Origin of the sequence: Parabacteroides gordonii MS-1 = DSM 23371, from assembly GCF_000969825.1 — a bacterium.
Taxonomy (GTDB): Bacteria; Bacteroidota; Bacteroidia; order Bacteroidales; family Tannerellaceae; genus Parabacteroides; species Parabacteroides gordonii.
Map to the genome: position 1 here is coordinate 1,261,372 of NZ_KQ033920.1, position 57,671 is coordinate 1,319,042.

Annotated in this window: 56 protein-coding genes, 1 tRNA gene and 1 pseudogene (1 of these 58 running past the window's edge); 14 read left to right on the top strand and 44 right to left on the bottom strand. The window is 43.0% G+C overall.

What is annotated here, in order from left to right:
• Window positions 1–168 precede the first annotated feature (168 nt).
• The 3 genes from zupT to HMPREF1536_RS22335 all read right to left on the bottom strand — a co-directional run bounded on the left by zupT (window position 169) and on the right by HMPREF1536_RS22335 (window position 2,209).
• Complete coding sequence (zupT, locus tag HMPREF1536_RS22325) at window positions 169–984, bottom strand: zinc transporter ZupT (RefSeq protein ID WP_005868405.1); 816 nt, start codon at window positions 982–984, stop codon at window positions 169–171.
• A 144-nt stretch (window positions 985–1,128) separates the two neighbouring features.
• The gene (locus tag HMPREF1536_RS22330) at window positions 1,129–1,332 is read right to left on the bottom strand and encodes a hypothetical protein (RefSeq protein WP_005868403.1); all 204 of its coding nucleotides are present in this window, start codon (window positions 1,330–1,332) and stop codon (window positions 1,129–1,131) included.
• A gap of 250 nt (window positions 1,333–1,582) precedes the next feature.
• On the bottom strand, window positions 1,583–2,209 hold the full coding sequence (locus HMPREF1536_RS22335) for a TetR/AcrR family transcriptional regulator (protein WP_002560569.1): 627 nt from the start codon (window positions 2,207–2,209) through the stop codon (window positions 1,583–1,585).
• 577 nt (window positions 2,210–2,786) lie between these two features.
• On the opposite strand from HMPREF1536_RS22335, the gene HMPREF1536_RS22340 reads away from it, so the two are divergent.
• From HMPREF1536_RS22340 to HMPREF1536_RS22350, 3 genes are all read left to right on the top strand, one after another.
• Window positions 2,787–3,101, top strand: coding sequence for a helix-turn-helix domain-containing protein (locus tag HMPREF1536_RS22340; RefSeq protein WP_005868400.1), 315 nt, complete (start codon window positions 2,787–2,789; stop codon window positions 3,099–3,101).
• Window positions 3,088–3,381 carry a DUF3876 domain-containing protein gene (locus HMPREF1536_RS22345; protein WP_005868398.1) on the top strand — a complete coding sequence of 98 codons (294 nt, stop codon included), beginning with the start codon at window positions 3,088–3,090 and terminating at the stop codon, window positions 3,379–3,381. Before HMPREF1536_RS22340 ends, HMPREF1536_RS22345 begins: the two co-directional genes overlap by 14 nt.
• A gap of 80 nt (window positions 3,382–3,461) precedes the next feature.
• Window positions 3,462–3,755, top strand: coding sequence for a helix-turn-helix domain-containing protein (locus HMPREF1536_RS22350; protein WP_005868396.1), 294 nt, complete (start codon window positions 3,462–3,464; stop codon window positions 3,753–3,755).
• Window positions 3,756–4,040: 285 nt separating this feature from the next.
• On the opposite strand, the gene HMPREF1536_RS22355 is transcribed toward HMPREF1536_RS22350, so the two are convergent.
• Window positions 4,041–5,261 carry a site-specific integrase gene (locus HMPREF1536_RS22355; RefSeq protein WP_005868395.1) on the bottom strand — a complete coding sequence of 407 codons (1,221 nt, stop codon included), beginning with the start codon at window positions 5,259–5,261 and terminating at the stop codon, window positions 4,041–4,043.
• Between the two features lie 242 nt (window positions 5,262–5,503).
• A tRNA-Lys gene (locus HMPREF1536_RS22360) sits at window positions 5,504–5,576 on the bottom strand.
• A gap of 319 nt (window positions 5,577–5,895) precedes the next feature.
• Here HMPREF1536_RS22360 and ettA point away from each other — a divergent pair.
• The 3 genes from ettA (at window position 5,896) to HMPREF1536_RS22375 (ending at window position 9,804) form a co-directional block, all read left to right on the top strand.
• The gene (ettA, locus tag HMPREF1536_RS22365; protein WP_028728134.1) at window positions 5,896–7,584 is read left to right on the top strand and encodes an energy-dependent translational throttle protein EttA; all 1,689 of its coding nucleotides are present in this window, start codon (window positions 5,896–5,898) and stop codon (window positions 7,582–7,584) included.
• A gap of 23 nt (window positions 7,585–7,607) precedes the next feature.
• The gene (locus HMPREF1536_RS22370; RefSeq protein WP_028728135.1) at window positions 7,608–8,261 is read left to right on the top strand and encodes a 3-keto-disaccharide hydrolase; all 654 of its coding nucleotides are present in this window, start codon (window positions 7,608–7,610) and stop codon (window positions 8,259–8,261) included.
• 115 nt (window positions 8,262–8,376) lie between these two features.
• Entirely contained in the window at window positions 8,377–9,804 is a 1,428-nt protein-coding gene (locus HMPREF1536_RS22375; RefSeq protein WP_044192429.1) for a mechanosensitive ion channel family protein, read from the top strand.
• Here the strand turns inward: HMPREF1536_RS22375 and HMPREF1536_RS22380 are convergent.
• From HMPREF1536_RS22380 to HMPREF1536_RS22440, 13 genes are all read right to left on the bottom strand, one after another.
• Entirely contained in the window at window positions 9,801–10,142 is a 342-nt protein-coding gene (locus tag HMPREF1536_RS22380) for a hypothetical protein (RefSeq protein WP_028728137.1), read from the bottom strand. The genes HMPREF1536_RS22375 and HMPREF1536_RS22380 overlap by 4 nt on opposite strands.
• Before the next feature lie 17 nt (window positions 10,143–10,159).
• Entirely contained in the window at window positions 10,160–10,462 is a 303-nt protein-coding gene (locus tag HMPREF1536_RS22385) for an HU family DNA-binding protein (RefSeq protein ID WP_028728138.1), read from the bottom strand.
• Between the two features lie 8 nt (window positions 10,463–10,470).
• Window positions 10,471–13,356 (bottom strand): fimbrial protein, encoded by a 2,886-nt coding sequence (locus HMPREF1536_RS22390; RefSeq protein ID WP_028728139.1) that lies wholly within the window; start codon window positions 13,354–13,356, stop codon window positions 10,471–10,473.
• A 49-nt stretch (window positions 13,357–13,405) separates the two neighbouring features.
• On the bottom strand, window positions 13,406–14,380 hold the full coding sequence (locus HMPREF1536_RS22395) for a hypothetical protein (RefSeq protein ID WP_028728140.1): 975 nt from the start codon (window positions 14,378–14,380) through the stop codon (window positions 13,406–13,408).
• A 373-nt stretch (window positions 14,381–14,753) separates the two neighbouring features.
• Window positions 14,754–15,548 (bottom strand): DUF6261 family protein, encoded by a 795-nt coding sequence (locus tag HMPREF1536_RS22400; protein ID WP_028728141.1) that lies wholly within the window; start codon window positions 15,546–15,548, stop codon window positions 14,754–14,756.
• A gap of 216 nt (window positions 15,549–15,764) precedes the next feature.
• Complete coding sequence (locus HMPREF1536_RS22405) at window positions 15,765–16,979, bottom strand: fimbrial protein (protein ID WP_028728142.1); 1,215 nt, start codon at window positions 16,977–16,979, stop codon at window positions 15,765–15,767.
• 12 nt (window positions 16,980–16,991) lie between these two features.
• Window positions 16,992–18,113, bottom strand: coding sequence for a fimbrial protein (locus tag HMPREF1536_RS22410; RefSeq protein WP_028728143.1), 1,122 nt, complete (start codon window positions 18,111–18,113; stop codon window positions 16,992–16,994).
• 30 nt (window positions 18,114–18,143) lie between these two features.
• Window positions 18,144–19,049: a FimB/Mfa2 family fimbrial subunit gene (locus HMPREF1536_RS22415; protein ID WP_044192465.1), complete on the bottom strand. Its 906-nt coding sequence runs from the start codon at window positions 19,047–19,049 to the stop codon at window positions 18,144–18,146.
• A 1-nt stretch (window position 19,050) separates the two neighbouring features.
• A complete protein-coding gene (locus tag HMPREF1536_RS22420; protein ID WP_028728145.1) occupies window positions 19,051–20,202 on the bottom strand; it encodes a fimbrial protein in 1,152 nt (383 codons plus the stop codon).
• Between the two features lie 21 nt (window positions 20,203–20,223).
• Complete coding sequence (locus HMPREF1536_RS22425) at window positions 20,224–21,351, bottom strand: fimbrial protein (protein WP_028728146.1); 1,128 nt, start codon at window positions 21,349–21,351, stop codon at window positions 20,224–20,226.
• A 123-nt stretch (window positions 21,352–21,474) separates the two neighbouring features.
• Window positions 21,475–22,710, bottom strand: a complete 1,236-nt coding sequence (locus HMPREF1536_RS22430) for a fimbrial protein (RefSeq protein WP_028728147.1) — start codon at window positions 22,708–22,710, stop codon at window positions 21,475–21,477.
• A 219-nt stretch (window positions 22,711–22,929) separates the two neighbouring features.
• Complete coding sequence (locus HMPREF1536_RS22435) at window positions 22,930–24,729, bottom strand: hybrid sensor histidine kinase/response regulator transcription factor (RefSeq protein ID WP_028728148.1); 1,800 nt, start codon at window positions 24,727–24,729, stop codon at window positions 22,930–22,932.
• Window positions 24,730–25,246: 517 nt separating this feature from the next.
• A complete protein-coding gene (locus HMPREF1536_RS22440) occupies window positions 25,247–25,528 on the bottom strand; it encodes an HU family DNA-binding protein (protein WP_028728149.1) in 282 nt (93 codons plus the stop codon).
• A gap of 248 nt (window positions 25,529–25,776) precedes the next feature.
• Between HMPREF1536_RS22440 and HMPREF1536_RS22445 the strand changes: the two genes are divergently transcribed.
• The 4 genes from HMPREF1536_RS22445 to HMPREF1536_RS22460 all read left to right on the top strand — a co-directional run bounded on the left by HMPREF1536_RS22445 (window position 25,777) and on the right by HMPREF1536_RS22460 (window position 31,129).
• Window positions 25,777–26,835 carry a fimbrial protein gene (locus tag HMPREF1536_RS22445; protein WP_081693340.1) on the top strand — a complete coding sequence of 353 codons (1,059 nt, stop codon included), beginning with the start codon at window positions 25,777–25,779 and terminating at the stop codon, window positions 26,833–26,835.
• Window positions 26,829–27,668: a FimB/Mfa2 family fimbrial subunit gene (locus HMPREF1536_RS22450; RefSeq protein WP_028728151.1), complete on the top strand. Its 840-nt coding sequence runs from the start codon at window positions 26,829–26,831 to the stop codon at window positions 27,666–27,668. The genes HMPREF1536_RS22445 and HMPREF1536_RS22450 overlap by 7 nt, the downstream gene beginning before the upstream one ends.
• Window positions 27,669–27,672: 4 nt before the next feature.
• Window positions 27,673–30,051 (top strand): hypothetical protein, encoded by a 2,379-nt coding sequence (locus HMPREF1536_RS22455; RefSeq protein WP_028728152.1) that lies wholly within the window; start codon window positions 27,673–27,675, stop codon window positions 30,049–30,051.
• 214 nt (window positions 30,052–30,265) lie between these two features.
• On the top strand, window positions 30,266–31,129 hold the full coding sequence (locus HMPREF1536_RS22460) for a helix-turn-helix transcriptional regulator (RefSeq protein ID WP_028728153.1): 864 nt from the start codon (window positions 30,266–30,268) through the stop codon (window positions 31,127–31,129).
• Here HMPREF1536_RS22460 and dnaB read toward each other — a convergent pair whose 3' ends face one another.
• Entirely contained in the window at window positions 31,130–32,647 is a 1,518-nt protein-coding gene (gene dnaB / locus HMPREF1536_RS22465; protein ID WP_028728154.1) for a replicative DNA helicase, read from the bottom strand.
• Between the two features lie 195 nt (window positions 32,648–32,842).
• Between dnaB and HMPREF1536_RS22470 the strand changes: the two genes are divergently transcribed.
• Window positions 32,843–33,769: a magnesium transporter CorA family protein gene (locus HMPREF1536_RS22470; RefSeq protein WP_028728155.1), complete on the top strand. Its 927-nt coding sequence runs from the start codon at window positions 32,843–32,845 to the stop codon at window positions 33,767–33,769.
• 90 nt (window positions 33,770–33,859) lie between these two features.
• On the opposite strand, the gene HMPREF1536_RS22475 is transcribed toward HMPREF1536_RS22470, so the two are convergent.
• The 15 genes from HMPREF1536_RS22475 to HMPREF1536_RS22545 form a co-directional block, all read right to left on the bottom strand.
• On the bottom strand, window positions 33,860–35,428 hold the full coding sequence (locus HMPREF1536_RS22475) for an Mfa1 family fimbria major subunit (protein ID WP_044192434.1): 1,569 nt from the start codon (window positions 35,426–35,428) through the stop codon (window positions 33,860–33,862).
• A 32-nt stretch (window positions 35,429–35,460) separates the two neighbouring features.
• Entirely contained in the window at window positions 35,461–36,471 is a 1,011-nt protein-coding gene (locus HMPREF1536_RS22480; protein WP_028728157.1) for a DUF3868 domain-containing protein, read from the bottom strand.
• A gap of 13 nt (window positions 36,472–36,484) precedes the next feature.
• Window positions 36,485–37,015: a DUF3575 domain-containing protein gene (locus HMPREF1536_RS22485; protein WP_225608043.1), complete on the bottom strand. Its 531-nt coding sequence runs from the start codon at window positions 37,013–37,015 to the stop codon at window positions 36,485–36,487.
• Between the two features lie 481 nt (window positions 37,016–37,496).
• Complete coding sequence (locus HMPREF1536_RS22490; protein WP_052349846.1) at window positions 37,497–37,784, bottom strand: HU family DNA-binding protein; 288 nt, start codon at window positions 37,782–37,784, stop codon at window positions 37,497–37,499.
• Window positions 37,785–37,805: 21 nt separating this feature from the next.
• Complete coding sequence (locus tag HMPREF1536_RS22495; protein WP_028728160.1) at window positions 37,806–38,552, bottom strand: tyrosine-protein phosphatase; 747 nt, start codon at window positions 38,550–38,552, stop codon at window positions 37,806–37,808.
• 14 nt (window positions 38,553–38,566) lie between these two features.
• Window positions 38,567–40,933, bottom strand: coding sequence for a GumC family protein (locus tag HMPREF1536_RS22500; protein WP_028728161.1), 2,367 nt, complete (start codon window positions 40,931–40,933; stop codon window positions 38,567–38,569).
• Window positions 40,934–40,945: 12 nt separating this feature from the next.
• Window positions 40,946–41,728 carry a polysaccharide biosynthesis/export family protein gene (locus HMPREF1536_RS22505; protein WP_028728162.1) on the bottom strand — a complete coding sequence of 261 codons (783 nt, stop codon included), beginning with the start codon at window positions 41,726–41,728 and terminating at the stop codon, window positions 40,946–40,948.
• A gap of 20 nt (window positions 41,729–41,748) precedes the next feature.
• Window positions 41,749–42,984 (bottom strand): hypothetical protein, encoded by a 1,236-nt coding sequence (locus HMPREF1536_RS22510; RefSeq protein WP_028728163.1) that lies wholly within the window; start codon window positions 42,982–42,984, stop codon window positions 41,749–41,751.
• A gap of 34 nt (window positions 42,985–43,018) precedes the next feature.
• Window positions 43,019–44,248 carry a YjbH domain-containing protein gene (locus tag HMPREF1536_RS22515; protein ID WP_052349848.1) on the bottom strand — a complete coding sequence of 410 codons (1,230 nt, stop codon included), beginning with the start codon at window positions 44,246–44,248 and terminating at the stop codon, window positions 43,019–43,021.
• Window positions 44,242–44,976 carry a YjbH domain-containing protein gene (locus HMPREF1536_RS22520; RefSeq protein ID WP_044192436.1) on the bottom strand — a complete coding sequence of 245 codons (735 nt, stop codon included), beginning with the start codon at window positions 44,974–44,976 and terminating at the stop codon, window positions 44,242–44,244. Before HMPREF1536_RS22520 ends, HMPREF1536_RS22515 begins: the two co-directional genes overlap by 7 nt.
• A gap of 12 nt (window positions 44,977–44,988) precedes the next feature.
• Window positions 44,989–45,258 carry a DUF4248 domain-containing protein gene (locus HMPREF1536_RS22525; RefSeq protein WP_044192438.1) on the bottom strand — a complete coding sequence of 90 codons (270 nt, stop codon included), beginning with the start codon at window positions 45,256–45,258 and terminating at the stop codon, window positions 44,989–44,991.
• Complete coding sequence (locus HMPREF1536_RS22530) at window positions 45,255–46,409, bottom strand: DNA primase (RefSeq protein ID WP_028728167.1); 1,155 nt, start codon at window positions 46,407–46,409, stop codon at window positions 45,255–45,257. The genes HMPREF1536_RS22525 and HMPREF1536_RS22530 overlap by 4 nt, the downstream gene beginning before the upstream one ends.
• The gene (locus HMPREF1536_RS22535) at window positions 46,406–47,788 is read right to left on the bottom strand and encodes a replicative DNA helicase (RefSeq protein WP_081693341.1); all 1,383 of its coding nucleotides are present in this window, start codon (window positions 47,786–47,788) and stop codon (window positions 46,406–46,408) included. Before HMPREF1536_RS22535 ends, HMPREF1536_RS22530 begins: the two co-directional genes overlap by 4 nt.
• Window positions 47,788–48,291: a hypothetical protein gene (locus tag HMPREF1536_RS22540; RefSeq protein WP_044192442.1), complete on the bottom strand. Its 504-nt coding sequence runs from the start codon at window positions 48,289–48,291 to the stop codon at window positions 47,788–47,790. The genes HMPREF1536_RS22535 and HMPREF1536_RS22540 overlap by 1 nt, the downstream gene beginning before the upstream one ends.
• A 304-nt stretch (window positions 48,292–48,595) precedes the next feature.
• Window positions 48,596–49,048 carry a hypothetical protein gene (locus tag HMPREF1536_RS22545; protein ID WP_028728170.1) on the bottom strand — a complete coding sequence of 151 codons (453 nt, stop codon included), beginning with the start codon at window positions 49,046–49,048 and terminating at the stop codon, window positions 48,596–48,598.
• Between the two features lie 350 nt (window positions 49,049–49,398).
• Here HMPREF1536_RS22545 and HMPREF1536_RS22550 point away from each other — a divergent pair, with 350 nt between their 5' ends.
• From HMPREF1536_RS22550 to HMPREF1536_RS22560, 3 genes are read left to right on the top strand one after another with little or no spacing between them, the layout of a single operon-like run.
• Window positions 49,399–49,845: an HU family DNA-binding protein gene (locus HMPREF1536_RS22550; protein WP_028728171.1), complete on the top strand. Its 447-nt coding sequence runs from the start codon at window positions 49,399–49,401 to the stop codon at window positions 49,843–49,845.
• Between the two features lie 4 nt (window positions 49,846–49,849).
• Entirely contained in the window at window positions 49,850–50,311 is a 462-nt protein-coding gene (locus HMPREF1536_RS22555) for a glucosaminidase domain-containing protein (protein WP_028728172.1), read from the top strand.
• A 12-nt stretch (window positions 50,312–50,323) separates the two neighbouring features.
• Window positions 50,324–50,632, top strand: coding sequence for a hypothetical protein (locus HMPREF1536_RS22560; protein ID WP_028728173.1), 309 nt, complete (start codon window positions 50,324–50,326; stop codon window positions 50,630–50,632).
• A 102-nt stretch (window positions 50,633–50,734) separates the two neighbouring features.
• On the opposite strand, the gene HMPREF1536_RS26765 is transcribed toward HMPREF1536_RS22560, so the two are convergent.
• From HMPREF1536_RS26765 to HMPREF1536_RS22605, 10 genes and pseudogenes are all read right to left on the bottom strand, one after another.
• Window positions 50,735–51,523, bottom strand: coding sequence for a hypothetical protein (locus HMPREF1536_RS26765; RefSeq protein ID WP_052349849.1), 789 nt, complete (start codon window positions 51,521–51,523; stop codon window positions 50,735–50,737).
• Window positions 51,513–52,631 carry an AAA family ATPase gene (locus HMPREF1536_RS22570; protein WP_028728174.1) on the bottom strand — a complete coding sequence of 373 codons (1,119 nt, stop codon included), beginning with the start codon at window positions 52,629–52,631 and terminating at the stop codon, window positions 51,513–51,515. Before HMPREF1536_RS22570 ends, HMPREF1536_RS26765 begins: the two co-directional genes overlap by 11 nt.
• A gap of 197 nt (window positions 52,632–52,828) precedes the next feature.
• Window positions 52,829–52,978 (bottom strand): annotated as a pseudogene (locus tag HMPREF1536_RS27275) (WbuC family cupin fold metalloprotein); the annotation flags it as partial.
• Between the two features lie 85 nt (window positions 52,979–53,063).
• On the bottom strand, window positions 53,064–53,321 hold the full coding sequence (locus tag HMPREF1536_RS22575) for a hypothetical protein (RefSeq protein ID WP_028728175.1): 258 nt from the start codon (window positions 53,319–53,321) through the stop codon (window positions 53,064–53,066).
• A 43-nt stretch (window positions 53,322–53,364) separates the two neighbouring features.
• Window positions 53,365–53,544 carry a DUF6016 domain-containing protein gene (locus tag HMPREF1536_RS27280; RefSeq protein ID WP_233426431.1) on the bottom strand — a complete coding sequence of 60 codons (180 nt, stop codon included), beginning with the start codon at window positions 53,542–53,544 and terminating at the stop codon, window positions 53,365–53,367.
• A 17-nt stretch (window positions 53,545–53,561) separates the two neighbouring features.
• Window positions 53,562–54,239, bottom strand: a complete 678-nt coding sequence (locus HMPREF1536_RS22585; protein WP_028728176.1) for a PIG-L deacetylase family protein — start codon at window positions 54,237–54,239, stop codon at window positions 53,562–53,564.
• 188 nt (window positions 54,240–54,427) lie between these two features.
• Window positions 54,428–55,051, bottom strand: a complete 624-nt coding sequence (locus HMPREF1536_RS22590; RefSeq protein WP_028728177.1) for a sugar transferase — start codon at window positions 55,049–55,051, stop codon at window positions 54,428–54,430.
• Window positions 55,051–56,016 carry a hypothetical protein gene (locus HMPREF1536_RS22595; protein ID WP_028728178.1) on the bottom strand — a complete coding sequence of 322 codons (966 nt, stop codon included), beginning with the start codon at window positions 56,014–56,016 and terminating at the stop codon, window positions 55,051–55,053. Before HMPREF1536_RS22595 ends, HMPREF1536_RS22590 begins: the two co-directional genes overlap by 1 nt.
• Before the next feature lie 6 nt (window positions 56,017–56,022).
• On the bottom strand, window positions 56,023–56,952 hold the full coding sequence (locus HMPREF1536_RS22600; protein ID WP_028728179.1) for an endonuclease/exonuclease/phosphatase family protein: 930 nt from the start codon (window positions 56,950–56,952) through the stop codon (window positions 56,023–56,025).
• Between the two features lie 140 nt (window positions 56,953–57,092).
• Window positions 57,093–57,671 carry the 3' portion of a glycosyltransferase gene (locus tag HMPREF1536_RS22605; protein ID WP_052349850.1) on the bottom strand. The gene runs 558 nt beyond the window's last position, so 579 of the gene's 1,137 nt are visible here — the last part of the coding sequence; its start codon lies beyond the right edge, outside the window; the stop codon is at window positions 57,093–57,095.

The following is a 57,671-nucleotide window of genomic DNA, read 5'->3' on the forward strand; positions in this document are numbered from 1 at the left end:
TTTTCTTACTAATATGATATGTCTATTATTTGCTGTGCGCGATACCTAAAAAATATACGCCCGTGAGTATGCTCTTTGTGAGCATCGTGCTCATGACAGTGGTAAGTGTGAGATGTATGCATATCTTTTTCTGTTTTTTATTTATTGTTTCTATATTACTTCTTCTTGCTAACCCAGCATCAGCAGGCTTAGTGCCATGACCGCCATGCCTACCACCAAACCGTAGATGGCATGGTGGTGCTTACCGTATTCTTCAGCTGCGGGTAACAGCTCATCGAGCGAGATAAATACCATGATGCCAGCAATCATGCCGAAGATGATGCCGAACACATTGTCGTCGAGGAACGGAGCCAGCACGAGATAGCCTATGACGGCTCCCACCGGCTCTGCCAATCCAGACAAAAACGAGAACCAAAAGGCTTTCTTGCGGTTGCCTGTAGCGTAAAAAACAGGAACGGATACCGAAATACCCTCCGGTATGTTGTGTATGGCAATGGCGATGGCAATGGGTATGGCAATGTTCACATCCTTTAGGGCAGCAAGAAACGTAACCATACCCTCCGGGAAATTGTGGATAGCCAGCACCAAGGCTGTTACCATGCCAACACGTAGCAATTTGGGCTTCACGTCTAATTGTATTTTCGCTTTTTCACTCATTTCTTCCACCCGGTGCATTTCATGCGGATTCTCGTAGCGAGGAATTAGCTTGTCGATGAGCAATATCAACACGATACCCCCGAAGAAAGAGAGCGTGGCATAAAACGTTCCTTCTGATTTGCCGTGCATCTCCACAAGTGTTTGCACAGAAGAGGTAAACAGTTCGACAAACGATACATAAATCATGACTCCCGCCGAAAAGCCCAGCGATAGAGAAAGAAACGACGTGTTGGTGCGTTTGGCGAAAAAAGCAATGGCACTGCCTATGCCGGTGGATATACCGGCAAACAGTGTCAGAAGAAATGGAACAAATACTTGTTGTGACATGGCTATGACAGATTGGGAGTTAGTACTTCAAAAGAGAACGAAAATCTATTTTGTTCAAAAACAAAGCGAGTCGCTCTTTGCAGGCGACTCGCTTGATACGATGAATTATTATTATTAAAAATGGGATGTTTCATACATCTGTTACTAAGTTAAGTCTGGAAAATCAGTCTCTGGACGTTCAATATCGATGCATTCTTTTTTAATTCTAATAGTCTCTTTGTTCAAAGCCTCTCTGGGCAGAGCGGATTTTCTGCTTTGTGTTACCCACGATTCCTCGCAGAGGAAAAGTCCGTTTACTCCTTGCACAAGCGTTATTTCGCCGTTACAGATGATGTTGGTGATACTCATATATTGATTGTTTTTAGTTGTTCTACCGAAGTGGTGCGGTATTTAGCCTCCTGCACCAAGCGAAATCCTGCTTGACAAGACCTGCCGCATCTGCCCATGCAAGCAACGGGTGTCGGGTCGAACAGAAGATGGCTAAAGTGCTTCTTTTCCGAATCGAATACGAAAGAAATCCGATTGTCCACAATTGTACAACCGCTTCCACAAGGGTTGCATTGTAGGCAGGAGGATGTGTGGATGTTTCTATTTGTTTTCATCTTTCTATTTTTACATTCATGAGCCTTTTCCAGCCTCCTGTGCTAAAGCGGATATACTCACCAATAAAACATTCAATTTCTTCACTGGAAAGCTCTTCATGTTGCACCACCTCTTTCATCATATTAACCCACCATGAGCAGGTGAAGTGCATAAAGAATAGAGAAATATCGGTATGCAGATCAGGGTAGAGCTTTTTCATACCTTCCATATATTCTATACCCATTACTGTACTTCTTTTAATCCATTGTTCCCAATAATCATTGAAACGAGAGTCTTGGATAGATGAAAAAAGTAACTTAAATTCTTCACGATACCGTCTTACGATGTTCATTACCTCCTTCATGGATGAGCGATGATATTCTTCGGAGGTAAAGACATCCAAAGAAAAGGCCTCCGGGCGATTATGATCTTCCAGCATACTGTTCATCGCCTCCAAAAGCGGATGCAACACGTCAGCCAACAAATCGTCCTTACAAGGATAATAATTGTAGATGTTGCTCAGACCGATACCCGACAATTTGGATATTTCACGCATAGACACAGCCTTAAAGCCCTTCTTGAAAAAGGCTCTCCTTGCTGTTTCCAACAATAATTTATGTGTATATTCTTTTGTTGTTTGCATAGGTCAGAACGTAGTTCCTGTTATTAGAATACAAAGTACGTTGTATTTCAAAAATAAAACAATCCATACAAATGGGTATTTTCTATAAAACAATCCCTATTTGTAGGGATACAAAAAAGGGTATGTAACTATCAGCAGAGCCACTTCACGCCAAACCATAGTCATAAGTACGTGTATTGCCTCTACTGTATCCTCTTGTTATTCTTATTCTGACCTCTTTCCATGGCTATTGTTAATACGCAGGTTATAAATCATGTGTAAAAACTACTTTAATCTTTTCATGATTCCCATTTTAGTAATGATTAATCGAATATGCTAAAAATGTATCATATAAAACTTCTCTTTTCTGTCATTCTACCTTTTATCTATTTAGCTTGTCGCCATTAATTAACTCGGATTCATTTTGATAGTTGTGCCGCAAGAGTATTATGACTAATAAATTATTCATGTGTCATTTTGCCATAAACAGTCTTTTTATACCACTCTCGGACAGTTTAGAAAACGGCTCTTGATTCTTCTTTCATTTGCCGATGAAAATAGAATCAACACGTTTTATTAACCATTAAAAATTAAATGTATGGAAGTAGTAACCATCGAAAAAAGAACATTTTCGTATGTCTGCGAGAGCTTCACGGAGTTTGCCAAACGGATAGAGAGTTTGTGCAGCAGTCATACTCAAAAAGTAGAAAACTGGCTGGATAGTCAGGAAGTGTGCCTGTTGTTAGGCTTGAGCAAGCGAACGCTGCAATATTACCGAAGTAGTGGGCGACTGGCTTATTCTCAAATAGGGAGCAAGATTTATTATAAGTCTTCCGATATTGAAAGAATTATTGCGGACAGTGAAACACAAAATCAGTCACCCAAACAAATCAAGCCTTATGAAAAGAACTAAAGAATATTATCCGTCCTTCAACTTGTTTTCCATTGTCGGCACATGGGAAAGTGTTAATCTGAATCCTACGGTTATCATCTATCGGAACGACAAAGAGTATCTTCTTTCTATTATATATGTATCGGAAACCACCAAACAGGCTTCACCCTCTACTTATGAAATACAGAAAGACGGTAGCCAGTATTTTATTGCTCCTGCTCCTAAACGGATTTACATAGATTATGATCCAGCGAAAGATGTGCTAAACCTTTCGTCATTGGGTGACTATCTGCGTAACTAATCAATCGACCAGTTAATCTCTAACTGATTCGCTATCTAGCCATCTTAAAATCAATATTTCAATAAAACAATCTTTCAATCATGGAATTAATAAATAAAGATACACCACAAGTCAAAGAATTTATTTCTTCGCTCGACTCAATGCTAAGCGGTATTGAATCAATTGTCAAGCACTATAAGCCCCACCTGAACGGAGAACGTTTTCTTTCCAATCATGAGGTTTCTAAAAAACTGAATGTCAGCCTGCGAACCCTGCAAGAATGGCGAGATACAGGCTTAATCCCCTTTATCCAGATAAAAGGTAAAATCATCTATCGGCAAAGTGATATTGATAAACTGCTCCAAAAGCATTATTTTGAAAGTTGGAAAGAATAATCTGCCACTCACAAAAACATTGTTTTTCGGAATTTAATTTGAATCATTGACTTTTCCAGTGAAGTATTTAGTCTGTGCAAGTCTTTAGATAAAAATACGCTCGAAATGCAATGAGAGGAAGATTTTTATCTAAACCGAAGGCTTGGACTTGAACAGGCTAAATACGGAAATTACCTTTGTCAATGCTTCATATTGGGTTCTGGAAAACTTACTTTAAAAGAAAAGGGTTGAGAAAATGAAGTTCATTATTCCCAATCCTTTTTTCTATATTGGCTACTGCCTTATTTATATAGCCAATTCCGACAAGCAGCTATTCACTTTCTGCATATCCTTTAGAATATTCTGATCCAGTACCCGTGCGTAGTGTTTCGTCACGCTGGTATCTGCATGACCTAACATCTTGGCTACATTTTCCATACTTACGCCATTTGCAAGGCACACGGAAGTGGCATAGCTATGTCTGGCCGTATGAGTGCTAAGATTTTTATGAATTCCGCACACATCGGCAATTTCTTTCAAATAACTGTTCATGCGTTGATTACACAATACAGGTAAAAGTTTTCCGGTACACTCTGCCACATCCTTATATTTATCAAGTATAGAAGCTGCTACAGGCAGCACAGGAATGTTGCACATGATTTTTGTCTTTTGGCGGTTCTTTCTTATCCAAAGCTCCCCTTTGTTGTCTTTTACCAAGTGTTCGGGTGATAAATCTTTCACATCGCTGAACGCCAATCCAGTAAAAATGCAAAAGATAAAAACGTCACGTACCTGTTCTACTCGCTTAATCGTGAATTCTTTTGCAAGAATAATTTTAATCTCGTCCATCGTCAGGAACTCAGGATCGGTTTCTTCCAGTTTGAAGCGATAGTAAGCAAACGGATCTTTCTTTATCCAGTCGTTTTCCAAAGCAATACGGATAATCTTCTTCAAGTTCTTCAATCGGGTGATAGCTGAATTCTGCGCACAACCTTTTTCAATTTTCAAAAAAGCATCGAACTTAGAAATAAAGTTGGCTTCCAAGTTGTTTAGGGCAATATCAGATAATTGATATTCTTTCTTTATGAATTCCTCTAAATATCGGGTAGTGGTTTCATACCGTTGAACGGTCTTACTAACGAAGTCCTTACCGATTAGCTTACGGCTTTGTTCGTTATGCTCTCTGAATACTTGCAATAGCGTTTTACTATCTTCATCCACCCCATAATATAGCTTTCTCATAAGATCGACTGTAATAGTCTTACCTGTGGATTCCAGTTCTCTATAAATTTGGTGTATGCGAGAGCGTGTGATTTCCAAGTAGTGGTTCAGTTCCACCGACATACGATCTTTTCCTTTGGAGTTTTCTTTTGCCTGATTCCATAGATTTACAGGACAGCTTCTTTTTACTAAAACATCTACCATACAGCCGTTTACAGTAATTCTCATGCACACGGGTGCTTCTCCATTCTTTAATAATCTGGCTTTCTTGATAAAGAATAGCACATTGAAGGTTTTTCTAGCCATTTTTACATCGTTTTTAGAGTTACAAAACTATGTATTCTCTTCCAAAGTACGACCATGCAAAATGCTATGAATCAGTGAGAAAGAAGCTAAATCGTGGGACTTTTTTCAGCCTGATTTATGTACCACGATTTGCACACCAACAATATGCTTGAAACGGCTATTTTCTGCTATCTGCCAGAAAAAAGAAATCCCTGATAATGTCTGATTATCAGGGATTTGCTTGATTTTTCTTTTGTTTTCAGTGATCCGCCTGGGGTTCGAACCCAGGACCCCATCCTTAAAAGGGATGTGCTCTACCTGCTGAGCTAGCGAATCATCCGGTGCGTTACTTCTGTAATGCGGGTGCAAAGATAAGGGGTTGATTTATATTATGCAAATATTCCAATGATTTTTTTGCAGGTTTTTTCACATAGGAGACAGAACTTGCTGGCTTACTGCATATAACGAAACAGTATATTTTCCGCATACTTTCTGTAGTAACACTTCCGCCTGTTCATTATCGCCCCAATCATCTGCATAATAAAGAGGAAGAATGAGACGAATCAAGGGGGAAGCAGGATAATTATTTTAAAATCTAAAGATATTTATGTATGTTTGTCCTGGAAAAAAAATCATAATATACATACTTAAAAATATGGCAGACGACAAGAAAATTATTTTCTCGATGGTGGGTGTGAGCAAGACTTTCCCTCCTCAGAAACAAGTGTTGAAAAATATTTATCTGTCCTTCTTCTATGGAGCTAAGATCGGGATTATCGGCCTCAACGGCTCCGGTAAATCTACGTTGCTGAAAATCATTGCCGGTATTGAAAAAGAATATCAGGGAGAAGTTGTATTTTCGCCCGGCTACTCGGTGGGTTATCTGGAACAAGACCCGAAACTGGAAGCCGGCAAGACGGTAAAAGAGATCGTACAGGAAGGTGTGCAGGATATCGTAGACACATTAAAGGAATATGAAGAAGTGAACGAAAAATTCGGCGACCCCGAAGTACTGGATGATCCGGATAAAATGGATGCGCTGATCGCACGCCAGGCTGAACTCCAGGACAAGATCGACGCAACCGACGCATGGAACCTCGACAGCCGCCTGGAACGGGCGATGGATGCCCTGCGCTGTCCGCCCGAAGACCAGGTCGTGGATACGCTTTCCGGTGGTGAACGCCGCCGCGTGGCCCTTTGCCGCCTGCTGCTTCAGCAACCGGATGTGTTGCTGCTCGATGAGCCGACCAACCACTTGGATGCCGAATCAATCGACTGGTTGGAACAGCATTTGCAGCAATATGCGGGTACGGTAATATGTATCACGCACGACCGTTACTTCCTCGACCATGTGGCCGGTTGGATTCTTGAACTCGACCGTGGCGAAGGTATTCCCTGGAAAGGCAATTACTCTTCCTGGCTGGATCAGAAGACTAAGAAGATGGCGATGGAAGAAAAGCAGGTCAGCAAACGCCGTAAGACACTCGAACGCGAGCTGGAATGGATCAACATGGCTCCCAAAGCCCGTCAGGCTAAGGGTAAAGCCCGTTTGAACTCATACGAAGCCTTACTGAACGAAGACCAAAAAGAGCGCGAAGCCAAGCTGGAAATCTTTATCCCGAACGGCCCTCGTCTGGGTAACAAGGTGATCGAGGCACAGCATGTGGCCAAAGCCTTTGGCGAAAAGCTGCTGTTCGACGACCTCAATTTCATGCTCCCTCCTAACGGTATCGTTGGTGTGATCGGCCCGAACGGTGCCGGTAAAACAACGCTCTTCAAGATGATCATGGGAATGGAAAGCATCGACAAGGGGACATTTGAAGTGGGCGAAACAGTGAAAGTCGGCTATGCAGACCAAACACACAAGGATATCGACCCAAAGAAAACGGTTTTCCAGGTCGTTTCTGGCGGCCAGGAATTTATCCGCGTGGGCGGCAAAGAGATCAACTCGCGCGCTTACCTGTCACGTTTCAACTTCGCAGGAGCCGACCAGGAGAAACTTTGCGGCGTATTGTCCGGTGGAGAACGCAACCGCCTGCACCTAGCCATCACGCTGAAGGCCGAAGCCAACGTTTTGCTGCTGGATGAGCCGACCAACGATATCGACGTGAACACGCTGCGTGCCCTGGAAGAAGGCCTGGAGAACTTCGCCGGATGTGCCGTTGTCGTTTCGCACGACCGCTGGTTCCTCGACCGTATCTGTACGCATATCCTGTCGTTCGAAGGCGATTCGAATGTGGTATTCTATGAGGGAACTTATTCCGAATACGAAGAATACAAGCGCAAACAGGGTGGCGACACCGAACCGAAGCGCGTTCGTTACCGCAAACTTATTGTTGATTAATCACATATAATTCATTTAGTACCATGAAAAAAAGAATGCTTTGCATGGCAGCGGTTGCTGCCGCCTTTTTGTGTTTCGGAAGTGATGCGAACGCACAAAAGACAACCAAGTTGTTCAACGGAAAAGATCTTTCAAACTGGAATTTCGTTGTCGATAAAAATTCTGTCCGGCCCGAACAGGTTTATTCCGTAAGCGACGGCGTGATCAAGATCACCGGACAGCCTTTCGGTTACATGTACACGAAAGAGAAATACGACAATTATAAATTGCACGTGGAATGGCGTTGGCCGAACGGCGACCAGAATGCGAACAGCGGTATCTTCCTGCTGATTGCCGAACCGAAAAACCCGTTCCCGAACGGAATCGAGTGTAACCTGATGTTGGGCAGTGCGGGTGACTTTGTCTTGTTGGGCGGTTCCGACCTGGCACAGTATCAGGGCAAGCCGGGCGAACCCCGTCCCGGTTTTCCGGTGGTCAAGAAGAATGCGCCAAGCAGCGAAAAACCGGCCGGAGAATGGAATGAAGCCAATATCTACGTGAAAGACGGAAAGATCAACGTTTATATCAACGGCGTTTATCAGAATACCGGATGGAACAAGCAAAAAGAAGGTTACATCGGCCTGCAGAGCGAAGGTAAAGAAGTGGAGTTCCGTAACGTAACGATCACTCCCTGGTAACAACGGACGGAACAAAAGGATCATAGGAAAGGGTGGATAGAATTTTTATCCACCCTTTCAACGTTTCGTATTCTATATTGTTGTATGTAAATCAACAATAAATACGAACGCCAAAATGAAACAGTACAGAGCTTTATGGTTTTTCCTACTCTTATCGCTTCTGCATACAACGGCAAATGCCCAGTTGCAGAATGTCATCAAGGATATTTTCCAGGCTGATACAACCCTGACACATACAGACTCGTCCGCCATACAGAAAGCAGACGGCACATTCAAATTAAAAGCAGGCCAGATCCAAAAACTAGACTCGCTGCACCGGGAGGCAGTTGCCAAACTGAAAACGGACAAGCTTCACGAAAATTGGTGGGAAACCGGAAAACACGTCCTTTATTTCGTGCTGGTGCTGTTAGGACAATACCTGCTGTTCCGCCTTTCGTCGTGGCTGTATAAAAAGGCGAAAGCACGGATCGAGTTACTTAAAGACACCAAACTGAAGCCGATCTCGATCCAGAACTACGAGATACTGGACACGCAAAAACAGGTAAAGCTGCTGGTCTTTCTGGCAAGCATCCTACGCTATCTGTTGTTGTTCATCCTATTGGTGCTGACCATACCGATCCTCTTCTCGATCTTCCCGCAAACCAAAGAACTTGCCTACAAGATTGCCTATTACATCTGGAATCCGGTTAAAAGCATCCTGATAGGAATACTGGATTACATTCCCAACCTTTTTACGATCATCGTGATCTGCCTGGTTATAAAGTATGTGATCAGGGGCATCCGCTACCTGGCCACGGAAATAGATGCGGGAAGATTGAATATTAACGGATTTTATACGGACTGGGCGATGCCGACCTATCATATTATCCGTTTCCTGTTGTACGCATTCATGATTGCCATGATCTATCCTTATCTGCCCGGAGCCAATTCGGGTGTGTTTCAGGGAGTGTCAGTCTTTGTCGGTCTGATCGTTTCGTTGGGGTCGAGCACGGTGATCGGGAATATCATTGCCGGATTCGTGATCACTTATATGCGTGCCTTCAAGCAAGGCGACAGGATCAAACTGAACGATACGGTGGGGAATGTGATTGAAAAGACGGCCTTCGTCACCCGCCTCCGCACGATAAAGAACGAGATCGTGACGATACCGAACTCATTCATCATGTCGTCACAGACAGTCAATTACAGTTCGTCGGCACGAACTTACGGACTGATCATCCATTCCGAAGTGACGATCGGATATGATGCGCCCTGGCGGAAAGTACACCAGCTTCTGACAGATGCGGCGCTGGCAACGCCCGGTGTAATGCCCGAGCCGGCTCCTTTTGTCCTTGAAACGTCTTTAGAGGACTTCTACCCTGTCTACCAGATCAACGCTTATATCCGGGATGCGGATAAGATGACGGCCATCTATTCGGATTTGCACCAGAACATACAAGATTATTTCGACAAAGCCGGAGTAGAAATCATGTCGCCGCATTATACGGCGTTCAGGAACGGGAATGCATCCACGATCCCAAAGGAAGAGCCGGCCGGCAATTAGGCCGGCATCCCGTCGAGTTGTTCCGCTTTCCACTCCACAAAACCGTCGATGCGGCCGGGGATCTGGAAAAGAACCTGGTCGTCCCCTACTCTTTTCAGGACTGCGGAGCGGAACAGGGGAAGCCGCATTTTATCGATGTTGAAAGAAGCCTTCATCAGAATGACTTCGTAACCATCGTGCACTATTTCCTTGTTGAGAACAACCGGAAATTCCTTTGCCAGATAATAAGCAGAACGTTCGTAAGCACACCAGTTATCCCCTTCGAGATAAAGGTAAACGTACTTCTCGTTATCTACTTCATTCAATAAGATCGATTCTACGTTGAGTGCTTGTTTCATAACACGAAATTTAGTTGTTATACATTTTTGTCGGGTTCTTCGTTCTGCGGGTTCAGATGTTCCAGCAGGAATTTGCCCGGTTTGAATTTCACGCTGTTGCGGGGAGCGATCATACAGACGGTATTCTCGCGGGGATTCCTCGCCGGTCTTGCCGTCTGCTTCCATAAAGTGAATGAGCCAAATCCCATCAAACCGACTTCGCCGTCCTTCAACAGAGCTTTCTCCACCTCTTCTTCCCACACTCTGATATATATTGCAGCTTCCTCCTCTTCCAACAAGAGTCGGCCGGCTACTCTTTTTATTAAATCTGATCGGTTCATGTTAGTGGTTATTTTGTATCTTTGACACAACGATATTTTATTATTTCATCATCACCTGACCAAGAACCAGGCCACATACCCATTGTTGGTACAGAATTTCCATCATTCCTACTAGCTATAAATCCACAATAAGAATTGTCTGAAGTACCTTTTGTACAACTAAAGAGACTGATAGTCCCTACGCCTTCTTCTTTCTTATAAAAAGAAATAATAAATAATTCCCTTTGATTTGGGAGACGCCAACCATCCCCCGCATTCTCACAAGGATTTTTAGAAGCAGCCCCAGAAGCTGTAAAATCTCCCTCTTGCATTACTCCAACCTCAAAAGATTCCGGTAATTTATTTTCCTCATCAAAAATATCATGACCGAAAGTTAACGGACCACTGACACTACTTCTTTTCGCTTTTGAGTTTAAACGATTAAAAGAATAAGATTTAAATGTATGATCTAAATTGTCAAAATTGCTTGGATAACTATCCCCAGGCACATATGAATAAGACTTTTCAGACGGAGTAACAAAATCTGTCGTTTCTCGAACTATACTTCTCAAGTTACGTATACAACGATAGGGATATTCTCCTGACTTAAGATAAGATAAAGATAGTCCTTTAGACGGATATAAAACATAGTATCCATAGTTGTATGCAGAATTACTCATAATTGGAACCTCTGAGGATGCAACCGTATTATTATACAATCGAACCTCTTTTGGCAAAGCATCTTTTCCAACAACCAATCCCATATATTGTGTAATTGCCGGTAGATACCAACGCACCTCATCTTTATCTATTATGCCATTACCATTTATATCACGATTTTTTGTCAGACAGGCATACTCAATATGATTCTTCTCAGGATGCAACATATTATTGTTATAATCAATATATGTTGTCCAATCAGGAAAAGGATCAGGATAATAAAAATTGTATTGTTGATCTTCTGTAGCACCTAAAGATAGCCATGTATTACGTATACCTTGATGAAAACTTGTTTTTTGAGGTATCTTTTTTTCTGGAGATAAATTCTCCCCTTCCTGCATCCACTCTACTCCATAAGCGTTTATAGAATGATCTTTATCCAGTTCATCCAAATCATAAATCGTACTGATCGACTTCTGGGAGAATGTATATGATGCCATATTAATAGTACTTGTACTTGATGGATCACTATTCGGTTTATAATAAGTACATATTTGGATTGTACGAGGTTGCTGATTTATAAATTTGCTAAGAGCCAGATCATCATCATCATCATCACCATAATAATATTCATCAATAAAACAGGTGTAACGAATTAAAGCGGACTCATCATCACTATCAAAAGGATCATCAGCAGCAGGGTTATGCTTATAATAATAAGCATTAAACAAGTCCTCTTTAAAGCCCTCCGAATCCAGAGGGAAATCAGAAGTATTTTCCTTATACTTCATGAAACCTTCATATCCTTTTGTATTCCTTTTATAAGTTACCCAATCAATATCATCCGTTCCATTTGTTGCGAAATTATTCTTCGGAGTTGATGCATATATCAGGAATTTATTCTTGAATATATTAAGTGCAGTTTCATATTGCTCATCTGTTCCTGCTTCCACATCAAATGTTGCTTCATATTTCGATATTAAATCACCTATTTCCTTTCTTGAAAAAGAAATGACAGTCGTTTCATAATGTGCATCGAAAGTTCGGACATTATTTGAAGAGACAAACATATCACCGTCTCCTCCCCAAAATTGCTTATCTTCACCTTCCTTTTCTACTTCGACTATCAACTTATCTACACCTATCACATTAACCTTATAGACATAACGGTAATTACGGGAAATGCTGAAATTATTAAATTCCTTCCCATAACCTTTGTCTGTCCAATCTCCCAAATGTATGTAATAGGTTGTAAAAGCTTTTACATACTTTCCTGGAGATTTATCTGTACCTATTACTTGATCCGTCTGTCCGATATAAGTTCCTTTCAGGATCACATAGGTGGAGTAAGCAGGAGCATTAACGAAGCTACAAGGGCTGGACTTCTGTTTTTCACGTTCATCATAGGAAGAAATCGTATTAACAGACGTTTTCCTGTTTTCCATCATCAAAAAAGAGAAACCGACTTTTCCTTCTTTAGTCGTAAAAACCGAACTTTCTTTGGAAGATTCATAATCACTACTATTGCCCGGATAATCGCTATCCTGCTCCACTACCTTTGCGTATTGAGGGACATTTACTACTTGCCAACTATCGGCAACAAAATCTGCACCAGTATTAGAATAAACTTCAAATCTAATGGAAGACATTATTCTTTTTAAGTCGATATATCCACTTCCACCTGCAGAGCTAAGTAGAGAGCCATCTTTAACAACACAGTATCCTTCATCCTCACCCGCAGCATTCTCGCTGACAAAACAGCCACTCATCAAAAACTGATTATCGAGTACTGAAATATTATTCTCTTGCAATTTGACCGATAAATTTTTCAAATCATCCAAATTCTTGACACTTTTCAATTCATCTTCCAGATTATTGAATATCGAACTTTTATAATTTGCAACAGCGTACACATACCTTTTACCGGAAAGAGTATTAAATGTTACAGTCTTATCTTTGATCTCATCAGATGTAAACAAATGAGGTGTGCCGACAATATTTTTCGTACCGTCTGCCGCTTTTTTAAAGATCAGGATTGCCAACGTATAGACCGGATCTTTATCGTCATTAAAATCCGTAGCTCTTGTATCGATCTTCATGGCTTCAGAAGTTCCGAATGAAACCGTGGCTGTTACGGGTATCCCTTCTTCGACTTCAATACCTTTTCCCGGGCCGACAAGAGTTTCATCCGAACAAGAGACAAGTATAAAAAGACTTGCCAATAAGCTGAATATGTTTTTGCCAGAATGTATCATAATATTTTATTTTTTATTTATCAATTGTGGATGTATAGCAAATACAAGATTAATTGAATGTTATTTCGTCTTGTTCGATCGTTTCAATTTCATGCAACTTATAAGTAAATGTCGGATCACAATTAACACTTACCGATAGAGCTGTTTCAATAGTAAGCTGATAAGATTTTCCATTTTCCAAAACAGATAACAGAGAACCGTCTTTTTGGAAAGGAACCGATATTGTTTTTTCAATAGTTACATCTTCTTTTCCAGCTGTAGAAATAACGATCTCAACGTTCAATTCCAGAGAAGGATCATTCAGTTTGTATGTATAGAAATGGAAGTTATTATCGATAGGTTCTGTTGCTTCTGACGGAGTTCCTACTGCTCCGGGTTCAAATGAAGAAGTGTTTTGTACTTTTGCTTTATAGCTAATAGCATTGATGCGTGCTGTTACATCTCCTTCACCCGGTTCATTGCCATTTACGCTTGCTGTTTCTGCCACATTTACCAGAACGCGAGCAGAAAGTTGAGATAGCTCAATAGTCACAGTTTCATTAACATTGGATATTTCCTTTTCAATTGACGAACCGACTTTTACAAGGTCATCTAAGCTGCCAAAAACCTGATTTTTAAATTCAGTAGAAGTGTAAATAGCATCGAACAGTGATTCATCTGTTTCATTAAGATTTGCGATTACAAAAATATCAACAAAACCTTCTTTAGTGTCAACTTCCAGTTTCAAACCCGTAACAGCACCACCAGTCGCAGTATTTTTACCTCTTACATAACCGATGCGTTCTTTTGATACGTGTTCGAAGACTGCTATAATATAATTATTAATTGCAGTATCTTCTGATGTCAATGAATTGGCTTCAGCTTTCGTATCTACCCCTTCCGTCATCATGCGTACAGATATAGAAGTTGTTCCGTTATTTACGTTTGTGTTTGTCATATTGTCGTCGATACCTTCTATTTCAGAAGAACAAGCTGCGAATGACAGAACCATTAAGATTGCTAAGATGATATTTTTTGCGTTCATAGGAATGAATGTTTTTTACTATTAAAATTTTACCCTTACGTTTACGATGCAAATGTACGGCAAGCCCGGATAGCGGACGATAGGCAAATATTACACTCAAGCGGGGTATTTTTTAAAGCCTTGATTTTGATATAAACACCCTATGAAAACGATAAATACACCTTACAAAAAACAGCTGTTCAACGAAAAAAATCACTTAAAAATCTGATGAAAAAATATTCTCATGAAAATTGAGAAAAATACCATACAACGTGAGAATATCCGCTTTTTTAATGAATACCCACATTGAAGAGGCATTTATTTCAAACAAAAAGGGGAAACGACCGACAGAATGACGGCGCTCCCCCTTTCTTCTCAAAAATACAACACGTCATTATTCAATTACCGGACGGTCATCTTCACCGCCACCGCTACCACCCGGAGTATCGGGGTCGGTTGGAGTGTCGGGGATTAACGGGGCATCCGACGGAGAAGTAACGGATTGTTTTAAAACCTGCTGTTTATAGTGTACTATCTCCTGATTTTGCAAAGTGATCAGATTCTTATAAAGGGAATCGCCTTCCACTGCGGCATGCGCATTAATCAGTTTGACTACTTCCTGATAAGCAGCATCGGTAATCTTACGGGCTTCAGCCAGTTTATAGGCCGGTTGTTCCAGCAATTCCTTGTTACGGCTGTCTGTGTAATTGCGGACAGCGAAGTTCGATTCTTTCAGTTGAGTGAGAAACATTCCCAGGCCCAATTTTTCGACCTCGGCGGCATACTTGTTTTCCAGGTCGTTGATCAGGTTGAGCATCAGACCGGTTTCCTTATCTAACTGGTCTTTGGTTTTTATGTTATAATCCTTGATCAATTGCGAAACTTTAATGGCCGCATCGTGAACGGCTGTATCGGAAACGGCCAGTTGTGCCTTCACAATGTTTTTTATAGCAATAAAAAGGGAGTCACGTTTACTGTCGAACTCGGCGATCTTATCCGTATTCAGGCTTTTTTGCGAAATTTTCAGGGCTTCATCTTCGAGGTCGATTGTCTGTTTATAACAAGCCAATGCTTCCGTGATCTTTTCTTTTACTGCCGTCTCGGCATCGATACGGGCATAAAAGTCGGTGTTGTAGAGGAAATGCGCTCCGTTATTCATACGAACTACGCTAATTTTGTTGATTTCCATGTTATAAAATTTTTTAGGTGAATATTCTTCTTGCAGAGCTTCAGAAGCTCCGCGCTGTCCCGCTGAACAAAAAAACGTGCTTCAAAACGTCCGCGCTGCCGGTTTGGGGGTTCTGACGTGCTGCAAGACCTCCAATCCGGCGGCGCGGACGCTTTGAAGCTCTGCAAGACCTCCCGCGGGACAGCGCGGACGTTGTGCAGAGCTTCAAGGGGTTTATCAGTTTACTCCTTCATGCTGGGTTTCTTCGACAGACCAGTCGTCGGGAGTGACGGTTACGATTGCAGAAGCGTTTTCGCGGTAGGTCTCGTCACCGGAGCCTTTTCCGGTGATCGTGGCGCTGATGCGGATCACGTAATTGCGGATTATACCGGGGAGCAGCTTCTCCTGGGTATCTTTCATATCTTTCAGGCGGACAAAGAAATAACGGTCTTTCAGGATCGGTTCTTCACCCGTTTCAGGCAATATATCTCCTTTCAGGATCAGCGTGGTAGGCAAGGTGAGTCCGCTTTCCGTATTTTCCGTTACGTAGCAGCGCCAAGGGGTCCCGCCATTTATGTCTTCCGATTCAATGGAACTTCCGCTAGAAATGATAACTGACTCAGCATCTTCTGACGGATTAAATAAATTCAGAGTTTCCAGATAGCTGGCGGAGCCAGACTCCTTACCATCCAGATAGGAAAGCCCGTCAGTTCCGTTTTTCACTTCGACCGACTGATCACCAGTACTACGATCTGTCAGATAAGTATGGCTTTTTACCTGAGTGGCATAAACCCGCTTCAGAAGGAAACGGGCATTGGCTTTTTTCAGGTCGGTGGCATTCTCATCACTCCAGGTCACGCCGATCTTCTCAAAGTCGATACGGCTGGCGGTACGGTAGACTTTGATTGACTCCTTACTAAGGAACTCTTCTTCCGATGCTTCTGTAAAAACTTCTTTGGAACCGATATAATTGGCACCCGGTTTTAATGTCACATTCTTGAACTGGCTGCACATAGGTTGGTTGTCAACCTTAATATCTTTCAAGGCAAAAGTTTCCTCCTTCAATTTCTCGAGCGTTGAAAAGCTCTTATTTCCTACATTGACAAGGATTACATACGTATAATTTGTAATGCTTTTGGCACTGATCCGGATAGTGTCGGGAGTTTTGCTTCCCCCCGCTCCTGCCGCGTAATCCACATAAGACGAAGTCAGCAGGCTACCATCCTCCTTGAACAAGGCTGCACAGATATTATTGATCTTTGCTTCACCCGCTAGCGTTTTAACCGCAGTCGTTGCACGGGGTGAGCTTTTTGTCAGTACCGAGCCGGGAGCGACCGACAACGTCAGCGTTGCATCCTGCGGAACGATCACTTCGGGTTCGTCGTCGCCGGAAGAACAGGAAGCCAGCAAACACAGGGCCAGCAGAAAGGGGGCGATATAGATTGGTTTCATATTATTATTCTTTTATTTTATTTCTTCAGTCTGATGTACATATCCCCATCCGGCCACTTCGACACGAACGTCGAGCGAAGCATCGTCGTCGAAACTGGTTTCCGTGAAAGTGACGTGGAGACGGTAGATATAATTCCGTTTTACGTAATTATGATCGTAGCCGTTCAGCACACCGTTGCGGTTGATCGGCGAAGTGAAGATACGGGTCTGGTTCGATTCCACCAGAGTCGCTTTCACGACCAGTAAGGTCGGGGCGGCATCGGATGAGCTGTTTTCAAAGGCATAGGTTTCGAAAACCGGCGTCAAGCGAGGGGTATTGTCGTTTACTGTCAGGTTGAAATCGCTTCCGAGGTAATCGGACGGATGGGAACCGGGCGCAAAAAGGGAAGCAGCTTCCGAAACACCTGCACCGTATATCAATGCGGCTTGTCCAGCCGGGGCTTCCACTTTGCCCCAGTCCCCTTCACTGAAGAATAAGGATTTACTTTTAACGTTCGCCAAGGCGATATGGTCGATCCGCACCGTACATCCCTTCAGCGAAGAGCCGGCGAAGCGGGTCTGGATGGTATTCATTTCCACACGGGCGGCAATGCGGGTGAGCAACAGCGGGGTGGAAATATTGTCGATGTTCTCCCCTGCCGTAAAGCCGATCAGGTTGTCCTCCCCTTTTACAAGCGCCTGTTCAGTACGGATCACCTGCGTGCTGAAGGTCAGCGACTCTTGCGACTGCGATGCGAGATCGGCCAGGCTCGACTGCAACCCGGCATAAGAACCGATCGAACCGGCAACGCTTTCGGGAAGGTTGGCCAGCACGACAAGCATGATACGTTCCGGCCGTGTTTCTATATCGGTGACAGTCAACATGTCTGATTTGGGATTCTCCACACGCCCGTAACCGATCCGTTCGGAACCGTCGCTATTGAACACATAAGCCGTCAGATTGTGTATATCGCTTTCGCCCGGCAATGCGTTCGGGTCGTCGCCTGACGCCTTACTTTCCGACTGGCTGCGCAATTGCAGCCCGACGGAAAGATTGGCCTGTTCAATCGAAGGCGTTACTGGCTCGTCGTCTTTTGAACAGGATGCCAACAGCATGGCAACAGATATGAATAATATAAATTTATGTAAGATCATCTTTCTAAACCGGTTTAATTGTTGATTGACTTAAAATTCGATATGGTCGTCCACCGTTCCCCAGGGACGGATTGCTTGCCGGACGGAAAGCAGGGAGCCGTTTTCAGCGAAACGGAGCACGACGTAGAGCACACCGGCTTCGGGAGCTTTCAGCGGCTTTCCGTCATCATCGTGAGTAGCAACAGCCAGCGTACGGTCTTCGGCCGTCAGCTCCACGCCCAGATTATCGCCTGAGCACATCCGGTAGTTGGGGGCGAAATATTCTTTGTTTTCATCCCAACCGGCATCAGGCGAGTAATAGACGCTATCCCCGGTCAACTGCCCCTGGTAGTCAAAGCCGCTCAGGGTACGGTTCACATAATAATCGCAATCGATATCTTCGTGGGCCGTTGAGGGGAAATTCTTTTCCAAGGCGTATCTGATATTCTCCGTAACGATATTTACTTGCGAGAGTTTGGGACGGACAACAATCGTATCGTCCTCGTAAATTCCTCCGCCGGCTTTCGTCAGCACCAGGCGGTTGCCGTAGAAAAGATCGTCGGGTGTTTGAGCCAAACCGTCACGGCTTTTAAGCATGACTTTCAAATCTTCAATCAGCTTGCTTTCCGTAACAGTTTGGTTTTCTCCCGAAAGATTTCCCCAGGCTACCACATGTAGGTTACGATCTTCGGGATATATAAGTCTGATCTCTTCGCGGTTGCGTATCTGATTTTGCGTCAGGCGAACCGTTTCCAGATAGGAATAGTCTTCATCGAAAACATAGAGGGAGGCGTCGGTCAGGGCTAATCCCGTGACATCTTCGCCTTTTGCATTTTCGGCTTTCAGGGTCAACTTATAACAGGCTGCAAGGTTTTCCTGAATGCAACCGGTCAGCGTCAAAGCTGCGGTACAAACGGCTGCCAACAGCCATCGACAAGGGTGATTGATCTGTTTCATATTATATTTCGATTTCTTCATCAATTGTTATTGTGTCGAGTGTCACACCTTCCCATGTTTCCACACTGATAGTGACAGACATCTTGACATTATCCTTGTTATCTCCGGGTTCGGGCGATCCTTTTCCCTCGATAGTCGCTTCAATCTTGTAAATGGTGTTACGCTGAACGCCTTTGGCAAGTTTGATACGGTAGTAGCGGTTCGTAAGGACAGCATTACCTGCACCATCATATAAATCGCCTTTGATATAAAGGATGACAGGAGCACTCCCACTCTCTTTTGTATCAGAGTTGGTCATGGCATAAAAATGGGCAAGGTCAATCTTACTCGTTGTTGAATTGATTGTAACATCCTTGCATTCATACAAAAGATTTTTATCGGGTATATTTCCGGTAACAATATCACCACCTGTCTTATCAATACCGCACAAATAACCATCCTCCTTATTTTCCAAAGCATGTTTTTCTGCATCATTCATGAAATCCCAACCTGTCATATCGAACAAATAAGATTTGGGACGGACATTAGCCAGAAACACCTGGGTTAAACGGAATTCCAGACCGTCTATCCCTTGCAGGTCTTTGTTTGTATCTGTATTTTCCCAATTGACATCCAATTTACTCAGATCCACACGGCCGACTACCCGTTTCACTTTTTCACTTATTTCATTCACATTTTTTTTATCACCTTCAATAGCCTTTATCTCTACATCCTGGGCAATGTTGCTCATTACAAAACCATTCTCCCCTCCCTGTTCAGGCAACGAAGCTATCAAGTCATAATAATCTTTCGGAATGAATGAGTTCACCTCTTTGGTGTTGGCCATCACCAACATTTTATATATTCCGGTTTTCAGGGCAACAGTAACTTTTTTCTCACTTTCGCTACCAGTCATTTCCTTGTAAGTATGTCCTATCACTTCATTTTTGGCTGCATCGATAAAAACCACAGTCAGGTTTTTAATTGCGTTCTCTTTTTCGTCACCTGGCTGTGTTTCGGATTCCGCTTTCGTTTTGGCAACGCCATCGACTGCCACAGAGACAGTGACTAAAGCATCTTCACCGCCCGGAGTCGGCGACGGTTGTTCCTCCTTTGAACAGGAAGCCATCAGCAAACCGGACAACAACAGGATGTATATTTTATTTCGTTTCATATCGGATTTGTTTTATCTGGATTAATCAATCGACGGGTTTTCAACGATTTCGCCCCACGCCTGTACTTCTACCATACTGGTAAGTGTGGTATCTGAATTCTTGGGGCCTTTAATGATAGCATCGATCGAGTAGATGACATTACGTCGAACATACAGGTGTTCCGTAACATTCGTGATATCGTCGTGCTGCCTGTTTACTACAATCGGGTAATCGATATTCTTTATTTCCTGTATATTCCCGCTTTTATCTTTATAGCGGTAGGTTCCGCGAATGATCAGGAGCGTGTGCCAGGTTGTTTCCTTCATATTTTCGTAAACGAAATAAGCATTATCTGCACAGTTTGCGATAAGGCCTGTTTCTTCCGTCACACTCCGGAAATCATAATTATAGGCAGTACGCAGGTCGGCGGATAATTTCGGTGCATTGTCTTTATAGACATTTTCGAGGTCGGCATTTTCGCCTGCCAGGAAAAAATCAGGAAGGGAATGATTGGTTACTTCAACGGCACCCCAGTCGTTTTCACTGATATAATGGGAATAATTCTTTACGTTGGTCATAAAGACGGATTCAAGTTTAAAACTTGCCCCATCAGCGTATTGCTCTAAGGGACGCAGGAATAGTTTGTTCAGATAAACACGGGCAACCGTACGGTAGACAGTTACCGGAGAAGCCGTGATCAGGTTCGCTCCTTGTTTTTGCAATCCGATCGTGTTCTTACCGGGTTTCAAAACATAGGAATGTACGCCCGAGCTCATTGTCGGGGTTGTATTTTCGTTTTCAAGTTTTTGGGTGAGGGTCAGAAATTGATCCAGTGAGGTTAAACCGTCGAAAGTTCCTTCCGGTGCGTTGGCAACGAGAAGCATACGGATAGTCCCGGCTTTGAGCGGGGTGATATCTTCAATTGTGTCTGTTTGTCTGACTTCTCGGGCGGCGATCAATTTGTCTGCATTCTCGCCTGAAGTACCGAAAATGGCTACATAAAGTCTATCAATCGCGGAGTCGTTGGCTTTTGAACCGATCTGCGGGATCGTGATGCGTAATGAGAGTGCAGCTTCCCCGGTCTCGTCTATTTCCTGTCCTCCGTCGTGGGAGCAGGATAGCAAAGTGAGAAACAAGAAAACGTTGTAAAATAAAACCCTATTGTTCATATATTAATAGTTTTATATATCGGCAAACCGGAAAGTTTTTAAGAATAAGAATAAATCAATCCGGGGAATTATCCCCCGGATTGATCAGTATGATCCAAATTGGATGTATGAGCTAATTGATTGTTAGTCGATATCCGGGTTAAGAACTACCTGTCCCCAGGGAACTACCTCGATCTTAGAAGTTAAGCTGGCTGCATTACTTTCCGGATCTTCAGTGCCACTACCAGGGCCTGTTATTGTTACATTCAAAAGATATTTTACGTTACGCAATACTCCACAATGTGAAGGGAAACCGGCATCACCTGACACAGGGTCAGTATTGTTGATAACAGTCGTCCAATATGCATCTTCTGATTTTATTATTTCGCCACCTTCAACAGCCCTATACTCATAGTCACCTCTAATAACAAGGAGTGTTGCATTATCTTTAGGTGAAACGATTGTAGATGTTGATGAATTATCATAAACAAATATCCGAGCATCCGGAAATGTTTTCTCAGCAGTTGTACCAGAATAGTCTATCACATTCTCAGATGAGAACAATTTTATATACTTTGAATAAATACCCTGATTGCCATAAATTGTATTACCTGTAATCAAATCTGCTCCTGTATTAACAACCGGGCACCAGAAATTATCCGCTTTTCCAAAGACTGAAACACTGGAACGAACATTCGATACATAAATAGACTTTAATGTAAACTTAGCATACTGACCTTCCTTACCAAATCCTGAACGAGGATTAACTATGATTTTCGGAACCTCTACCCTTGCTACATTACGATAAACTTTAATATTTTCAGTTGCAGCAACAGTTCCTTTATTATCTTCTCCAAATACAGTAGAAGCATTAGTTGCAATAGTATTTCTACCTTTCGCAACAGTGATATCATAAGCGTTACTAGACATTAATAAATTATTTTCATCAATAGAAGCATCTGATATTGCTGTCAAATAACCGGCATAAGTATTATATGACTTAAACATATCTGCAGTAGGATTAGCCACAACCAGTACTTTCACTACTCCTGATTTAACAGAAACACACGCCGTTGTATCTACACCAGGTAAATTATCCTGCTCTGCATAACTAATCAAAGCACCTTCTGCCATACTCGGTGACATTGCACCTGCATTAAACACAGCAATACCAATTTTACCAATAGTATTATATTGGTTATCATCTGCTTTTGTCAAGCTCTTTAAAGTTGAGCCATTATTTCCTACCGAACTAAATGCCACCGTTAGTGTAGCATCCATTTCCAAAGCCGGATCCGGGATATTCGGATCATCATCGTTTGAACAAGCGCTGAATGCGCATGCAACCATAGTTGCGTAAATTAAATTCTGTAATTTCATAACTTATATGTTTTAAATGTGATAAATCATTTTACTACCCTATACTTAAATATCGACTGTCTTGAAGATTAAGATTACTTTGTTGTTTCTTGTTGACAGTGCAAATGTAGACAGCCATATTTTGATCGGCTGGCGGTATATTTATCACTCATGTGAGGTAATTTTTAAATGATAAAAATTCCTACGTTTATTTACATTTATTTTAAAGAATACCATGCTTTATACCCTTACCGGCTGCCCATATTGAGAAGGATTTACACCATATTGCTCGATAAATCGTTTGCGGAAGGTCGCCATATCATTAAATCCAACCATTTCGCAAACCTCCGTAATAGTATATTTCTGCTGCAGGATCAGTTGAGCCGCCCGCTTGATACGGACACTTCGCGTCAATTCCAGAATACTGCAATTGGAGAATGCTTTTACCTTGCGGTAAAGTGTCGGGATACTCATACTCATTTCATCCGCCAGGAATTTTGCATCGAAGCAAGGATCTTCCAGATGCTCTTCAATGGTCTGCACAATCTTATTCATAAAAGCATTTCCTGCGACTTCTATCTCATTGAGCGGAGCAGGTATTTCGACAGACGATTCGGCCGTATCAGGAGCCGATTGCGTATAGAATGCCCGCATTTGCTCCCGACGCTTCAACTGGCTGATCAGTTTACTGCGCAACACTTCCAGGTCGAAAGGCTTGGTGATATAATCATCCGCCCCGGCTTCAATGCCGGCTATCACATCTTCGTTTTCCACTTTAGCCGTCAACATGATAACCACTGTCTGGCTGGTACCCGGATTTGTCTTTATCTCCCGGCAAGCGGTAAACCCGTCTTTTACAGGCATCATGACATCACACAAAATGCCATCGGGGCACTCTTTTTTTGCCATCATCACCCCTTCCTCACCGTTACGGGCTTCCAATATCCGGTATTCTTTTCCCAAGGCCAATTTGAGGAACCAACGTATCTGGTCGCTATCATCGATCACCAACAGTTTTTTACCGGTTTCTTTCTTCTGCGGAATAAGTTGTACGAAACCGGCAATCTCCTCCTTCTGAAAGTCATTGAGGTTAACCAGGCTGCTATCGGGCTCGACAAACTCGACCGGCAATTCCATCAAAGAACGTTTTCCCAACGGGATCAGGATCGTACAACGGGTTCCACCCTGTCCTTCCATTGTCTCCTGTATAAACTTCGCACGAACTGTTTCGGCCATATCAGTGATCTGTTTCAAACCGATACGGGCACTGTCCTGTGCATCCAGTCCGTCATCCTGTATACTCAGCGAACAATAGGGTTTACCGTCTACCTTAACAACCGCTATATTGATCGTGATCTTACCATACATAAATGTATTCTTCAACGAATTGGATAGTAACGTACGCAACGCATACTCCATTTTCCGGCGGTCTACCCATACCCACAAAGCCTGCACCTGGGTATTGATCTTAAAATCGATATTGTTCATAGCAATCCAGTCGACAAACAGGTCGCATATCTGTTTAGTAATATCCACCAGATCGTAGCGGGCTATGCGCATATGGTTCGCCACATCGTCACCGTGGCGTATATCCTGCAATTGATACATCATATCCTGCAAAGCCAGCGTATTACGATAGGCCGACAATACCTGGGTGGAAACAAGCCCGTCGAGTTCGCGATTGAGAACCAACTGTCCCAGGTAGCCCAATATCAACGAGAGAGGCGTACGCATTTCATGTACGGCTTCGACAAAAAAGGAATTGTGAAGCTTTTCCAGTTCTTCAGCCCTTCTGATCGCTTCATTGTATTTGGCTTCGTGTTCCAATCCCCAGCTGTCTGTTTCTTTTATTTTGTTCACCATGAGCTGCTGTATCTCACGATTCTTGATAGTCAGCGTATCAATGGTGCGCTTCAACTCTTCATTTTCCAGCTTGAGCGTTGCCATAGCAGTCTCTCCTTGTTCATTTTCCTTTTCCTGCTTCTGTTTATTATGAAACAGAACAGTAAAAAGCGTTCTAAATTGATTGATCATTTCCATTGTATCCGGATTTATTATTTTTCATTTATTATCTTGTCCGATCTTTTATCCTATTTTTTGCTTTTCAGTAGAATTACGGTAGCTTTTTTATCGATTTTTCGCTGATTATTTATCCCAAACGACTAATCGCACAGGTCGATTTGTAATACAAGGACTACATGTAACGACTGGTTTATAGACACTTAAGACTTACAATACAATTTATACTTAGTTCATACAGAACTATGGTTCAATAAGATAGACAAGAAATTTGTGTTGTTATTCAACACGAATTTCTTGTCGGAAAATAATAGATCGCGAAAAATTGGAGAAGTATAAAAGAATATAGGTACAAGCCATAAGGATTTTTTGTCCTTGAAATGCTACCGGCTTATAATTTGATCATAAAACAGGGAAAATGGGAAAAGGAAGAATATTTTGGGGATACTTTATAAAATAAAGCCTGCAATTAGTTCATATCAGATTATTTTATAACTTTGAAACCGCAAAAGGTAGAGTTCTGTATGAACTAAGTCAATTATTCGGTCTTATTCAGTTTGTCCAGAAGATCTCTGCTTGGCCTTAGACGGACAGTATTTCGGGGAATAAGCATAACCCCCTCTCCCGTCCTGGGATTCCGGGCTAAACGCGACGATTGGGGTTGAAGAAAAATTCTTCCAAAGCCATAAATGGAAACATACTCTTCTGTTTCCAACCCTTCGACCATAATATCCAATATCGTGTTTATATAAGTACGGCTCTCCACCAGACTGATATCCATTTTTTCAGATAGTTTTCGAGCCATCTGCTCTTTGTTCATCTTCTATTTATAATTTATTCAGCAACGACAGGGTGCAAAGTTCGGATTTTCAAGCATACAATGCAATTCACATTTCTTTCATAATATGTTCTATTCTTTCGTTCTCCATCCAAATAAATACTATTTTACTATATATTGATAGAAATATATAAGCGAACGCCATTTTTATATAAGAATCGAAGTTTTGTTTCATCGTAGATTTGCACAATCAAAACCAAAAGATAACATATATTTCAATCAATAAAAAAATGAGAACAACGAGTAAATTAATCACTGTAATGCTTGCATTGGCCTTATTGGGCGCTTGTAGCAAAAATGAAATGAATGAATTAGGTAATGGAGAGAAAGCATCTATCACAATTACACTAAAAGGAGAGAACCTATCTTCTAAAGCAACAGGTAGCACTTCTGACACAGAAACCGACGAACGCAAGATCGTAAATTACAAGGTTTATGTTTTCAGTTATAACAGCGGTGTACTTGAAAAAGAAGTAGACGGAATTGTTAGTAATGGCGTAGCCGGATCAACCCAGATAGACGGATTGAATACAGCTGGTACAAAACGTGTAGTGGTTGTAGCCAATCTTCCCGCCGGATTCCCAGCCATCGACAATTACGACGATTTTGGAATTGCGGCATTCGATCTCGGATTACAAAATCCGGCAAACCGTGCAATAACAGGCCTTGTCATGAGCGGCGAATCATCAGAACTGACATTGACCAGCGGAAGTCCTGTTCCGGTAACCGTAAGTATCAAACGTGTAGTTGCTAAAATAGAATTAGGCTCCGTTACAATCACTCCGGAAGCGGGCCATACGGAAGCGTTTGTTCTGACTCAGGTCAGCATTCAGAAAGCTAAATCGAATGCGAATATAGGTCCTGTGACAATTGTATCGAATGCCCCGTTTTATGGAGGCTTAAGTGGTACGGAAAGTTCTGTTCCCAATCCCGATAACTATTTACTGGATGCGATCTCCACCGATCAGCCGAACGGATCGCCTAAAGTGTTCGACAACTTCTTTTATGTTTTCCCGAACGACGAAGTGGGAGCCGAAACTTTGCTGACCATTACCGGAACATACAAAGGTAATATTACCCATTTCCCATTCCGCATTAACAGCATCGTTTCCGGCACTGCCGACGGAACGCTCATTAAACGGAATACCCGCTATATCCTCAATGTTACACTGAAGAAATTAGGAAGTGGAACAACTGACCCGGATACTCCTGGAGATCCTGCTGCTATAGAAGTAACAGTCACGACCGAAGGTTGGGAAGGTCCGCTGGTACAAGATGTGGAATGGTAAGACCAACGATCAGAGCTATCGTTCCGTTTTTGTTGATCTTATTGCAAACGAGCTGTATCCGTGAAGATTTACAGGAATGTGAAGAAGAATATTTTGTCACAATAAAGGTAGTGGACATACTTACCGGAGAAGATATTACAACCTCCGGAGAAGTCGGTCATGCCGGGTTATTCATCTTTGATGCAAATGAACAACTCCGGTACACGGTCAATGTCGACTCCAATCATATCCGGCAAAAAATTCCGGTTTTGATTACCCCGAAAATAATTGGTCATCATTGGATATCCGTCTGGGGAAACCTGGAAGGATATCCACCTGAGACATCCAGTGGCGATCTCTTTTTTGGTATTACGAAGATCACCGGATCAAAGGTAAGAAATGAAGAGATAATAATTTCCAGGAAAAATGCCCGGATGTACATAACCGTCCGGGGACTTCCGGCTCTGTATAATGCTGCGGATTATTATTTTTCGATCGATCTCAACAATAACGGATATGACCTCAAGGGAACACCAATCCCGCATGCAACAACGATCAAGCAAAATGGCATCACGCTCGAAAACAACGATTTTGTCTCTCTCTCCTCTTTCAGTCTGACCCATACCAACGGCAATAAGGAGGACTATGCAACCATCAGTCTTTACAAAAAAAGACCCGGTACGGAGAATAGAGAAGATATATTAATAGCGAGTATAAATTCTGATTTAAACGGAAACCACATTGTTCTTCCTGCCGGCCAGACTACAAACCTGCTGATCGACTTGTGTCAAGAGATCAACGTCCGTGTCAAAATAAGTCCCTGGGATAAAACAGAACAATGGGTCGAATGGTAATAATATGAATAAAAGATATCAAATATTAAACCGGATAACTGGCTGGCTACTACTTCTGCTGGTATACAGTCTATCAACCTTATCCTGTTCCGACGAATCGTTTATCGGTGATGAGAACGGCAAGCAGGTAGAAAACCGGATGCCTGTCCGGCTGACAATTAACACGCCCGCCACCCAAAAACCGGAAACACGTAACATGAACCTGGAGGAACATATAGAGGAAGTACGCATATTGGTTCTTTCAAAGCCGGCCGCCGAATCCGAATACCAGTTCCTTTACAGCGTGGAGGGAGCGAATATAAGCTATCCCAACAACCATACGACCACATTCACCGCTATGCTCAAATCGTCGGACAATCCAATCAAGCTGATACTAATTACCAATGCCGGTCAAACCATAGCAGAGAAATATCCGGAAGCCGGTGATACAGAAACCCAAATAAAAGAAAAACTGGTATATCAGTTGGGGAATAGCGACGGCTACCCACAACCGATCACCGGTAGTCTGCCCATGTATGGAGAATACTCGCTCCCAAAGCTGGAAGCCGGTAAAGTAAATGATGACATACAAATTAGAATGTTGCGCTCCATTGCCAGAGCCGATATATATAATAATGATGCCACAGGACATTTCCATTTACAAAACGTACAGGTGTTCCGTCCTTATAACAAAATACAGCTTATTCCGGGAAGTACTATCGTCAACAGCAACGGAGGACCGAAAGTCGATATACCTTCCCTACCCGAACAGGCGACCTTCTATCCCGTAGATTTTCCCATGCCACAGCAGGAGACAACATCAGGAGCAACTTCAATCGAACAGATATATCTTCCGGAAGCCCCGGCCCCGGTAACAGATAAACAAATAAGCGATGCGACCTGTCTTATTGCCGGTGGTATTTATGATGACGGCATCTATCCGGCCCGAACCGTTTATTACCGGATCGACTTTAAACCTTCCGGCCATCCGTTCGGACAAATCCTGCGGAATCACCGATATATGTTTCTTATACAGAAAGTTTCAACTGCCGGCTGGGACACACCTGAAGAAGCGGCTGTAAACGCATCTTCCGGTATCATTGCCACCGTCGAATCATGGGATGAACATACGACCGACATGTATTTCGACGGGGAACATCACTATGGCGTTTCAACCCGTCATCTTAAATTACAATACCGGATGAACTCCAAAGGTGTCATTTATATCGATACAGACCTGACAGGCGAGCTCATGCAATGGGTAGATACAGACGGTAACCCCATTGACAATAACGAATTGTCTTCCTCTTTGTCGAGCGCCCGTTTTGAAGTCTCCCTGACCCAGGAAACAGATAGCGATAACAATATCCGGAGAGTGATTCAATGTCGTGCCAAGCAGCCGAACAATAGTTACTCCGACTATTCCGAATATATTATGATACATGTAAACCGTTGGAAGATAATGATAACAATCACTCAATCGGCAAACAGCAGCAGAGACGAAATCATCCATATATTGAGTACCAACGGTATCGGAGGTATCGATTATGCTTCATCGAGACCTATGAAAGCGATACTCGACAACCATTTTGGTGTCGGAAAAACGATCCAGCTCGGAGGAATAGAATATTCCCAGATCCCTATCACTATCAATGAGACTAATTTGCCTTATAGCAAGTTGGTACAACAAGATATTTTAGTACTGGGCTACGACAGCCGGCCTGATTCCGCTTCCGCACGCCGCATCCTGGACTGGCTCGGGGCAAGAAAAAACAGAGTACTTGTCATAGGTACCGACTGGAAAGCCCCCGGCATTAACGACAGTAGCGGTAGCGGACGGCCTGAAACAGCCTATACAACTAATTACCAGTTACTGAAATTACTGCGGGAAGATGTAACCCCTTATTGGTACAACGGAGCAAACAACGAATCAATCGGTGATACAGGCCCTTTACGTTCAGCACTGATTGCCTCATTCGATCCTACTGCTAACAATGACTATTTCTTCCGGACAGGTCCTTTTACAGAATCACTGGCTACAGGGATCACAGACTGTGGCTACTGGATAAGCGATGGCATCTGGGGACGTTTGGATGTCCATTCCTCTAACATCATCCCACTCATCCGTTTCAAGAATGTGGTCAAAGACGACGGCTCCGGCTCACTCCCATCCTACAGTCCCTATCCGGAAGGAGATGGACGGATGATACTGGGAATAGACAAAAAGAAGCGAATCGTTTATGTGGGCGATTCACAGATTTTTGAAATAGGCTCGGGAAATGCCGTAAAAAGAAATTCACGGATCGACAACAATGCCGGTGATCTGACTAACGACTATTCGCGAATCATGGCTAATCTATGGGCTTGGATGATCGAAGAAGTTGTATTAGGAAACAATGAATAACCGTAAATCATAACAAACAAGAAATATGAGTATCCTATTTCAACACAACAACAACAATACATACGAATAAGGAGACAAAACAACGATAAAGCCCGTTTTGTCTCCGCATAATACGTCAGCCAGTCATTAAAAAAGACAATTATAGCACCAAACAAACAAAAATCGATACATACTTTTGTCGAATTCTGATAATTACATAAAACTAAGACACATTATGGGGATACTTTATAAACATGAACATGTTTCCTGCAACAATTTCCGGTTACCTGCACAACGTACCTTCCAGGTTTTCTATCTTCATCCCGAAGAAAAATGTATGGAACTTGATAATTCCAGATCTATCCTCCTTTTTATTCTGGAAGGAGAAATTATGTTCAGTAATGACGCTGTCCACAAGCAGATACTACAAAAAGATAATATTGCATTGATACCCGTAGGTAGCCATTATTCCATCGAAGCAAGAAAAGCAAGTCACATACTCACCTGCCGGTTCAGCGATGATATCAGATTATGCAACCGTATTCATTTTGAATCTTTGTCTAAATACAAAAAGAGAATAGCTTACAGTCACAACACATTGAAATTCCAAGAAGAAATCCGGATTTTTTTAAATTTACTCAATAGTTATATAGAAGACGGAATCGGCTGTAAACATCTGCAGGAGCTAAAATTGCAAGAACTTTTTATATTATTCAGGGCTTATTACACAAAAGAACAACTGGCCGCCTTTTTCCATCCGATCCTTAGCCGGGATACGGATTTCAACCACTTCATTCTATCCAACTATCGGTCGGTGGCAAATGTGGAAGAATTTGCACGTCTGGCTCACATCAGCCTCTCGGCATTCAACCGTAAATTCAAAAAACATTTTAATGAACCTGCTTATCAATGGATGCTACAACGTAAAACAGAGGGGGTACTGGAAGATATCCGAAGCACGAACAAATCTTTCCTGGCGATCTCACTCGACTGGAATTTCTCTTCGCAGGCCCATCTGACTAAGTTCACCAAACAACAATGCGGCCTGTCCCCCTCACAGATTCGGGAACAGGCCGCACATGACCTAATATTCGATTAATTAAAACGGAACCTCGCTACTACTACCTTGATTCAGGAAGTCTGCTCCGGCCGGCGGTATCGGGGGCAACGGATCTTCGCTGTTCATATTCGATGAGAACTCGCGCACTGCCACATCTTCATCTATATTCATGAACTTCGCATAATCGCCCTTGAATCGCAGACGCACATCCCCTGTCGCACCGTTACGATGCTTGGCGATGATGATCTCCGCCAGTCCGACCAGCGAGTTACCACGTTCATCTTCCGTAATCTTATAATATTCAGGACGGTGGATAAAGCAAACCATATCCGCATCCTGCTCGATCGCTCCCGATTCACGAAGGTCGGCCAGCTGCGGACGCTTTCCTTCGGCTCCCTGACGGCTTTCCACACCACGGTTCAACTGCGACAGGGCAATGATCGGGATATTCAACTCCTTCGCTAACCCTTTCAACGAACGGGAGATGGTACTTACCTCCTGCTCACGGCTACCGAAAGTCATACCACTTGCATTCATCAACTGAAGGTAGTCGATGATGATACATCTTACCCCATGCTCACGCACCAGACGGCGTGCCTTAGTTCGCAACTCAAACACCGAGAGACTGGGCGTATCGTCCACAAAGATCGGGGCGTCATACAGTTCCTTGATCTTGAAGTCGAGCTGTTCCCACTCGTAACTTTCCAGGCGTCCGCTCTTGATCTTCTCACCCGGTATCTCACAAACGTTCACGATCAGACGGTTTACCAGCTGAACGTTACTCATTTCAAGAGAGAACAGGGCTACAGGGACGTTATGATTAACCGCCATATTCTTCGCCATAGAAAGCACAAATGCCGTTTTACCCATCGCAGGACGGGCAGCGATAATGATCAGGTCGGAGTTCTGCCAACCGGAAGTGATCTTATCCAACGCATCGAATCCGGTACGTGTACCGCTCAAACCTTCCTTCTGGTTTGCCGCCTTCTGCAACAACTCCATCGCGTCCTTGATGACCGGGTTGATCTGGGTAACGTCTTTCTTTACATTACGCTGGGAGATCTCAAACAATTTTCCTTCGGCTTCCTGCATCAGGTCTTCCACGTCGATCGTCTCGTCGAACGCCTTTCCCTGGATCATGGCGGTAAAGGAGATCAACTCTCTCGCCAGGTATTTCTGCGCTATGATACGGGCATGGTATTCGATATGCGCACTACTGGCCACTTTACTGGTCAGCTGCGAGATATAGAACGGGCCGCCCACCAGATCGAGTTCGCCACGTTTCCTTAGCTGCTCCGTTACGGTAAGCATGTCCACCGGTCGCTGGCTGACAGCCAGGTCTACTATTGCCGCATAGATCATCTCATGCGATTTCTCGTAAAAACATTCCGGTTTCAACAACTCACTGACAACAGAATAAGAATCTTTTTCAAGCATCAAGGCACCTAAAACGGCCTCTTCCAACTCACGTGCCTGTGGCTGCAAGCGCCCCATATCGGGCACCATATCAGGCTTTTTCTTTCCTCTTCCACTATTATTTCTAGTTCCTTCTGCCATTTCTGTATGTTTATCGGGGATCAAAATTACAATTTTTATTTGGTATTCGCCCCTTTTTTCTACCTTTGCACCCGTAAAAAGTAATTAACAAATTATGGACGACAGTATTCCGCGAGAAACAAGAACAAGTAAAAATTAGCGAGGCAGGGATTTCATATTTCCTCTGCCCGTGTAAGTAAACGAAAGGAGGCAATAATGAGATCATTTCTTTATTGTGAAGCCGGTTTTGTGGAAAAAACCAATTGGCTTCCTAACTGCTGGGTAAATGTAGAATGCCCTACCCCGGAAGATATCCAGTATCTTTTAAATCAATTTCACGTACCTGAATCATTTTTGAGCGACATTGCCGATACCGACGAACGGCCGCGTATCGAATATGAAGGAAACTGGCTGCTGACCATTCTCCGTATCCCGGTACAGAGCACGGAAAGTGGCATTCCCTTCACTACCGTCCCGATCGGTATCATTACCAACAATGAGGTCATCATATCCGTATGTTACCACAAGACAGAGCTTTTGCCCGATTTTATCCGTTACAGCCGGCGGAAAGAGCTTGTTGTACGTCATAAATACGATCTGATCCTGCGATTGATCCATTCGTCGGCCGTCTGGTTCCTGAAGTACCTGAAACAGATCAACAACGAAGTGGCACGTGCAGAAAAAGCCCTGGAGAAAAGTATCCGTAACGAAGACTTGCTACGGTTGATGAAGCTGGAGAAAAGTATGGTTTACTTCAATACGTCGATCCGTGGAAACGAAGTGATGCTTTCCAAACTGCAAAGTATCTTCCAGGAGCCGATGTATATGGATGCGGAACTATTGGAAGATGTGGAGACGGAGCTGAAGCAGGCGCACCTCACGGTAAATATCTACAGCGATATCCTTACCGGTACGATGGATGCTTTCGCCTCGATCATATCGAACAATGTGAATACGATCATGAAACGCATGACATCCATTTCGATCATCCTGATGGTACCTACGCTGATCGCCAGCTTTTATGGTATGAATGTGATTAATAATATTGAAGAGATGCCGCACGGGTTTATCTTTATAGTACTTATCTCCATTACCTTATCGGCTTTAGCGTTCTTTATTTTCAGGAAGATCAGGTGGTTCTGATATACATTAATAAAAATAGCCCCGGAATAAACCGGGGCTACAAGTTTGTTTGTACGAAAACAATAGATGTCTCCAGAAAACAATATATACTTATTTAAGGGTTGCTCCTCCGTCTCCTCCCTGATTCCGGACAATCCAGGGTAGTACATTAAAATCCATTTTCAGATAAGCTTCATATTCATCCGGTTGTTCCGGATCGATCTCCGGGGTTCCCGTGCCGAGTTCTGAGATATTGGTCACCATCAAACGGTAAATATTGTTGCGTACGATCGCAAACTCCATAACTCCCATCTCATTCTCCTTATTATTATCCAGATGCTTGATCCAATAATTATAATAGCAATAATAGCTCGCCACTTCCGGATCTTTCCGGTAACGTTTCACAAACACTTTTGCCAACTCTTCATCGGACGAGTCTTCCGTAATGCCATCCAGTCTGAATCCGGCATTTTTCATTGCCTGGATACCGGTATAAAATTTATAGTTCGCATAATAAATAACATCAGGTCGCTCATCGGTCGCCTTCTTATCCTCTCCCCAAATAGTCTCAGGTGTAAAACGAGCCTTAAACCGGACTCCGGTGGAATAAGCATTCACCTGGTTCGTTTTGAACATACAGTTTTCAAGACAGTAAAAACCATGGAACGAATTAACCGGTACAGACTGCCATTCTTTGGCAACCGTCTTCAAAGGGTAAGCATAATATCCGTCCGCATTATCGAAACCGGCAGCTCCGCTTGCTGTTTTCGAAAAGAAATAAGGATCGATCACATACCCGTTAACAGGATTTATTTCCCCGAAGTTTCCATTTGCAATGGTATAGGAAGAAGGAGCCTGGTTCGCATTCAAGACCGCCGTATGACGGAAGGTGTAAAACCAACGGCTCAAGTTGATATACTGGAATCCGGACAGGCTGATGGAAACATACTTATCGCCATCAACAGTCTTCAGCTCGTATTTCTCTTTCGACTGTCCGACCAATACCTTCGCCATAGCCCGCTCCAGATTTATAGTTATAATAGTAGGTTCTGCCGGCGGCAAAACTTCGCGGATAGTCACTTTCAAATTCGGATCCATAGTACCCTCATACAAACCGCTATTGTCGGCACGCCCTGACATCAATAAACTACCATCCTCGGTCAAAACCCCGAAGCCGTCTTTATAAGTAGATTTGTCCACCAGGTTGATAAACTCGTCCTCTGTATTGAAAGAACCTGTCACATCCCCGTTGGCAACCGTAAAAATATCATACGTCCCCGGATCTATCAAGACCCTGTTGGCCGTGTACTTTACAATATGTTCACTCTGGTTTCCGGAAGGAGCATTTTCCGGAATCTGCGGCCCTGCCGTACGCGTTATATTCTCCAGCGAGATCTTTTTATATAAAGCCTTCGTATCCGAATTAAACAGATAAACGGCAAGCGACTTTACATTATACTCATTGGCAGTACCGGTCTCATAAATACCCGAAGTTTCCGCACTGCCGGCTTTGCTCGAAGAACTGTTAGGAACGACAAAAGCAAACCGGACATTTCCTTCTCCCCCGTCTACAAAGCCGGAATTATCTTCCGGAAATACATCCGCATCGTTAATGCAGCCGGACAAACCCAGTACCAGGCATAACAGCCATGCTGATTTTGCAAAAAAGTTGTTTTTCATGTGATAAATGCTTTTAGTTAATAATTATACATTTAATGACGTTTATTATTCTCAAAAAATGCAGCCAAATTCATACCGGCCTCTTCCGACCCTTCCGCTTTTGCCGCTTTCAGCAGGCGAATGCCTTCATACAGATTCCCGGTCATCAATTCGTACACCCCTTTGCAATTTTTATAAGCCAGGGTTTCATGGGGTGCCATCCGCAGATACTCCCCGGCTGCCTGCCAGTTGCCCTGCTCGATAGCTGCCGCTGCCGCATTCAGATTGGCTACCGGATGAGCCGGGTAAATCTTTACACTCGTTTCTATTATCTGATAAAATTTCCCCGGTTCATTTTTATAACTCAACGCCACCATATACAATTCGCGTAAAGAAAGCATCTGGGGATTTATTTCCGCCACGACCCTGGCTTCTTCCAGGTTAAAATTCAATTCTTTCTGATTCCGGACATCGGTCGCATCGCTTTCCGGAGAAATGTATGAAGCCTTTAAACCGGATACATCCGAAGCCTTCGGCGAAGGTGTAACATCATTGGTTGCAGTAACTCTCTTTACCTCCGATGACCTTCCCGGTTCCTTCAGACCGACCGTTTCCTGAACAATTTCCCCGGAAGAAGCCAGCTTGTTTACCTTCAAATACAGTTCCGGCATACGCATCCAATTTTCGGAAGCCACAGACGTATGATAGACCACTTCACAAGGATATTCTCCCGACAGCTCCCTGACAAGAAAATATTTCTCCCCTTCAATACCTTTTCGTTTATTCAATACACGGTTCCGTTCATATATGCGATGTCTTTTTTTACCGTTCAGCAAGACCGGAGCAAGTTCTTTTTCCTGCCTGTTCTCTTTTACCATCGGAATAATGGTAAGCGATTCGTCTGATGTGAAATCATGGGTATTGACAATACATTTTACCGATACCACCAACGAATCACCTTTCACAAAACATGATTGCGATTTTATCTCCACATCAATATCCTTTGCATATAAGGAGTTGCTAATAAAAAATAAGCCCAACAACACGAGCGGATTAATTTTCATATTTATCGTTTTTTTATTGTATAAAGTAAATTAGAGATATGCCTATTTGTGTCGGTCCCACATAATTGGTATGCGCCTTTTCTATGCGGGGCGTTCCTTTTTCCTGCCTGTATTTATCATAACTCAGATAAGCATACCCCAAAGCAATGCTAGCTTCCAGATTCCATAACGGGCTTATCATCCATTGGTATCCGTAAGAAACTCCGGCACCAACCAGATTTCCCTGAAAACGATAATCGGATAGTATTCCTCCCCAATTAAAACGCGCATAATGAGCCTGTATACCTACAAAACTTCCCTGAAAAACTTCCCCGAACCATCTTCTGAATTCCGGTTGTATAAGCAGATGTTTCATCTTCTTGTTATCAGCAAAAGTCCACGGGTTGTAACTGATAATAGAACTGAATGAGTAGGCTTCTTTGCATTTTATTTCACCTCCAATATTCAAAGACGACGTCAAATCATAAAGCATGTTTGTTTTCACTGCTATATTCTGAGAATTCAATTCAGATAAACAACTGATAATCATTGTTATAAAAATCATGCTCTTAGGACTATAAAGCCTAATAAACATCTTACGACAGATTATCATAATAACACCAAAAACAACCATATAATTACTTTTATATCGCATATTAGATATCACAAAAAAATATTAATACTATATCAGATAATATCACTCACATTTTAACAAAAAAATAATGACTAAAATAAACGAACGTTTTTTCTAGTCATTATTCCGAGACGATAATTCAATATAATATGATTATTGCAACTTTTCGAAAAAATCACATATATTCTCCTGTAATTCAATGAAATAAAAAGATAAAAAACGCTTTGTTTTTCATTTAATATAAAATATATTTGCACCAAATAAATGACTAGAAAAAACGTTCGTTTATTTTAGTCATCATATCGAATCTTTATGAATTCAGCATAAAAAAACTCTGTATTTTCCGACTTTAATTGAAATAATATTGGAAAATACAGAGTTAAATATTCAACCGGATGAAAGCTTAAAGTAGCTATTCTTCCTCTTTATTCAATTTTCTGACCAGGTCATCCGCTGCACGAAATTTCATGGTGCTTCTGGGTGCAAGCATCAGAGGTTCCATTGTTTGTGGATTCCTGACAGGACGCGGTTTCTGAAGTATAGGAGAAAAAACTCCAAGGCCACCTATCCTCACCTTGTTTTCAGATCTAACTTCTTCAAATACCGTGTCAATGAAGGTATTCAAAACATTCCGTACAGCACTTTGCGTATACCCTGTCTTTTCAGCAATAGAGTATATCAACTCTCTTTTGTTCATCATATCTTTACAGTTTTAAAATTTTTATTCCGCCAACGATCCACTGTTCCAAAGCAAATCGTTATTATCAAATAGTTTGTAGATTTGTTGTATCTGACTTCCTGACAAATAGAGCTTTTTCAAACCTTTCTCATAATCGACCAGTCGGTGAAAATCCGAACCCACATAATCGTAATATCCTTTATCCAACAGACTCCGGGCAATCGACCGGGCTTGTTTTCCATACAGCCCGGCCAACGAGAACAAATTCAACTGGAATTTATACCCCTTGTCTTTCAGAAAAGAATAATCGTCCTGTATCATATACTGATACAGCTCCGGGTGAGCGATAACAGGCTTATACCCTTCCAGCATAAGATCGAATAAAAAGGTCAGGTATTTCTCGGGTGGCGACAAACGGGAAGTCTCCACCAATATCTGCTTACCAGGAAAAGTCAATACTTTTCCCCTCTTACGGGCATCAAAACCATTATCCAACATATATTCAGCAGCCAGATATAATTCAATATCCGCAGGACAACACTCTTTCAGAATGGAATATTTTGCCAGTAAAAGTTCTAATGAATTATTCGTACACTCTTCTGCAATATGGGGAGTAAGGAAGATCCGTTTCACACCGACCTCCCTCATTCTCTCCAATGCAGTTATCGAATCCATTAAAGACTCCGATCCCCCGTCCACATTGGGAAGCAGGTGCGCATGCACATCTGTCATTCCCTCGAGCAATGTGGTATAAAGAATGTTTCTCTTTGGTACAATCCAGGTCAACATAACAAATTCAATATTTATTTCTTCTTTTCATCCCCGTAGCCATAACCGTATCCATAGCCATAACCGTATCCATAGCCATAGCCATAGCCATAACTTGAATGGTTATAGCGTACACCATTCAGGATCAGACTCATATTCTTGAACTTATCCTGTTTATACAGTTTTTCCAACTCAGGTAGTTGCCGACGATCCATCAATCCGGCACGCAGGATATAAATGGTTAGGTCAGCCACACGATTTACAATCGCCGCATCGGCCACCAAACCGGCCGGCACATTATCCAGAATGATATAATCATACCGCTTCTTCAACTCTTCGATCAGAGTTTCCAAACGAGTACTCAACAATAGTTCGGACGGATTAGGAGGCACAGGCCCGGTATGAATAATATCCAGGTTCTCCGCAAGTTCCTCTTTCCCGATGATAGAATCTATATTATCCACTTTCCCGGATAAATAATTAGTTATCCCCATGTTAGTGGCACCACTAACATGGCTGCTAAGGGTACCCTTACGAATATCGAGATCGACCAGCATCACCTTCTTACTGGTCAAAGCAAAGCTCATGGCCAGGTTCATCGACACAAATGTCTTACCGGCATTCGGGTTGAAAGAAGTGAACATCACCACTTTCATGTCCTTCGCTTTCACACGCATGAAATCCATATTCGTACGTACAATACGGAATGCTTCCGAAATACTGTCGCGTCCGTTCTCACGCACCACTATCTCATCCTTATTCTTCTTGTCACGTAAAGGTATCTCTCCCAGGAATGGGATCGATACAGCATCTTCTATATCCTTGCGTGTACGTACAGTCGTGTTCATAACCACCAGCAACCAAATAATCCCTGACGGAATAGCCAGTCCAAGCACCACAGCCGCCAGTAGAATCATCATCGATTTTGGCGCTATCGGGTTTCTGCTCCCCTGGGCCGCATCGATGACACGGGCATTACTTTCGGTAATTGCCTGCGACAAAGCATTCTCTTCCCTCTTATTCAATAGGTAGAGATACAATTCTTCCTTAATTTTCTGCTGACGCTCAACCGACAACACATATTTCTGTTGCGTCGGTACAGCCGAAATACGGCGGCTGGTCTGTGCCTCCCGTTCCTTGATATTCTTTATTTTGATATTCAGACCGACAATCAGGTTATCGATGGCCCGGATAATAGTCTGCTTCATTGCTCCCAACGAATTGTTCAAATCCATTACTACCGGATTCTTATTACTACTGTTACTGATCAGTTTGTCACGCTTCAGTAGCAGGTTGTTATATTCGCTAATCTGGCCTTCGATATTCACATCTGCAATACCGGTATTAGCTGGTATCAGATCCGAGCTTTTATGCGGGTCTATCAGGTAATCGCGGATATATTTAGCCAAAGTCAGCTGGTTCTCCAAACCGAGCCCTTCCTGGCTGTATTGGCTGCTCTCCTGCAGATACATCCCTGTTTCGGAACTGATGTCGGTCAACTGGTTTTCCCGTTTATAGGTCTCGATATCGGCATCAACGCTTCCCAATTCTTTTTCAATAATGATCAGACGGTCATTGATAAAATCGGAAGTATTCACCGTCACCTGGTTCTTATCGTTTATCGCATCTTCATTATAGACAGCGATCAACATATTCAATACATCCTCTGCCCGTGGAATAGAAACATCCTGCAAGGTCAGGTTAATGATCGTTGCCGTTTTACTGGCTAATGCCACCTGAAGGGTATTACTGTAACCCAAAGCAACATCCACCCTGTTCTTTTTCACAACAGCCACCGGCTTGCCGAAATATTTATCCGAATAATACAAGGTCGGAGTAACCACCAGCTTTCCGATAGATGTAATCACCGTATCGTTCAACACCACCTTCAACATTTTTGTCTCGTCCGTTGAAAAATCCGACAACATCACTTCCGTCTCCGTCAAAGGTGTCACATTCAACGAAAAAGCCTGTGTCGCCTCCGCTTCCGGAAACTGCACGGCAATAGGTGACTGGGTATAGAGTTCGACCGTACGCAACCCCTCTTTCACCGTATAACCGATATCCAGGTTCAAGCGTTCGGCCACGATACTCATCAATCGCTTCGACTTGAACACCAACACTTCGTTGTCCACATTACTTTTGACATTGAACATGTTCAATTCTTCAAAAGCAGCCGATTCACTCAGGCCGCCTCCCTTCGTATTATCTTTTATCAGAACCGAAGCCGTACGCGTATACACTTTCGGCGCCCATTTCAGATACAGGAAGGCCGCTCCGCAACAAATCAGAACGGATAAAAGGAACCAGTACCAGTTAGCCAGGACAATATGGAAAAGATCTTTCAGATTCAGTTCGTTTTCTTCCCCTCTCAAATAAGTAGTTTCTTGTTCAGAATTCATTAGGTTCTCCGATTATTTAAATATTAATACCGCGATTGTCGTCAGCAATGAAATAACAGACACCCAGACACCGATGGAGTTATTCTGGTTAATGCTGCTCTGGCCTGCCTTCGCCTTGTTCGGTTCCACATACACAATATCGTTTTGCTGCAAATAATAGCAAGGAGAGTTAAATATATCTGCCGAGCGCAGGTCATGGAAAAGGATCGTACGCTTTCCGTCGTTTTCACGGATCACCCCTACCCGGTCGCGACGTCCGTAGATGGTCAGGTCGCCCGCCATGCTCAATGCCTCCAACAAGGTGATACGGTCACCGGAAATAGAAAAACTGCCCGGACGGCTAACTTCCCCCATCACAGAAATTTTAAAATTCAGAAACTGTACCGTCACGATCGGATCCTTGATCAGGTCGCCTTCAATCAGTTTGTTCTTGATCAGCTCCGTCAATTGCATACGTGTCAATCCTTCCGCATGGATCTGTCCCAGAATCGGGAAATCGATATTACCGTTCGTATCCACCAAATACCCTAATACACGTTGCTGACCATTACTGGCAGAACCTAACTGATAAGTTATCATCGGCATATTGAATGGCAATGCCAGTTCCGGATCACGACTGTTCACCATAATAGCCAGCAGGTCATCGCTATGGATAATCACTTCATATTTCTGCTCGATCTCCTGCTGTTTTAAAGGAATGACATCCTGCAGATAGATAATTTTCTTAGTAGACGTGCAGGCGGATAAAAACGCCGCCATGCAGACTACCAGATAAGTTATATATTTCACCTTCATACTCTTCTGTTTCGGATTATTTATTCAACAGAGCCACCGGAATGCGTTCCATGACTTGCCCCCTTTTCAGTTGTTATAACCAGGTCTACCCCATCGTATTTAACAACCGGAATAGTCAAAGCGACAGTCTGCCCTCCGAATACGACCGGAAAACTAAATACGGTTGTCGTTGTCCGTTCGACAATGGAAACAGTCGTTTTCATGTCGCCACTTATTCTGGCATCGCGCTTCAATGTCATTTCGCCGACACTCGGAGCTCCCCCTACCAACGATGCCAGAGTCAGTTCGACTGCACCGGATAAAGCAGTAATATCGCTATCGCTCAAACCGGCCAATTGCTTCTTTAATAAATCGCTTGTCGTTCCGTCTATTTTCCATCCCAAATGTGATGTTACGTCGATCGACTGTTCCTGCGAATCCATTTTTCCCAGGTTATCAATCACAATCGATTTCAGATTTTCAGTCTTGGAAGTTCCTTTCTGTGACGAGCAAGGCACGCCGAACGAGTGATTTGAAAAGCCATCGATGGAAGTCACATAATATCCGTTACCGTTATAATCTGCTGCTCCTGTCTCACTCCACACGCCATTCTTTTCCACATAATGTTTTACATCGGCAAAATAGACACCTTTGCCTGTCGGATTTTTCATCCGCAATTCAATCGGTTTCTCAAACGACTGGCCGTCGGGTTCACAGTTTACAGTAGAAAGACTGGCACGTACCGTACCTGCCTGAGTCTTTTTAGCACCCTCTTTATAAGCAGTTACCGTTATATCTGTTGCCGATTTAACCGCACCTGCCGGAAAGGTCAACTCGATCATCTTCCGCTTTACTTCTATCACCGTCTGTTCTACATCGGAGGAAATTGTCACCGGCGGATTTTTTGTTTCCAGCTCCTGTGACAGTAATACGATACTTTGTTTTTTAGCATCCGCCGGGAAACCGACTTCCGCCGTCACTGTCACATAGCCACTCTTTTCGAAAGTAACGATACAATCATCTTTCGATTTCATTTCCAACTGGAACGTACCATCTGCAGCCGTTGTTGCTTCAACGCTCGAAGCACTGACTTTTACACCCTCGAGAGCGTTGTTCTCCGATATCACTTTCCCGGCAATATAATAGACCTCCGCATCCAGCGGATTTTCCACAATGACAGGAGTCGGTTCGTCTTTCTTACAGGAACTAAATCCTACACCAATTGTCACAGCAAGAGACATAGCCATGCTGACAACTAAATACTTGTTCGTTCTCATTTTGTCTTCTTTTTTGTTTATAATTATTTTGATACTATTTTGACTGTTCAGCCAGATCGACCAGGTTATCTTTAATAAAATCAGGATTGTAATACCCCCGGCTCCTGTTTTCATCCGGACGTGTTTTGTAAGAGCGTCCTAGCTTCCGTGAGGTATACCAGGGGCCGGACTGTGCTTCATACTGCCAGTCGAAATATTCCGGCAAACGTACCCGCACAGCCTTATGTTTACTGCGTTTTTTGCGTGGCAAGGGAATAGCAAAATGGAAACCGCCGTTCGCCTCCCCACCGGAATACATGGCAAATACACCCACCGTCACTTCCCCGAAATGGCGGCTGCAATCCCCACGCACCCCATAATCTCCATAGATGAAGCGATGAGCCGACAGATCGAACTGCAAATTATAATACGGCTCATTATAACGTACCAGTGCCGAACCGCTGATCCTCTTCCATTGCGTCACCTCCCATTTGCCGCCGTAGAATGTAGACGAACCGGTCAGTCCTCCGGTCAACCCGAAAGCCCAGCGATCCGAATTGGTTCGATACAAAAGATCCAGGTCTGCACCAATCCGGTTCTGGTTAAAATTACCCACACTCAATGCGGCAAATATATTCTTCGGCAAACGGATCTCCTGACGCAACACCAGCATCCCGGCACGGATATAATCCATCTCTCCCACCAGGTTATTCCACACCGGGAAGATAACCTGTCCAGTGAAAGAAGCTCCTTTCCAAAGCCCCACCTCCACAGCCGGAGCGATATTCAACACCGTTCCGTATATCTTATCCAACCAGGAGTTTTGCAGTTTGACCTGCGGATACAATACCAGATCGACCTTTCCGGCCGAGCGGTTCACCGCTTTCGCCCCTTTCAAAATCTTCATCACCTCATCCGTATCGTAACTGATCGCCAGCCCCTTCATCACGGCTGCCAGCGATACCTCTTCCTGTCGGTAAGCGACCAAGGCTTCCCGACTTAACGATACTGTAATCTGAGGTATCCGGTCTTCCAATACGACCAATCGTATATCTCCTTCGACATCCGGATCATTCAGCAAAGTCCGGATCACGTCAAACAAACCGCGATAAGTACCCCGGTACACATTGTCCTCATAAGCGATACAAACCCCGTCAGCCTGTGCCACAACCTTTACATTCTCCATACCGAGACTGACAAGCCTATCCTCCACCGTCGCATTCCCTTTCCAACAGAACAGGTTGCCCAGAAGGAGTAAACAGAGTATATGATATATTTTCACCATTTAAATTCGTACCTTATCCCCGCAGAGACAGCTTTGAAATCGTAACAAAAAACATGTAAAGAGAAATGATTGAAAAGCTGTGCGGCAGCCCCTATACTAACCGCTTCCGCATTATATTCGGCCATCAGTGTAACAGGCCTCAAAAAAGCCGGACTATAACCCACTCCACCGAAAATACCTTTCCGGTAACTATCTTTACGAAACGGGATATTCCCCCCCAGGGAAAATCCCAGGTCATGGCCACCCAATGACAGATGCTTTGTCCCGACAATATATACAGACGAGAAAAAGCGGTTGCCTGCAGCATTCTTAAACATATTCAGTTCGCCGGTAGTAAACGCGTCATTCGATCCTACCACGATGGCCGGCCACCATTTCCCCTCTTTCAATGGACGAAAACGCAATGATACGGAACGATCCTGATTCCATTTACTCCCCTTCTCGAACTCCCCATGAAGCAAAGTGCAACGATAGGCCACTTCCAGGAACGGCAGGAAAGTTATATTCACAAAATAATTCCCGGTATTATACTCCCAGTTGGAAGGCATCATTGCTTCAGGCAGAAAATTAGCCCCTCCCATAAAAGTTCCGTCTGCCTGCATGTCTGCTGTCGGGATTGTCAACAACCCCGTCACTCCCAATGAATATTGAGCGTGAAGGCAAGCTGCCATCAGCAGCAAACAGGCAGATAGAACCAGTTTCTTTAACCGGATTGATATATTCATCATTGATACATTCTTTTAAGGTTCTCCCAGCACCTCCACAATACACCCTACCTGGCGTGGTGTAAGAATACGTTGCGTACGGTTCCAGCCTGTCTTTGTCAAGCAACGGATCAAACCGCCATTCGCCATCACCCAGGCTTTCAACCGGCGCGAAGCAGCCGCGGGAGTAAGTGTCGGACTATACAACACGCCTAGTTCCATCCAGGTAAAACTGCGGTTCTTCCACTTTCTTTCCTCTTCTTCTTCCACAGACTTTATCTTGCCTTTTTCATCTTCCCGTTTCATACCCACCTCCAGTCCATAGTGGCCGGACGTTTCTGCCTCCGCGACAGACCGGCCAGGTGAGCAATCCCGATATTCAGGCGACGAAGTGCCTGCATCCTATCCGTTGTATCCGTAATGCCGGACAACGTCTGTATCCCTGTCCGGATACGTTCCAATAACAAAGCCTCTTCCGAAGGAGAGTCCTGTACAAGCTTTTTCCGGAGATAACCGGTAAACCGGTCTTTTCCCCAAAGCCGGAACAACGAGTCGGGATCCTCTCCCTCCGGTAATTCTACCCCGTAAGCCCGTATGCCCTGCATCCTAAGAAGATAAACGGCCTTTTCCGAAGCTTTTCTTCCGGCAGTATCTGCATCCAGCATCACCAGCACCCGTGATGTATATTTCTTCAGCAACGCAATATGACCGTCGCATAAAGCTGTACCGCAAAGCGCCACTGTATTCCTGAATCCCGCTGCATGCATCGCCAGCACGTCTTTGTAGCCTTCTACCAGTATGGCATATTGTTTTTCCCTGATCACCTTACGGGCGATATGCAATCCGTAAAGGATCTCATTCTTACGATAAAGTTCACTGGTCGGCGAATTGATATATTTAGGAGAGCCTGAGGTCTCCGTCAGTCGACGCGCCCCAAATCCTACCAGTATACCTTCTTCATCCCGTATCGGGAATACCAGCCGGTTACGCATCGCTTTCCATTCCCCGACAACCATAGCCGGTGAAGTTCCTACCCCAAAATCAAGCCAGGTCGGAGTCAGATCCGAGTCTCCGGAAGCGGCTGGGAGGAGAGACGAAAAAAACAGAAGGTTTCGTTTCTCTGTTTCACATACCCGCTTTGTCAATTTGACTTCGGGTTTAACCTCAGATTTAATTTTCAATTTTCCATTTTCAATTTTTAATTTCTTCATCGCTTCCCCGAACGACAGCCCTTCTATCTTCTGTAAAAAATGGATCACATCCCCTTTCTCCCCGCATGCAAAACAGGTAAAATATTGCTTCTCCGGATTAACGGACAAAGAAGGATGGTGATCTTCATGGAACGGACAAAGCCCCAGCAGGCTTTTGCCTTTCCGTGTCAGCTGCACATACCGTCCGATGACCTCTTCGATCTGCGGAGCCGACTGTTTTATATTGTTTATTTCTTGATGTGTCATGATGTTGCAGTATTACGATAGTCCGTGATTTTTGTATACGAAGGATTATAACGGAACCGTGCAATGCCGGTCGCCCCGTTTCTGTTCTTCACAATATAGAGTTTACCTACTCCTACCAGGCTTTCACCCGTCCGCTCATCTTTCGTAATGCCATGCTTCTCGGGACGGTAAACAAATACGACACAATCCGCCACCTGCTCGATCGTACCCGAATCCCTCAGGTCGCTCATCACCGGGATATGTGCCCTGTCGGCACGTGTATCACAGGCCCGGTTCATCTGCGAAACAAGCAGTACCGGACAATTGGCCTCCAAGGCCAGCTGTTTTAGGGCTACCACATTACGCCCCACAACCTGATCCTGCGTTTCATTCTTCTGGCGGACAGACGACAACAGGTGCAAATAATCGATTACCACCAGATCACACTCCCCTTGTTTGCTTTTCAGCATCACTTTGGCACGTATATCGCTGACGGTGTTACAAGGCGTATAATCCATATAAAGAGGAAGATGTTCCAGTTTGCGGCTTGCTTCTTTCAATTGCTCCAGTTCCTTATCGGTCAGTCCGCTGATCCGCAAATGATCCGGATCCACGTCCGTCATACCGGCCAGGATACGGTTCAGCATCTGCAAATCCGACATTTCGAGACTGAACAAACAGACATGTTTCCCTTCCTTCGCTGCATTGACGGCTATATGTAGTGCCACTGCAGTCTTCCCGTCACTCGGACGACCACCCAGAATGAGGATTTCGCCCCTGTGCAAACCACCCGTTACATAGTCAAGCTCCTCTATCCCGGTCAATAAACGGGTCACATCCTCCGATGCCTCGGCACGCCTATTATGCCATTGTAAAGCTTCCTCCGCCAATTCTCCTACCGTACGCATCACTTTTCCCCCGACAGTGTCGCGCCGAAGCTCCTGCAACGACTGTTCCGCTTCCGCAATCAGCTTGTCGGGATCGGCATCGAATTTCCCGGAACTAAAATTCAAAGTCACGAACAACTGCATCAGACAGCGTAATTTATATTGCCGTTTAACCTCTTCGGCATAACGTATTACATTCTCCGCATTGCGCACATTCAGCATAGCCGGAAGCAGGAACGACAATCCGTTCAGTTCCTTCCAGTGGGCTTCATCCAGCCGGCGCATTCCGGTTTCGACCGTCACCATATCCGGCTGCACACCATGATCGTACAAATCCATGATCACACCGAAGACAAATCCCAGCGATTTATCCGAAAACATCTCCTTACGTAACATCGTGGAAACCTGCATCGGAGCATCCAATGAAGTCATCAGGCAACAAACCAGCGTACTTTCCAGTTCGGCAATGGTCATACCTGCCATTTCCGTATTATTCGTTTTATCCGCATCCATCAGGCATACCCCCTTTCCTCCGGATTCATATCCTGCATGTTTCGACCTCCCATTGTACGTTCAACGTCGGCCATCCTGCGTCCGGCTTCTCCGGCCGAAGCATCCTGCCCACCGTTCATTTCCGGTTCGTGCCCGGAGAAAAGATCATAATTACAAATCCCGATACGGGTACCTCCCTTTACTGCGTTCAACACGATCAGTTTTTCCATTTCAAGTATCTTCAGGTAATAACCTACCGAACCGAGACTGATAGCCGTGAAACGGGCCAGTTCCAAATAAGTACCCACATATTCTCCCCTACGGCAAACATGTTTGTTTTTTCCCAGCATCACTATTCCATCACGAAAGAAACTCAATGTGATCAGTGCCATATATATACGGGCCAACTGACACTTTTTTTTCTCCGGATGCAAAGACAGGTTTAATAACTTGCGCGGCATTTTGATAAACGCTTTTCCCAGGAAATCTGTTACCTGGCTACTGTTTTGAAGATCTTTGTTCATAACCGTAAATATTAATATCTGTTAGTATTTACGTTGTTATACGATTTCTATTTGCAGAAATCATTGAGTTATCTCGCTTCTTCCCTACACTCTATTTGCTTTCTATTCGACCGGAAACGGTTCCTCTTTAATATAGTAAGAAGTATTTCTTTTTATAAGAAATTTATAAATACAAGATTTTTCCATTTTTTCGGAAAATAAGACCGTATATCAACGACTAAAACAAAGATAGACAGTAGGTTTCGTATATAAAAAACTGTTTTTCGCGTATATTTCACAATCTAACAAGCGATATATCAGCTTGTTAATTACTTAAAATTCCTTCTCTCCTGGCAGGTTCCAGCTTTATCTCCATTTTGATTCCGTCATGGATATGCTGATAATCCTCATGGGCCGCTTTCAGCAGGTTGCAAATATAGGTCTGCTCGTAGCCTGTATTGAACACCAGATTGATAAATCCGGCTAATTCTTCATACGAACACTCTTCAAACATACCATATCGAAACATTCCCGACATATACTCGATAAACAATTTCGGCTCCACTATCCGGATTCGCTCCAGATTAGCCGGCCCGGCATCATATCCGCAATGGTGCAATATCTTCTCCCTGTAATTAGTAAAAAACGATTTAGCCAAAGCGTTCCATGTTTTCCTTTTTCTTATCTCCGGATCCCCTAACAACAAAGCCAGTAATAAAATATAATGGCTGTTATTCTTCACTCTTTCAATCGATTCTTCCAGGGAAGGATACGACAAATATTTCCCCGTTATTTCACGAACGGTCTTTTTAAAAAAACGATTATTCTTTGTACAATTTGCTTGTTTATATTATTAATCATATTCATTCTCCAATTAGGCATCCATATAGCCTGCGAGATTGTGAAATGATATACCCTTTATATGCAAAACATACATGTTTCGCGTTTAAAACATATATGTTTTAACGTTGAAACACCCGTGTTCTGAAGCCAATTAATTAACTGTCGTTATCTGCTCCTATCCCACTGTTACTGCACCTATCTGTCTGTGGGTTTTCAGGCCACCGTACCTTTGTAATGTTATCGATAACCAACAATTTTCAATTATTAATTTTTAAATTCCAAACTATGCCATTAAAGTACAGACTTGTAAAACGTAAGGACATGAGCAAGGGGGCTGCCGAAGGAACCGAGCTCTACTTTGCCCAGACCAGTATTACCAAAAAAGTAGATCTCAACCGTATCTGCGCCCGTATCAGCAAATACAGCACAGCCAGCCGCGGTGATATTCTACTGGTTTTAGACGGTTTTATCACCGTCATGAATGAATCCCTTGCCGATGGCGAATCGATCCATTTGGGCGATTTCGGCAGCTTCCGTATGGTAGCCGGTAGTAAAGGGGCTGCTACTGAAGAAGAGTTTAAGACCTCTTTGTTCAACCGTGCTCATATCGTTTTCTATCCGGGAACGATGTTAATGAACCTTGTTCGCGATGCCAGTTTTGAAAAATGGGCCATTCCTGGTTCAGTTACCACCCCCTCGGAAGGTGAAGACGACCGTCCGGTAATCGAATAATATCATGACAAAGCAGAATTACATCAAACAGTACCTGCCTCTCGCCCAAAAGGCGGGAGAGCGGTTCGGAATGAATCCGATCATCATCCTGGCTCAATCGGCTATTGAAACGGGTTGGGGCGAAAGCTCGCTGGCCAAGGAGTATAATAACTTTTTCGGTATCACCGCCTACGGCCGTCCTAATCCTTTCTGGGATGGTGGGCGGACAGACTTGTCTGCCACAGGAGGCCGACCGGCTCTTTGGTTCCGCCGGTATCTCACAGCCGAAGATAGTTTTCTCGATTTCGCCCGTCTGATCCACTCGGCCTATCCCGTGGCTGCCACGCTCACCTTCTGTCCTTCAGCTTACGCCAAGGAGATCGCGTACAGCAAATACATCAGCGAAGTGAATGGCGACAACCGTGCCGCTTATCAGCGTATGCTGGTATCGATTTGCAAGTCGATAGAACGGTTATTACCTAATTAATAAATTATTATCATGAATGTCCTTGAAACAATTCTCAACTTCCTCACCCAGCTTGCCCGGATCATCTTTCCCCGCAAGCGAAAGCCGGCAGCCGGTGACTGCCCCTGTCCTCATCCTCTGCCTGCTCCTCCTGAGCCTCCTCTCCCTCCTGATGCGGGAGACGGAAGTGACCCTGACCTGCATCGGGGCGATACTCTCGCTCTCGCCCAGGGAGACTGGGGAAGCCGGAAAAACCGGGAAGCCGACTGGCTCGGAATGTCCGGATATAGCTTGATGCTGATGGGCGGGGTCGGGTGTTTGTATAAATGGTTTATTGCGTAAGCGATCCTTCCCTTTCGAGGGAAACAGGGGGTGTGTCAGGGATGCACTCCCTGTCTATTTCATAAGAGCCTGTTTAAATTTTGCTCAAATCTGTTTGAAAAATCATGTTAACCTGCGGATAATTTCTTTACATCCAAAATAATCAAACACGAAAAGAGGAAATGCACTCAACACCGCAACTTTGGGACACGGTTGTCCGATATATTTTTCTATTTGTTTCTCAAAGATCACAAATTGTGACACCAACTCTTCCGGTAAAGAATAAGAATCATTGACCACATAATTCATCTTAAAAAGATGCGCCTTTATAAGGGTATTCCAACACTCTGAATTATATTGATGAATATTCGACATTTTAGGACATTCATTACCTACCCGCGTTTTATAATGAGGTTCACTCAAACAGGTAGCCACCTCCTTACAATCTTCTTGATTAGGGCAATTCCTTCCTTTACATTTTACACACAAGTCCCTAAAACTGTCATGATCCTTAAAATGCCTGATGGCCTCCACCATTGGATAGCTAATATAGAGTTTACCTTGTTCTGTCTCGTTATCAAAGTAAGTCAACATTTCTTTTATCTTTTCATCGCCTGGTTTCCCTTTGTTAGCTGTTGCATGACCATCATAATCAAAGAATAAATGAATTTCCGAAAAATCATCTCTATTATAATCTTCAAGCACCTTGGCATTCTGTTCATTCAATGCTTTAATATAGCTAAACATATCCAAATATTCATCTGTAACAAAAGTAGCATATAGCTGATAAATATCTGCAGCAAAAGCGCACTTGATTATTTTTTCATCCTTAAAAACGGACTTTTCCAGACTTTCAGCAATCACCTTCTCAGCCCTTTCTCCTTCAAAGACAAACAAAATATTAGTCGACATTGAATGCTCCTGCTTTATACATTTTCTCAATATTGTGTGCTTCCCTCAATTCTTTATCTGTGCTATTCGACAAAGATTTGATTTTCTTCTTATTCATCAAGAAATAGCAATCCGGACGTAATAAGTCGTTAGAAAGGATAGACGTATTATGAGTAGTCAAAATAAACTGAACCCCTATTTCTTTCAATGTTTCCACTATCATCTTAGATAGATCATGATGATAAAAAGCATCAAATTCATCTATGAATAAAAAAGACACCTCATTTTTTCGTATTCGCTGATACCAACAGTAAAAAAGAGTAAGTGCACTTGTTCCTGTTGACATAATCTCAGTCATCAACAACTTCTTCCCATTAAAATCAAATGCCAAATCTTTTCTATCCAATGATTCTACTACAGAAAGCTTGCAACTAATATTTGCCTTATTTAGAAAAAACTCAAAATCCTCAACATTCCCCCATTCGATAATATCTTCCGTCAACGATCTCTTTCCGGTATCCTGTAATCCCATATAGGTCCGATCTTCCAACGAACGAAAAAACAACATATGTTCTACAAAGGAGAAAAAGGCTTTAAATATATTGTTTTGTTCATTTTCCTCCAGTACTGTGTTGTTTTTAATATACTTCAAAACAGATAATTGAGGATCATTAATCATAGTTTTCAGACTTTCTGCACCTTTCAGCCAAACAGAGAAGTTAGTATTCCCGTTTGTCCTATCAAATGACACCAGGACTGTATCATCTATTGCAAACTCCTCATAAACCAAAACCTTATAATCACTCTTTTTATAAATATACTTTACAACCTTATTATCAATAAGAAATTCGTAATAAAAATCAACCGTAGGCGAGGTACTATAAGCATTTACATAATTTCTATATCTACGCTCTTCTCTTCTTTGATCAGTCAGATGTTCAATAATATCAAAAATAGCTAATCCCAGATTTGATTTCCCCATGCCGTTATGCCCATAAATAAGCGCAGCATTCACTATTCCATTTTTCACACATTGTGAATTAAATGAATAACCATTCGTTTCCGAAAGATCAAATTCAAAATCATTTTGGAAACATTTAAAATTAGAAACTCTAAATTTCCTAAGCATAGATATTATTTCGTTAAGTTCACAACAAATATATAAGAAAGAACAACTACTGTAATTTTTTTACGGCAGTTTTTATTCTTTTTTATATAATCATGATATAAAGATTTGCTCACACCGTTCACATAACAAGGGTTATTTTTATATACCGGCTAAATGCATCGGTTTCCATAACCTGAGCCTCCTCTCCCTTCTGATGAGGGAAGTATAGTCCCCGGCTCCAATGCATTCAGCAAACGCTGAGCCTTAGCATCCAAAGATTCATGGAAGTTATGGTTCATACGCAAGCGGGGGGATTCCTGGGCTTGCTTCGTTACTTCGTTTAATAAAGTTGAATTAATTAGTTGCATGACTTTTGTTTCAATATTTCCTCCAAACCATTTTATTAACGACTCCGGTATAGCTTTGTATCAGCTTGACAGAACAGCATCCCAATTACTTCCATCCAAATTTCCGGTCAATAGAATCAAAAACTTCAGATGTAGTATAGAATGGTCCTCCGTTTTTTATGGCTTCCATTGTATGTGCTGCTATCTTTTCCAACAAATCTTTAAGCATCGCACACTCACTTTTCTCTGTATCATATACAACTACCAAAGATTTGGTAAACCGATGTAACTCTTGAAGTTTATACTCCCGCAAAGTCATTACATCTTTGGATCTGTCAACCTGCCATGTGTCAGATTTTATCATAACTTACTTTTTCTTCAAAAGATAGAAATACTCATCAGTTAGTCTACGCCATATATGCACCATCTTTAGCTTCAAAGATGGTGCTTGGCTCTTTTACATCCACGCTATGCCACACACCCAACGAGCTCTGCACCCCATATTTGCCTTCGCACGGACAAAGGGTCACGCGAGAAACCTCTACAAATTTCCAGACTACAACAAAGTGTTTTTCCATATTCAACAGTTCATTATGATTGCAACTCAATAAAGTCGCAATACCACCTCGAAGCTTTCCGCATATTCGCAACCCCACTGTCCGCCACGTATAGCTGCAAGACCAGTGATATATTCTGCTGAGCGAGGATGAGGATAAGAACGCATCACGCCACGGTACATGGAGAGCGCCTTTATCTTAGCATCCACTCCTTCCTTACCAACCTCCACATAGCAGTTAGGATTAAACGTCACCATCGCATTGTTGATTTTCCACTCTGTACACGAAGGAACCTCCATGTACCAGAACTCCTTGACACGCTTCACCTCGGGTCTGCGTTGGAACAATCGGATAGCCTCCTGACACGCCATCGAGGTTTGCAGATGGTCATTGTTCGTATCTGCAGGGTGATGGGTGATGATAACATCCGGCTCACTCTTCCTTATGGCACTCTCTATGAATTGTACCAATTTCAGATGCGACACTGTATTCATCTCTATATTAGGGAACGTTCCCTCATAGATACGATTCACGCCCAAAAATTTATTTGAGGCATTCGTATCATCCTCCAACTCATTATCCTCTGGACGGAAAGCACGCGCCTTCGCCTCTGTACACATGATACATACATCAACCACATCACCTTGATGTGACCATTTCCACATTGACGCACCAGCACCAAGAGTCTCATCATCAGGATGAGCCACTACGAGTAAGTATTTCATTTTGATTTATCTATATTGTTTATTACTTAAGTGTATCAAGTACTTTTTGTGGTGTAAGCATATCTAGCTAACCAGTGTTCTACCAGCATACCTTAGTACCTCTATCCTCAACTCTATATGCCCATGAAGCCAACTTGTTTATTGGTGATTGAAACATCTCAACACTTCATTGTGAAATTTGAAGTTCGCTATTCACGATTCTTATCAACAATCTGATCATCTGTCATCTTAGGAGCGCGTATGCGATCGTCAGGTCGCTGGAAACCAAGTACAATTTGTATAGTCTTGTAGAAAACCATCCAATCTAATTTCAAGCTCCAATTACGTACATAGAACAAATCGAACTCTGCCATCTGTCGGCGGTTTTCCGATTCACCCTCATGTACAGCCTCCCAACCTGTGATTCCTGGGCGCATAGACTGACGTTCTATCTGTTCTTCCTCTGTCATTACTAACATTTCCTTGGCGAGAATTGGGCGAGGACCAATAAACGACATCTCTCCTTTCAGAATGTTCCAAATCTGAAAAAGTTCGTCTATATTGGTCTTACGTACAATCTTTCCCCATTTTTTCAAACGAACCTCATCTGGAAGTAATTCTCCATTCTCGTCACGCTCGTTAGTCATAGAGCGAAGTTTAAATAGAGTAAATAGTTTATTCTTGTAGCCCACACGCTCCTGCTTGAAAATTGGAGAAAACTCAGGTGAGACTATCTTTACAAAGATAATGCCACACATCAAAATCAACGATGCTGGGATGAACAATACCAATGCCAATATCAAATCAAAAAGTCTTTTTATACATTTTCCCATTATTGTTTTATTACATTTACTAAATAGTCCATTTCTTTCTTGCCATAACGTTGATCAATTGTTATTGGAATCATATATCGACTGATCCAATACTCAAAACTATCCTCTGGTTGCTCATCACAAATATAGCTCCACCAATGTCCTTGAAAATGCTTTGCTGCAAAGAGATGATTGATAAGGTTGTCATCTTCCACCACTAATGGATAAACCATCGGGATGGTTTCCTCATCCATATACATTGTTGGATTAATTCTGTTGATATCCCCAAGCAACTGATGGACATAGGCAAAATTTTCCTTACGCTTTTGGCGATTAAATTCATAATTCTCTGCACTCATCAACATTCGAGTTAATTTCGACATCTTCATGCAGTCCTCTGCGTCAATGCGATGTTCATTCAGACTACGAGCCTCATAGCCCTTGCCCTCACAACCATACTCAATGCGTTTCAGCAGGAAAACGGCTGTATCAGAACTGTAACATTGTGGATATTCTTCCACATATTTATGCGCATCCTTACCTACAACGTATGTTCCATCAGGAGCACCCACAAACTTACGACACGAGTAAACCATTAAAGCACTCTCTACCGGACGACAGAAGAAAGCCTGTGCACAATCAATGATAACATGTTTGTAAGGCTTTGTCAACTCTGCCATACGTCCACTTGACATGATACCATAGTAGTTTACAAGAAGAACTGCATCATCGTCCATCGCTTCAATATCCAGTGGATTCCAGTCCTGATCCTGATGGTAGAAGCATATTACCACACCTTTCTTCTCCAGTGTCTCTCGGATGGAGTCACACTGATAGACTGGAATCCAAATACGCTTACATCCCGTCACACGAAACGCATGCCATATACCCATTCTCCCCGTGTTCAATCGGGCAATATCTGTTTCTTGATTATAGAACTCACGACCTTTCGGTAACTGGAGTTCAAGAAATGAACCTACTTCCATTTGTGTTTATTTTTCAAATATAAATTCCGCCACAAGGGCATCATGATCACTTAATCCTTCTGCATCTATCTTCTTGATTGAATTAAGTTTTAATCCTTTCAATCCTTGTCTGTACAATATATGGTCAATTCGATAAGGTACGGGACTATGAATTGTGGCACCATAACCTGAGCCTCCCTTCCACCAAGCATTCTTGTAACCTGAAGTTCCAAGAATACGAAGTGCTGGCGACCCTGCCACATCGTTCATATCGCCCATGATGAAAGTTGGAGTATTGAAGTCCACTCGATTTGCAATGAAACCACATTCTTCTTCCCTTAATCGAGAAGAAAAATCTACATTTTGCAGATACAACAAAAGACTCGAAAATCCATGAATCTGTTCTGCGCGTAGATTTTCTTTTCCGCCAGAATAGTTATTGCTGGAAAGGTGACAACCATAAAGTGCTATTTTCTGTCCCTCAATATCCACATAACACTCGATGATAGACGACAGAGGGTCAATTTCTTTACCAATCCATTCACTCTTACTCAATGGATATTTGCTATAAAAATAATGGCTATCATTACATACCATATGCGTTGTGAATGGATATACAGGTTTCAGCAAAGTGTCAAGCGTGTCACAACATTGATAGAAATCTTCAGCAATAAACACCACATCAGCACTCTCTTGCCGAATTTTCTGGCTGATTTTATTGATGTTGTCCAATACCATAGGTGAAGAGCCATCAATATTCCAAGTCATAACTTTCAGAATGTCATTACCTTCTCTTTGAACAGACAGATTAAACGCAACCACTTCATATCTACAGTTCAGCAACAAAACCACTATCACTAAGACTATAGACAACCACCACAAACGCTTGAAAAATAACAGAATTATAGAAGCTATCAGCAACACAACCAATAGCCAGGGGATAAAAAGTTGGCACATACTTTCTTATTTAAGCAAAACTCTTCGATGCAGGAACGAGCTAAACACAATCATGTTCCAAATCGAAGTGCCAACACATTCCGTTTTTATCGTTCTGTATTTATTGAATAGTTTGAATATTATTCCCTGTGTGCTTGTCACTATTGTTTTACTCCACGTAAATAAATACTCTTTAATTCTTCCGTAACAGCCTCAAGTGAGAACGCCTTCACAATATTCTTATTCTTCTTTCCCATTGCTTCTCGCTTTTGACCATCATCCATCAGAGAGGAAAGTTTCTGGCTGAGAGAGTCAACATCTGTGGGCATAAACAAATATCCATTATCCCCTTCCTTAATGATATCTACATTTCCGCGAATTTCCGAACAGATTATAGGTAACCCACAAGCCATGGCCTCCAACGCGCTCACTGGCATACCCTCATGAAATGAAGGGAAGACAAAGATATCGGCAGCATTCAGAATATCAGGAATGTCCAAACGATAACCAGCTAACACCACATTGTTCTTCAACCCAAGGTTGGCGGCTTCTGAAAGTAAATGGTCTTTGTTGGGTCCAATACCACAAACCACATACTTGAAATCCTTACGACCAATTTTTGCCAAAGCACGGATCACTGTTATATGATTTTTATTGTCATCCAATTCACCAATAGAAACCACAAACTTATCGTTCTTCCTCAAACAAAGCTCTTTGCGCACCTCTTCTTGCGAGCGTAC

What these genes read in the sequence shown, in the direction of transcription:
- zupT (WP_005868405.1), bottom strand. Translation starts at nt 984, where the DNA reads ATGTCACAACAAGTATTTGTTCCATTTCTTCTGACACTGTTTGCCGGT.
- HMPREF1536_RS22330 (WP_005868403.1), bottom strand. Translation starts at nt 1,332, where the DNA reads ATGAGTATCACCAACATCATCTGTAACGGCGAAATAACGCTTGTGCAA.
- HMPREF1536_RS22335 (WP_002560569.1), bottom strand. Translation starts at nt 2,209, where the DNA reads ATGCAAACAACAAAAGAATATACACATAAATTATTGTTGGAAACAGCA.
- HMPREF1536_RS22340 (WP_005868400.1), top strand. Translation starts at nt 2,787, where the DNA reads ATGGAAGTAGTAACCATCGAAAAAAGAACATTTTCGTATGTCTGCGAG.
- HMPREF1536_RS22345 (WP_005868398.1), top strand. Translation starts at nt 3,088, where the DNA reads ATGAAAAGAACTAAAGAATATTATCCGTCCTTCAACTTGTTTTCCATT.
- HMPREF1536_RS22350 (WP_005868396.1), top strand. Translation starts at nt 3,462, where the DNA reads ATGGAATTAATAAATAAAGATACACCACAAGTCAAAGAATTTATTTCT.
- HMPREF1536_RS22355 (WP_005868395.1), bottom strand. Translation starts at nt 5,261, where the DNA reads ATGGCTAGAAAAACCTTCAATGTGCTATTCTTTATCAAGAAAGCCAGA.
- ettA (WP_028728134.1), top strand. Translation starts at nt 5,896, where the DNA reads ATGGCAGACGACAAGAAAATTATTTTCTCGATGGTGGGTGTGAGCAAG.
- HMPREF1536_RS22370 (WP_028728135.1), top strand. Translation starts at nt 7,608, where the DNA reads ATGAAAAAAAGAATGCTTTGCATGGCAGCGGTTGCTGCCGCCTTTTTG.
- HMPREF1536_RS22375 (WP_044192429.1), top strand. Translation starts at nt 8,377, where the DNA reads ATGAAACAGTACAGAGCTTTATGGTTTTTCCTACTCTTATCGCTTCTG.
- HMPREF1536_RS22380 (WP_028728137.1), bottom strand. Translation starts at nt 10,142, where the DNA reads ATGAAACAAGCACTCAACGTAGAATCGATCTTATTGAATGAAGTAGAT.
- HMPREF1536_RS22385 (WP_028728138.1), bottom strand. Translation starts at nt 10,462, where the DNA reads ATGAACCGATCAGATTTAATAAAAAGAGTAGCCGGCCGACTCTTGTTG.
- HMPREF1536_RS22390 (WP_028728139.1), bottom strand. Translation starts at nt 13,356, where the DNA reads ATGATACATTCTGGCAAAAACATATTCAGCTTATTGGCAAGTCTTTTT.
- HMPREF1536_RS22395 (WP_028728140.1), bottom strand. Translation starts at nt 14,380, where the DNA reads ATGAACGCAAAAAATATCATCTTAGCAATCTTAATGGTTCTGTCATTC.
- HMPREF1536_RS22400 (WP_028728141.1), bottom strand. Translation starts at nt 15,548, where the DNA reads ATGGAAATCAACAAAATTAGCGTAGTTCGTATGAATAACGGAGCGCAT.
- HMPREF1536_RS22405 (WP_028728142.1), bottom strand. Translation starts at nt 16,979, where the DNA reads ATGAAACCAATCTATATCGCCCCCTTTCTGCTGGCCCTGTGTTTGCTG.
- HMPREF1536_RS22410 (WP_028728143.1), bottom strand. Translation starts at nt 18,113, where the DNA reads ATGATCTTACATAAATTTATATTATTCATATCTGTTGCCATGCTGTTG.
- HMPREF1536_RS22415 (WP_044192465.1), bottom strand. Translation starts at nt 19,049, where the DNA reads ATGAAACAGATCAATCACCCTTGTCGATGGCTGTTGGCAGCCGTTTGT.
- HMPREF1536_RS22420 (WP_028728145.1), bottom strand. Translation starts at nt 20,202, where the DNA reads ATGAAACGAAATAAAATATACATCCTGTTGTTGTCCGGTTTGCTGATG.
- HMPREF1536_RS22425 (WP_028728146.1), bottom strand. Translation starts at nt 21,351, where the DNA reads ATGAACAATAGGGTTTTATTTTACAACGTTTTCTTGTTTCTCACTTTG.
- HMPREF1536_RS22430 (WP_028728147.1), bottom strand. Translation starts at nt 22,710, where the DNA reads ATGAAATTACAGAATTTAATTTACGCAACTATGGTTGCATGCGCATTC.
- HMPREF1536_RS22435 (WP_028728148.1), bottom strand. Translation starts at nt 24,729, where the DNA reads ATGGAAATGATCAATCAATTTAGAACGCTTTTTACTGTTCTGTTTCAT.
- HMPREF1536_RS22440 (WP_028728149.1), bottom strand. Translation starts at nt 25,528, where the DNA reads ATGAACAAAGAGCAGATGGCTCGAAAACTATCTGAAAAAATGGATATC.
- HMPREF1536_RS22445 (WP_081693340.1), top strand. Translation starts at nt 25,777, where the DNA reads ATGAGAACAACGAGTAAATTAATCACTGTAATGCTTGCATTGGCCTTA.
- HMPREF1536_RS22450 (WP_028728151.1), top strand. Translation starts at nt 26,829, where the DNA reads ATGGTAAGACCAACGATCAGAGCTATCGTTCCGTTTTTGTTGATCTTA.
- HMPREF1536_RS22455 (WP_028728152.1), top strand. Translation starts at nt 27,673, where the DNA reads ATGAATAAAAGATATCAAATATTAAACCGGATAACTGGCTGGCTACTA.
- HMPREF1536_RS22460 (WP_028728153.1), top strand. Translation starts at nt 30,266, where the DNA reads ATGGGGATACTTTATAAACATGAACATGTTTCCTGCAACAATTTCCGG.
- dnaB (WP_028728154.1), bottom strand. Translation starts at nt 32,647, where the DNA reads ATGGCAGAAGGAACTAGAAATAATAGTGGAAGAGGAAAGAAAAAGCCT.
- HMPREF1536_RS22470 (WP_028728155.1), top strand. Translation starts at nt 32,843, where the DNA reads ATGAGATCATTTCTTTATTGTGAAGCCGGTTTTGTGGAAAAAACCAAT.
- HMPREF1536_RS22475 (WP_044192434.1), bottom strand. Translation starts at nt 35,428, where the DNA reads ATGAAAAACAACTTTTTTGCAAAATCAGCATGGCTGTTATGCCTGGTA.
- HMPREF1536_RS22480 (WP_028728157.1), bottom strand. Translation starts at nt 36,471, where the DNA reads ATGAAAATTAATCCGCTCGTGTTGTTGGGCTTATTTTTTATTAGCAAC.
- HMPREF1536_RS22485 (WP_225608043.1), bottom strand. Translation starts at nt 37,015, where the DNA reads ATGATTTTTATAACAATGATTATCAGTTGTTTATCTGAATTGAATTCT.
- HMPREF1536_RS22490 (WP_052349846.1), bottom strand. Translation starts at nt 37,784, where the DNA reads ATGATGAACAAAAGAGAGTTGATATACTCTATTGCTGAAAAGACAGGG.
- HMPREF1536_RS22495 (WP_028728160.1), bottom strand. Translation starts at nt 38,552, where the DNA reads ATGTTGACCTGGATTGTACCAAAGAGAAACATTCTTTATACCACATTG.
- HMPREF1536_RS22500 (WP_028728161.1), bottom strand. Translation starts at nt 40,933, where the DNA reads ATGAATTCTGAACAAGAAACTACTTATTTGAGAGGGGAAGAAAACGAA.
- HMPREF1536_RS22505 (WP_028728162.1), bottom strand. Translation starts at nt 41,728, where the DNA reads ATGAAGGTGAAATATATAACTTATCTGGTAGTCTGCATGGCGGCGTTT.
- HMPREF1536_RS22510 (WP_028728163.1), bottom strand. Translation starts at nt 42,984, where the DNA reads ATGAGAACGAACAAGTATTTAGTTGTCAGCATGGCTATGTCTCTTGCT.
- HMPREF1536_RS22515 (WP_052349848.1), bottom strand. Translation starts at nt 44,248, where the DNA reads ATGGTGAAAATATATCATATACTCTGTTTACTCCTTCTGGGCAACCTG.
- HMPREF1536_RS22520 (WP_044192436.1), bottom strand. Translation starts at nt 44,976, where the DNA reads ATGATGAATATATCAATCCGGTTAAAGAAACTGGTTCTATCTGCCTGT.
- HMPREF1536_RS22525 (WP_044192438.1), bottom strand. Translation starts at nt 45,258, where the DNA reads ATGAAACGGGAAGATGAAAAAGGCAAGATAAAGTCTGTGGAAGAAGAA.
- HMPREF1536_RS22530 (WP_028728167.1), bottom strand. Translation starts at nt 46,409, where the DNA reads ATGACACATCAAGAAATAAACAATATAAAACAGTCGGCTCCGCAGATC.
- HMPREF1536_RS22535 (WP_081693341.1), bottom strand. Translation starts at nt 47,788, where the DNA reads ATGGATGCGGATAAAACGAATAATACGGAAATGGCAGGTATGACCATT.
- HMPREF1536_RS22540 (WP_044192442.1), bottom strand. Translation starts at nt 48,291, where the DNA reads ATGAACAAAGATCTTCAAAACAGTAGCCAGGTAACAGATTTCCTGGGA.
- HMPREF1536_RS22550 (WP_028728171.1), top strand. Translation starts at nt 49,399, where the DNA reads ATGCCATTAAAGTACAGACTTGTAAAACGTAAGGACATGAGCAAGGGG.
- HMPREF1536_RS22555 (WP_028728172.1), top strand. Translation starts at nt 49,850, where the DNA reads ATGACAAAGCAGAATTACATCAAACAGTACCTGCCTCTCGCCCAAAAG.
- HMPREF1536_RS22560 (WP_028728173.1), top strand. Translation starts at nt 50,324, where the DNA reads ATGAATGTCCTTGAAACAATTCTCAACTTCCTCACCCAGCTTGCCCGG.
- HMPREF1536_RS26765 (WP_052349849.1), bottom strand. Translation starts at nt 51,523, where the DNA reads ATGTCGACTAATATTTTGTTTGTCTTTGAAGGAGAAAGGGCTGAGAAG.
- HMPREF1536_RS22570 (WP_028728174.1), bottom strand. Translation starts at nt 52,631, where the DNA reads ATGCTTAGGAAATTTAGAGTTTCTAATTTTAAATGTTTCCAAAATGAT.
- HMPREF1536_RS22575 (WP_028728175.1), bottom strand. Translation starts at nt 53,321, where the DNA reads ATGATAAAATCTGACACATGGCAGGTTGACAGATCCAAAGATGTAATG.
- HMPREF1536_RS22585 (WP_028728176.1), bottom strand. Translation starts at nt 54,239, where the DNA reads ATGAAATACTTACTCGTAGTGGCTCATCCTGATGATGAGACTCTTGGT.
- HMPREF1536_RS22590 (WP_028728177.1), bottom strand. Translation starts at nt 55,051, where the DNA reads ATGGGAAAATGTATAAAAAGACTTTTTGATTTGATATTGGCATTGGTA.
- HMPREF1536_RS22595 (WP_028728178.1), bottom strand. Translation starts at nt 56,016, where the DNA reads ATGGAAGTAGGTTCATTTCTTGAACTCCAGTTACCGAAAGGTCGTGAG.
- HMPREF1536_RS22600 (WP_028728179.1), bottom strand. Translation starts at nt 56,952, where the DNA reads ATGTGCCAACTTTTTATCCCCTGGCTATTGGTTGTGTTGCTGATAGCT.